Origin of the sequence: Paraburkholderia diazotrophica (genome assembly GCF_900108945.1) — a bacterium.
Lineage (GTDB): Bacteria > Pseudomonadota > Gammaproteobacteria > Burkholderiales > Burkholderiaceae > Paraburkholderia > Paraburkholderia diazotrophica.
Window position 1 is genome coordinate 56,849 of record NZ_FNYE01000014.1, and the last position, 57,539, is coordinate 114,387.

Below are 57,539 nucleotides of genomic sequence, written 5' to 3' on the forward strand. Positions count from 1 at the left end.
GACGGATGCACGCGCGCTACCGCAACCCGCAGGGCAAGCCCGAACTCGTGCATACGCTCAACGGATCGGGGCTGGCGGTGGGCCGCACGCTCGTCGCTGTGCTGGAGAACTTCCAGAATGCCGATGGCTCGGTGACTGTGCCGGCGGCGCTGCGTCCGTATCTGGGCGGCATCGAGCGTCTGGAAGTGACGGCGGCGCGCTGAGCGATCTGGGCGCGCGCCGATAGTCCAGGTCCTTTTTCAACTTCCTGCGAAAAAGGGCTTGGAATTCAAATGCAGCTGTTCTATAATCTTCGTCTCACGCAAGCAACGACCCGCTTAGCGTGAAGTCGATGTAAAGAGACAAGACCACCTTGGTGGGAGGTCAAAGAATCAGGAAAGGTGGCAGAGAGGTCGAATGCGCCGGACTCGAAATCCGGTATACGGTTATACCGTATCGTGGGTTCGAATCCCACCCTTTCCGCCAAGATGCAAAGCGATACAGGCCCTTCGGGGCCTGTTTTCGTTTGTGCGTCGATTTTTATGCATCGATCTGCGTGTATGCGGCGACACGCAATCATCAGGCGCGATCGGGGCTTTGCGATTACAAATAGAAGCGCGTAGCTGGCCGTCCTTGTGCTTTCCTTTTCAACGTTTCGATGAAGCAGTTCCGACATATGTTCGTCCATACACCGCGCGAAGCCTGCTAACGCTGGATGGTCCATGCGTTACGCCGCCGCATCGGCAAAAAAATGGGCATGGTCATTGCATCGTTGAAAGCGTTTGCCAACCACAATTGGAGTCCACGATGACGAACACCAATGAAGCGGAAAGCACGCAACCGGAAGACCCGGCCGAAACGCCGCCGAACGAACTCAACAAGCCAGTCGGCGATGCGCTGCCGACGCCTGTCGAGCCCGGTCTGGATCAGCCGCTGCCGGAGAAGCCAAAGTCAGACGACGAGTCAACTGATGAGCACCTGGGCGATAAGGATCCGCCTGCAGGCGTGCCTTCGCCGGGACCGTCCGAGTTCGCATAACGTCGAACGACTGCATTAACCGTCCTTTATTCGCTCAGCGGTCCGGAATACGAAATAAAACGATTAAGCGTTTCGGACCGCGCATCAAACGCCGCTTTAAATCGTTTCCGTCTCCGGAATATCCGGATTCAGCGCTTCGATAAATGGCTTCGTCGGTCCCGAAATAAAGCAAGGCTTATTTTCTCGCTGATTCGCTGATCTGCGCTTTACTAAGGTGCTCTTTGTGCATACGATGAAGTTGCACTTTTTTCCGCGCAAAGCCTGATGAACGAGTAAAAATTTAATTGCAATTGTCGGCGAAATCGCTTCGCCGGATATTTGCAGTCCATATGAAGATTCGTATGAAGCGATCGCTGTAGTGCGGTTCTTTTTTGCTTCATGTCATTGCATTCATTGAACGATGGAATGCATTAGTAATACATAGTCGCAGCGTTATTCGTGAAGGTGAGCCGTTGCGCGCCCGATTCCCGCGCCGTCGCACCCGTTGCATCGCGCACAACAACGAAGACGTCCGCACCTGCCGCGGCATTTCAGGTGCAAACGCCTTGAGGAACGGTAAGCCATGCACATCGCCATTTCTGCTGTCACGGTCGCGGTGGCTGCAATTGTCATCTGGTGGTCGCTTCATCCGCGCCGCGTCGCTTCCGCTCGCGAGGCGGCATTCGCGCATACGCGCACTGGCGTATCCGTTGCGCCGGTGCTTCATCGCGTGACGGACGCTGTCGCGCATTTGCGCACGACGCGCGGCATGGGCAGTTTCTTTGCCGTCGCGCGTCGGCCGCCCGGCACGATGACCGAACTTGCCGACGTGTTCGACTGTTTGCCCGTCGCATCCGTCGTCTTCGACGAGCACGGCGTGATCGTGCTCGCCAACGCGCAGGCCGAGCGGCTTCTCGATTATCGGCACGGCGTGCTGAGCGGCGCGTGTATTGGCCTCGTCGCGCCGGCGCTGTCGCAGGAGAGCCGCGCCGCCACGAACGCGTCGCCGAACGCGAGCCGTTCGGCCATAACCGCCACGCGCAATCTGCGCGCGCTTCGCCGCGACGGCAGCGAGTTTCCCGTCGAGATCGCGACGAGCGCGATCCGCTATGAAGGACGCGGCGCGACCGTCGCGTTCATCACCGACATGACCGAGCGCTTCGAGCTCGAACGCAATCGCCGGGAGCTTGCACATCTGACGCGCGTATCGATGATGGGCGAGCTTGCCGCATCGCTTGCGCACGAACTGAATCAGCCGCTGACGGCCATCCTCAGCAACGGCCAGGCCGCGCAGCGCTTCATGGACAAGGAGCCGATCGATCTTGCCGAAGTGCGCGACATCCTCAAGGACATCGTCGACGACAGCGGCCGCGCGAGCGAAGTGATACGCCGGATGCGCGCATTCGTGAAGAAGGAAGAGCAGCAGCAACTCGCGAATCTCGATGCAGGCGGATTGCTGCGCGATGTGGCGTTGCTCGTACATAGCGATGCCGTCGCGCGCGGCATTCATCTGTCGCATGTGATCGACGACGGACTGCCGCCCGTGCGCGGCGACAGGGTGCAACTTCAGCAGGTGCTGCTCAATCTGCTGCTCAACGCGTTCGATGCCGTCAGCGAGTGCGATGCGCCCAGCCGCGTGGTTGCACTCTTTGCGCAACTCGATCGCGAAGGCATGGTCCGCACCGCCGTGCGAGACCGCGGCCATGGACTGACGCCCGACAAGCTCGAATGCATCTTCAAGCCGTTCGTCACGTCGAAGCCGCAGGGGCTAGGGCTCGGTCTGTCGATCAGCCGCTCGATCGTGCAGATGCACGGCGGCCGCCTGTGGGCCGAGACCAATGCGGATCAGGGCATGACGTTCTATATCGCGTTGCCAGCATCGCGAGACGCATGCAACGCGGGCGTTGCGCAGGGGGCGTCATGAGCGAGACGAGCGGGACGAACGGCACGATGAGCGAAGTCGCGACGCAAGTGCCCGCGCTCGTCTACGTCGTCGACGACGACCCGTCGGTGCGCCGCGCGCTGACGCGTCTCGTCAGATCCGCCGGCTACGGCGTCGAGGCGTATGGTTCGGCGCGCGAGTTTCTCGACCACGCGTGCGCCGCGCATGCGCCGGCCTGCGTGGTGCTCGACGTGCAGTTGCCCGATCTGAGCGGGCTCGAATTGCAGCGCGAACTCGATGAGCGCTTGCCCATCATCTTTCTGACGGGGCACGGCGACATCGCGATGACGGTCGGCGCAATCAAGGCGGGCGCGACCGATTTCCTCACCAAGCCCGTGCGCGACGATGACCTGCTGCGCGCGATCGAACAGGCGCTCGCGCATTCGGTGCAAGTGTCGAACGCGATGCACGAGCTCGAAGTGCTGCTCAGCCGCGTCGGACGGTTGACGGTGCGCGAGCGCGAAGTGATGAATCTCATCGTGCTCGGCCGTCTGAACAAGCAGGTTGCATGCGAACTCGGTACCGTCGAGAAAACCGTGAAGGCGCATCGCGCGCGCGTGATGCAGAAGATGGAAGTCAATTCGCTCGCCGAGCTCGTGCGCATCGCCGACAAGATCGCCGTCGCAACTGTCACACGCAATCCCTTCAGTTCGCAGGCACCTCATACGAGCGCACCTCACGCTGCGCACGAGGCCGCCCGCGAGCGGATACGAGACCAAGGTCCAATACCACAGGCGCCCGCAGTCTCATAGTCTATTGCTGAAGCGTTCACGCATTGCTGCGTGCGCGTGGCCGGTCAATGGACTATTCAGAATGGGCACAGACAAACCCTTCGTCGTCGTCGTCGACGATGATGCGTCGGTGGGCAGGGCGATCAAGCGTCTGTTGCGCTCCGTCGGGATTTCGGCCGACACGTACGCGAGTGGCGATGCGTTTCTCGACGTGCTGTCGGCCACGCCTGCGTATCGCCCCGACTGCGTGATACTCGACGTGCAAATGCCCGGCTCCAACGGGATCGAGGTCCAGGGTCGGCTGGCGGGCAGCACCGTGCCCGTCATTTTCATCACGGCCCACGACGACGCGGGCGTGCGCGAAGCCGCGCTTGCGGCGGGTGCGAAGGCTTATTTGCGCAAGCCATTCAACGACGTGCTTTTCATCAGGACAGTGTGTGCCGTGCTCGGCATCGCTGCGCCGCTATGACAGTTCATCCCGCGCGACTAAATGGCGTCGAACGCTTGCGTGCAGGCGCTTGCGTGCGAGTTCCACGCGGCCAAAAAAGGGTATTGGACCAAGGTCCAATTGTCTTTGCCATGGCCGGATTCCACACTTCATTGCATTGGGGTCGCCAGGCCGACTGGCGCATCTGGATTCGTCCGCCGCGCGATGCGCGAGCAACGCGTGCCACGGGCGCAATCGTATCGACATGGAGAGATTGATCATGAAATACGCGCTTCCTGTCACATGGATGCTTGCCGCGTTGTTGCTGGCGGACGTTGCATCGGCGCAGCAGCCGATTTTCTATCCGGCCAAGGGCCAAAGCCAGCAGAAGCAGGCGAATGACATGTCGCAATGCCAGAGCTGGGCGACGCAGAACACGGGCGTCAATCCCGCCGTGCTCGCGCAGAACTCGGCGAATCAACCGCCGCCGCCCCAGCAGTCGGGACAGCGCTTGCGCGGCGCGGCAGGCGGCGCGGCGACGGGCGCGGCGATCGGCGCGATCGCGGGCGACGCCGGCAAGGGAGCGGCAGCAGGCGCCATCGCGGGCACGGTGGTGGGCGGCTCGCGGCAGCGCCGTCAGGCGGCCGCCGCGCAGGAACAGCAGCAGGCCGCTCAACAGCAGACATCGCAGCAGATGGCCACATGGAACCGCGCGCTCGCAGCATGCATGAACGGACGCGGATATACGGTGCAATGACGCGGCGATCGAAGGGGGCCACGATGAACTGTCGATCGCAAGGTGCGTTGTTCGGGGCGGACTTTGCCGCCGTGCGGCGCGCGGGCCGCCTGATGCCGCGTATCGCGCTGGCGTCGGCGCTCGTGTGCGTCCTTTCTCTCAACGCCTGCAAAAAGGCCCCCGCGGAGGCAGCCCGGCCACCCGTCGAGGTGACGGTGGTCACGGTCTCGCAAAAGGAAACACCCGTCGCATTCGAATTCACCGCGCAGACGCAAAGCTCGCGCGAGGTCGAGATCCGCGCGCGCGTCGAGGGCTTTCTCGAGAAGCGCATGTACACGGAAGGCGCGCTCGTGCAGCCCGGCCAGGTGCTGTTCGTGATGGACCGCAAGCCGTTCGAGGCCGCGCTGCAAACGGCCAAGGGCGCGCTCGCGCAACAACAGGCGCGTCTGCTCGTGACCAAGCAGAACCTCGCGCGCGTGGTCCCGCTTGCCGCGCAGAACGCGTTGAGCAAGAAGGACCTCGACGATGCGACGGGCAACGAGAAGCAGGCCGAAGCCGCTGTCATCGCCGCTCAGGGCGAAGTGCAGACAGCCGAACTGAACCTGAGCTACACGACGATCCGCTCGCCGCTCAAGGGCCTCTCCAGCTTTGCGCGCGTGCAGGACGGCAGCTATGTAACGCCCACGCAGTCGGGGCTGCTCACCTACGTCTATCAGCTCGATCCGATGTGGGTGAACTTCAGCATCTCGGAGAACGAGCTGCTGCGCTATCGCGAGCAGGTCACGAAAGGCCTGCTGCGCTTTCCGCCCGGCAACCAGTTCGACGTGACGGTGATACTCGCCGACGGCTCGATCTATCCGCAGCAGGGGCGCATCGACTTCACGAACCCCGCGTTCAGCCAGGAGACGGGCACCTTCCTCGTGCGCGCCGTATTCGGAAATCCCGAAGGCGCGCTCAAGCCCGGCCAGTTCGTGCGCGCGAAGGTGTCGGGCGCCGTGCGGCCCAACGCGATTCTCGTGCCGCAGCGCGCGGTGCTGCAGGGCGCGAAGAGCCACTTCGTGTGGGTGCTCGACCAGAACGGGAAGCCGCATCAGCGTGTGATCGACGTCGGCGACTGGCACGGCGACGACTGGTTCGTCAACGAAGGCCTCAAAACGGGCGAGCGCGTGGTGGTCGATGGCGCGATCCGCGTGTCGTCGGATTCGACGATCAAGGTGGTGAGCGCGCCCACTGCGCCAGGCGCTCCAGCGCCCGCATCCGTACCTGCTGCCGCGGCGGCGTCGGCGCCGGCATCGACGCTGGCGCAAGCACAAGCGCAACCACAAACGCAACCACAAACACAAGCGCAACCACAGACGCAGGCGCATCCCGGCAGCAGCGGAACGAGCACCAGCGCAAGTCCCTGATCCGATGACGACCCGACGCCGTTCGGCGCAACCGATCCGATGAACATCTCTCACTTCTGTATCGACCGTCCGATCTTCGCCTCGGTCATCTCGATCGTCATCACGCTGGGCGGCGCGCTGACGATGCTCGCGCTGCCGACCGCGCAGTATCCGGACATCACCCCGCCGCAGATCACGATCTCCGCGACCTATCCGGGCGCGAGCGCCGACGTGGTCGCCAACAACGTCGCCGCGCCGATCGAGCAGCAGGTCAACGGCGCAGACAACATGATCTACATGAGCTCGTCGAGCTCGTCGACGGGCAACCTGACGATCAATGCGTACTTCCAGATCGGCACGAACCCCGAGCTCGCGCAGGTCGACGTGCAGAACCGCGTGAACCTCGCGCTGCCGCAACTGCCGCAATCGGTGACGGCGCAGGGCGTGCAGGTGCAGAAGAAGTCGCAGGCGTTCATGATGGTGATCGCGATCTACTCGCCCACCGAGCGCTACGACGCGACGTACATCGCGAACTATGCGAACGTCTACGTGCTCGATGCGCTCAAGCGCATACCCGGCGCGAACCAGTCGAGCATCTTCGGCACGCCCGACTACGCGATGCGCATCTGGCTGCGCCCCGACCGGATGGCGCAGCTAGGCATCACGGCCGCCGACGTGCAGCGCGCCGTCGCCAACCAGAACCAGCAGTTCGCGGTCGGGCGCCTCGGCCAGTCGCCGACGGGTGCCGCCGTCGAGCAGTCGTTCGCCGTCACCACATCGGGGCGGCTCACCGAGCCGTCCGAGTTCGAGAACATCATCATCCGCGCGCAGAGCGGGGGCGCCGCGATCGTGCGCCTGAAGGACATCGGGCGCGCCGAGCTCGGCCAGAAGGACTACTCGATCCGCAGCCGCTTCCAGGGCAAGCCCGCGACTGTGCTCGCCGTCTACCAGCAGCCGGGCGCCAACGCGCTCGACGTATCGAAGCAGGTGCGTGCCTCGCTCGCCGAGATGAAGAAGTCGTTCCCCGAGGGCATCGACTACGAGATCGCGATGGACACGACCGAGTTCACGCGAGCGTCGATCTCCGACGTGGTGCACACGTTCTTCGAGGCCGTCGTGCTGGTGGTGATCGTCGTGTTCGTGTTCCTGCAGAGCCTGCGCGCGACGCTGATTCCGGTGCTCGCCGTCCCCGTGTCGATCGTCGGCACGTTCATGGGGATGGAGGCGCTCGGCTTCTCGATCAACATGCTCACGCTGTTCGGCATGGTGCTCGCAATCGGTATCGTGGTGGACGACGCGATCGTCGTGATCGAGAACGTCGAGCGCAACATGACGGTGCACAAGCTCGATCCGAAAACAGCCGCCAAGCAGGCGATGGATGAAGTGGCGGGCCCCGTGGTCGCAATCGTGCTGGTGCTGTGCGCGGTGTTCGTGCCCGTGGCGTTTCTCGGCGGCATCACCGGTCAGATGTACAAGCAGTTCGCGATCACGATCGCGATTTCGGTGGTGATCTCGGGCATCGTCGCGCTCACGCTGTCGCCTGCGCTCGCGTCGCTGCTGCTCAAGCCGGGGCATCACGAGAAGAAGGGCTTTTTCCGCTGGTTCGACAACCAGTTCGCGCGAATGACGGCGGGCTACACGCGCGCGGTGCGCGTCATCATCAAGCGCTTCGTGATCGCGCTGCTGCTCTTTGCCGGCATGATCGTACTGTCCGTCGTGATGATGCGCTCGATCCCGACCGCATTCCTGCCGCCCGAGGACCAGGGCTATCTGCTGGGCGCCGTCATCATGCCCGATGCGGCGTCGCTGGATCGCACGGGGCAGGTGTCGGACCGCGTGTCCGAGTACTTCATGAAGCAGCCGGCCGTCGGCAGCATCACGACCGTCGACGGCTTCAGCATTCTCGACAGCCAGAACAAGAACAACTCGTCGACCTTCTTCGTGGGCTTCAAGAGTTTCGACGAGCGCTACAAGTCGGACAACATCCGCACGCAGAACGCGCGCGCCGTGCTCGTCGACGCTTACAAAGCGTTGTCGCAGGTCCGCGAGGGCATCGTCGTGCCGCTCAATCCGCCGTCGATTCCCGGTCTCGGCACCACGGGCGGCACGGAGATGTGGATCCAGAGCAAGGGCGACGCGACCATCGCGCAGTTCGCCGCCGTCGTCAACGATTTCGTCGCGCGGGCCAAGCAGCGCCCCGAGCTGACGGGCGTCACGTCGACTTTCAACGCGGACTCGCAGCAACTGCTGGTGGATGTCGACCGCGACAAGGCCGAAACACTGGGCGTGCCCGTCGAGGATGTCTACAGCGCGATGCAGACGATGTTCGGCTCGCTGTACGTATCGCAGTTCAACCGTTCGAGCCGCCTGTGGCAGGTGATCCTGCAGGCCGAGCCGTCGTATCGGCTGAAGCCCGAAGACCTCACGCAGATTTTCGTGCGCAGCAAGTCGGGCAGCATGGTGCCGCTCAAGTCGGTGGTGACGTCGCACTACGTGACAGGTCCGGACCTGATCACGCGCTTCAACAACTTCCCGGCCGTGAAGATCACCGCCAACGCGGCGCCCGGCTATGCATCGGGCCAGGTGATCAGCGCGCTCGAAGAACTCGCTGTGTCGATGCCGTCGGAGTACGGCATCGCGTGGAGCGGCGAGGCGTTCGAAGCGAAGCAGTCGGGCGGCACGTCGGGGCTCGTGTTCGTGTTCGGGCTGATCATGGTGTTCCTGATCCTCGCGGCGCAGTACGAGAAGTGGAGCCTGCCGTTCGGCGTGCTGATGGCGGTGCCGTTCGCGCTCTTCGGCGCGCTGCTCGCGATCATGCTGCGCGGGCTCAACAACGACGTGTACTTCCAGATCGGCCTCACGATGCTGGTGGCGCTCGCGGCGAAGAACGCGATCCTGATCTTCGAGTTCGCGGTGATCAACCGCGAGGCGGGCAAGTCGGTGTTCGACGCGACGATGACGGCGGCCGAGGAGCGGCTGCGCCCGATCGTGATGACCTCGCTCGCGTTCATTCTGGGCTGCGTGCCGCTCGCGATCGCGACGGGCGCATCGGCCAACAGCCGCCATTCGATCGGCACGGGCGTGATCGGCGGGATGCTGGGCGCGACGGCGATCGCCGTGTTCTTCATCCCGATGTTCTTCTGGGCGCTCGAATCGATGTCGGAGAAGAGCGGCAAGAAGAAAACGGGCGAGACGCCGCCTGCTTCACCTCAGGCACCGCCTGCTTCGACGAAGGTGCCGCCTTCGGTGCCCGGACCGGCGGGCACGGGCGGACCGACGATCACGCCGTCCGCTCCACGCGAGGGCGACTGACATGCGCCGCGTTCCGCTTCCTCTGCTCCGTGTGCGCCGCTTGCGCCCTTTGCGCCGCACTTCGCCTATGCCCGTCGCCAGCGCGCTCGCGTGCGTGGTGTGCACATTCGCGCTGAGCGGCTGCCTGCTCGGACCGAACTACTCGCGCCCGCAGGTCGACGTGCCCGCGACGTATCGCTTCCCCGATAATTACGCGTCGGATGTGGCGAACACCGAATGGTGGAAGCAGTTCGACGATCCCGTGCTGAACGACCTGATCACGGCAGCGCTCGCGAACAACAACGACGTGAAGGTCGCCGCGGCGCGCGTCGACCAGTTCCTCGGGCAGTTCGTCACGACGCGTGCGGCGCTGCTGCCGCAGATCGGCGCGAGCTTCGACGCCGAACGCCAGCGTCTGCCGACGGGTTCGCCGCTGCTCGCGAACGTGAACAACCCCGTGTTCAACACGTACACGGCGGCGCTGTCGGCGTCGTGGGAGATCGACCTGTTCGGCCGCAACCGGAGGCTGACGGAATCCGCGCGCGCGAGCCTGCTTTCGAGCGAGGAAGCGAAGCGCGGCACGATTCTGACGCTGGTGTCATCGGTGGCGTCGTCGTATATCAACCTGCGCAGCCTCGACCGGCAACTGGAGATCGCGAAGGCGACCACAGAAAGCCGCGCCGATTCCGTGCACGTGTTCGAGCTGCGCTTCAAGGGCGGCGAGGTCTCGCAGATGGAGCTCGCGCAGAGCCAGTCCGAATACGAGGACTCGCGCTCGCGGATTCCGCAGATCGAGGCGCAGATCGCGCAGCAGGAGGACGCGCTGTCGGTGCTGCTCGGGCGCAATCCGGGCGATATCCTGCGTGGACGCACGCTCGCCGAACTCGTGGCGCCCGCGGTGCCCGCGGGGCTGCCATCGGATCTGCTCGAACGGCGGCCCGACCTGCGCCAGGCAGAGCAGGACCTGATCGCGGCGAACGCGCAGATCGGCGCGGCCAAGGCGCTGTACTTCCCGCAGATCTCACTGACGGGTCTGTTCGGCACGCAAAGCGGCCAGTTCTCGCAGCTCTTCACGGGGCCGACGCGCGTGTGGTCGTTCGCAGGCGCCGTCACGCAGCCGATCTTCACGGGCGGCGCGATCACGGGCCAGGTGAAGCAGGCCGAGGCGGTGCAGCAGCAGGCGCTGTATTCGTACCGCAAGGCGATCCAGGTCGCGTTCCAGGAAGTCGACGACGCGCTGATCTCGTCGCAGAAGCTGCGTGAGCAGTTCGACGTGCAGGGACGTCAGGTCGATGCGCTCGCCAGTTACGCGCACTTTGCGCGGCTGCGCTACGAGGGCGGGTACACGAGCTATATCGAAGTGCTCGATGCCGAGCGCAGTCTCTTCAATGCGCAGCTGAGCCAGACGCAGACGCAGGCGGGTGTGCTGGTGTCGTATGTGAACCTGTACAAGGCGATGGGCGGCGGCTGGGTCGTCGACGCGGAAGGGCTCACCACGCAAGCGGCACAAGCGGGACAAGTGACACAAGTGGCACGAGCCGGGCAAGCGACACAAGCGACAGAAGCGACACACGCGACACACGCGGCGGCATCGACACAGCCGGCGCATGCGAGCGACGCCGCCCGTCCCGCCGATGCGGCGTCGGCGGACGTCAAATGAGCGACGCAACGTCTTCCGGCTATCTCGGGCACGCGGCTCGGACGGTGCCCGTGATCGCGTGCCACGAATGCGATCTGCTCCAGCGCGAAAGCGACGTCCCGCCCGAAGGCGTGATGCGTTGCTGCCGCTGCCACGCGACGCTCTATCGGCGTCATGCGAACGGTCTCGATCGCACGCTTGCGTATGCGCTCGCGGCCTGCGCGCTATGGATCATCTCGAACGCGTTCCCGATCGTCGGGCTTGCGGTGAACGGCGATCTCGTCGAAACGACGATGTTCGGCGCCGTGCGCGTTCTGTACGAGGACGGCATGTGGCCGCTGTCGGCGCTGATCTTCATCACGACGATGCTGATGCCCGCCTGCCAGGCGCTGGGCCTCGTGTGGCTGATGTTGCCGCTGCGGCTCGGGCGCACGCCGTATCGCGCGGACGCCGTGTTTCGCACGCTGCGCATCGCGCAGGAGTGGGGCATGACGGAGGTGCTGATCCTCGGCCTGCTCGTCGCGCTCGTGAAGCTTGCGCATATCGCGTCGGTGGTGACGGGCCCGGCGTTGTGGTCGTTCGGCGCGCTGATGCTCATGCTCGCGGCCGCCGCGTCTGCGTTCGACGCGCGCGATCTGTGGACGCGTCTCGAAGGGACGCCCGACGCCGGTCCCGGGTTCGACAGCAACACGCCGTTTCCTGCCGCGACGGCAGCGGCCTGCGGCCTGTGCGTATGCCACGACTGCGGCCTGCTCACGCGCGCCGCGCCCACGGAAGACCGCGACGCGCGCGACTACGCGAACGTGCATGCGCCCGTACGTCTGCACGCCCATCCCGGACATTGCCCGCGCTGCGGAGCGCATCTGCACTTGCGCAAGCCCGATAGTCTCGCGCGAACATGGGCGTATCTGATCGCGGCGGTAATTCTTTACATCCCCGCGAACGTGCTGCCCGTGATGGATACGAGCTCGCTGTTCGGCGCGCAGAAGGACACGATCATGAGCGGCGTCGTCTATCTGTGGACGTCCGGTTCGTGGCCGCTTGCCGTGCTGGTCTTCATCGCGAGCATCGCCGTGCCGATGCTGAAGATTCTCGCGATCAGCTTTCTCGCCCTGCTGGCCAACTTCCGCTCGACGTGGCAGCCCGATCAGCGCGCGCGCATCTATCGCATCGTCGAGCTGGTCGGGCGCTGGTCGATGCTCGACATCTACGTAATCGCCGTGCTCACGGCGCTCGTGCAATTCGATGCGCTCGCCACCGTGCGCGCCGGTCCCGCTGCAATTGCGTTCGGCGCGGTCGTCGTGCTGACCATGTTCGCCGCGATGTCGTTCGATCCGCGGCTCATCTGGGATACGAGGGAAACGCAATGAGCAGGCCGCCCGATCTGCCCGACGCTGTCGCGGTGCCGCGCAAGCGATGGCGCATCCAGTGGATCTGGCTCGTGCCCGTCGTTGCGGTGCTGATCGGCATCTGGCTTGCCGTGCAGGCCGTGCTGTCGCAAGGTCCGACCATCACGATCCAGTTCAAGACGGGTGAAGGGCTCGAAGCAGGCAAGACGAAGATCAAGTTCAAGGACGTCGATATCGGCGTGGTAAAGAAGGTCGCGCTTTCGCGGGACTACAAGAACGTGGTCGCCACAGCCGAATTGACGCGCGACGCGACCGACATGCTGGTCGACGATACGCGCTTCTGGGTCGAGCGTCCGCGCATCGCGGGCGGCAACGTGTCGGGCATCAGCACGCTGCTGTCGGGGGCGTTCATCGGCATGGACATCGGCCATGCGAAGCAGGAGCGGCGCGCCTACGTCGGGCTCGAAACGCCGCCCGTGTTCGCGAGCGACGTGCCGGGCCGCGAGTTCGTGCTGCACGCGGAGAACCTTGCGTCGCTCGACGTCGGTTCGCCCGTCTATTTCCGGCGCCTGCGCGTCGGCCAGGTCACGTCGTTCGAACTGGACAAGAACGGAGGCGGCGTGACGTTGCATATCTTCGTCAACGCGCCCTACGACCAATACGTGAAGAGCGATTCGCGCTTCTGGGAGGCGGGCGGCATCGACGTCTCGCTGGGCACGGAAGGCGTGAAGATCAACACGCAATCGCTGGTGTCGATCCTGATCGGCGGGCTCGCATTCGAAACGCCTTCGTCGTCGCTCACTGAGCCCGAAGCGCAGGTGCGCACGTCGTTCACGCTGTTCCCGACGCGCACGGAAGCATTGAAGGTGCAGGACCGCATCGTCGATACGTACGTGCTCGACTTCAAGCAGTCGGTGCGCGGCCTGACGGTGGGCGCGCCCGTCGACTTCAGGGGCATCGTGATCGGCGAAGTATCGGGCATCTACACGCGCTTCGACCCCGTGACGAAGGAGATCAGCATTCCTGTCGAGATCAAGTTCTATCCGGAGCGCTTCACGGCGCGTCATGAGGAGCCATCCGAAGGACGCCTCGTAACCGACCCGAAAGCAGTGGCGGACTACCTCGTGTCGCGCGGCTTCCGCGCGCAACTCAGGACGGGAAGCCTGTTGACGGGCCAGCTGTACATCTCGTTCGATTTCTTCCAGCACGCGCCGCAGGCGAAGATCGACTGGAGCCGCACGCCGCCCGAACTGCCGACCGAGCCCAGCGGGCTGCAATCGCTGCAGGACTCGGTCAACCGGATCGTCGCGCGCATCGACAAGCTGCCGCTCGAGCAGATCGGCAAGAACACGCAGCAGACGTTCGCCAATGCCAGCGCGCTGCTGCAAAGCCTCAATACGCAGGTCGTGCCGCAGGCGAAGAGCGCGCTGTCGGCCGCGCAGACCACGCTCAATACGGCGAACAGCGCGCTTCAGCCCGATTCGGCGTTGCAGCAGGACACGGGCGACGCGATCCGCGAGCTCGCGCGCACGGCGGCATCGTTCCGCGCGCTGTCCGATTATCTGCAGCAGCATCCCGAAGCGCTGCTGCGCGGCAAACCGGGGGACGCAAAGTGAAGCGATCGAAGCTCTCGCGCGGCGCGTGCGTCTGCGTCGCGGCAGCCGCGGTGCTGGCCGCATGCGGTTCGCCGCGCTCGAACTTCTATACGTTGAGCTCCGACGCGACGCTCGAAAGCACGGGCTCGCCGCTGTCCATGTCGGTGGTGGTCGGTCCCGTGACGGTGCCGGAACTCGTCGACCGGCCGCAGCTCGTGACGCGCGTGTCGGGCAACGAGGTGAGGCTCAACGAATACGCGCGCTGGGGCGAGCCGCTCAAAAGCGGCGTCGCCGATGTGATCGCCGCCGACCTGTCGCGGCTGCTCGGCTCGCAGCGTGTGTCGGTGTCGTCGCAGACGGTGGCGGGCACGGAGGCGTGCCGCGTGCGCGTCGATATCGTGCAGTTCGATTCGATGCCGGGCGAGGCCGTCGCGATCGACGCGCTATGGACCGTGCGCCTCGCTGGCCAGACGGCGCTGCTGACCGGCCGCTCGACGGTGCGCGAACAAGTGCAGGGCGCGGACGAGGCGGCGCTCGTGGCGGCGCACAGCCGGGCGCTGGCGTCGGTGAGTCGCGATATCGCGGGGGCGATCCGGCGTTCGCCGCCGGGGTGAGCGCTCGCGTGACGAACGTTGCGAGTGCATGGCGTGGCGTGGGGTTTGGGGTAGGGTTTGGCGCGTAGTGCGGGCCGGCCTCGCGGACAGACTCTGTACAATGGACTGATCGACAACCGGACGCAGGGCCGCAATGCGGGCCGCGTCCAGCGCCGGCAACGCAAGACGGCGCGCCAGCACGATCGCCCGATCGCACAGCCTGCGCGCGCCGCGCGCTGCGTGCCGCCCACGTTTTTCCGACATGGCCATCACCTACAAGACTTCCGAAGACCTCGCGCGTTTGCGCATTTCCGGGCGGCTCGCCGCCGACGTGCTCGCGATGATCGGCGAACACGTGAAGCCCGGCATCTCGACGGGCGAACTCGACGCCATCTGCCACGACTACATCGTCAACACGCAGAAGGCGATTGCCGCGAACGTCGGCTATATGGGCTTTCCGAAGACGATCTGCACGTCGGTCAACTCCGTCGTGTGCCACGGCATTCCTGATCGCAGCGAGCTTCTCAAGGACGGCGACATCATCAACATCGACGTGGCCGTCATCAAGGACGGCTACTTCGGCGACACGAGCCGCATGTACACCGTCGGCGAGCCGAGCGCGCTCGCGAGGCAACTGATCGACACGACCTACGAAGCGATGCTCGCGGGCATCCGCCAGGTGAAGCCGGGCGCGACGCTCGGCGACGTCGGCCATGCGATCCAGAAGGTCGCGCAGCGCGAAGGCTTCTCGATCGTGCGCGACTACTGCGGACACGGCATCGGCAAGGTGTATCACGAGGACCCGCAGGTGCTGCACTACGGCCAGCCGGGGCAGGGCGTGCGCCTGAAGCCGGGCATGGTGTTCACGATCGAGCCGATGGTGAACGCGGGCCGTGCCGGCACGACGGTGATGCGCGACGGCTGGACGGTCGTCACCAAAGACCGTTCGCTGTCCGCGCAATGGGAGCACATGATCGCCATCACCGACGACGGCTACGAACTGCTCACGCCCTGGCCCGACGGCACGGGGCGCTACGAGGCGCCCTGACGCGCGCGCATCGCGCTGTACGGGCCGGCTCGCGTCTTGCATCTGGTGTCTTGCATCTGGCGTCTGGCATCGTTGCGCGCGGAAAGCGCTGAGCGGACGGCCAGCGCGCAGTGCGCTCGACGCAATGCACAAAAACGGGCGTAGGCACGCCGGCCTTGTTGTCGGCTGCCAACCCATGCGCGCTCGCCCGCACTGCGCCGAATTAAAGATTTGACTCTCGCGCCCGTTCGGTTGAAGCTACGCCCTAACGCTTTACCCCGGATGACATAAGGGATTTCAAGGGATTTCCACCGCATGAGTCCTTCACTGACTGTTCGCCGCATCGCAGCCGATCAGGGTGCCGTCTTCCGTGAGCTTCGTACCGCATCACTGCGCGAAGCGCCTTACGCATTCGACGAAACACTGGAAGAAGCGATGCTGGCCGACGCATCCACGTTCGAACAGACGGCCGCGCGGCATGCTGCGTCGACCACGTCCACGTCGTTCATCCTCTACACGGAAGGTCATCCTGCTGGGCTGATCGGCGCCTGCTTCGAAGACGCTGCGCCGCACCGCGCGTTCGTGAGCGAGCTGTGGGTGGCGCCAGCCGTGCGGCATCTGCGCGGTGGCGAGCTTCTCGTCAACACGGCGAGCGACTGGCTCGCGGCAGGCGGCGCGACGGAGATCTACGCGTGGATTGCCGACGAGAACCGCAACGCAATGCGCTTCTACGAGCGGCTCGGCTTCGGCCCGACGGGCGAGCGCGAGCGCATTCCGCGCGCGCCGGACCAGTTTCAGACACTGCTCGTGCGGCATGTGCCGCAACACACGGCACCGGCCGGCGATACCGACGCGCCTGGTTAGCCGCCTCATGCACGACGGCTTTGCGGGGCGCCTGTTCAGCGCGCTCCGGCTGGCTTCATCCCCATCTTCCGCCGCTCGTTCTTGACGCTTTTTGCCGATCTGTCCCGCGCCGATCTGGCGCGCACGCGGCATTTGGCTGTCGCGTGAAGACTTATTGGCAAAAAAGCTCACCGTTCGCCTGGACGCCTGTAAAATACGCAAAATTTTTTGCCGAACGCTATGTCGCCCAGGAAATCGCCATTTTTTGAACTGCGCAGTGGCGCGGTCGACACGCTGCTGTTTGTCGTCAAGACGACCAACCTCGATGAGATGCGTGCCGAACTGACCCGGCGCTTCGAGGCGACGCCCGAATTCTTCGCCAACGATACCGTTGCGATCGACGTGCGCCGTCTCGCCGAGAATGAACGCGTGCCGCTCGCCGACATCGCGAAGCTGCTCGACAGCGTGCGCATGCGGCCGATCGGTGTCGTCGCCGACAGCGTGCAGCACGCGTGGGCGAACGAAGCGGGGCTGCCGCTGCTCGACGCGCGCGATCCGCGCGCAAGCAAAGGCACGGGCGACGCAGCGGGCAATGAAGCAGGCAGGAGCGTAGCGCAAAAGAGCGCTGCGGAAAAAAGCGCAGCTCCCGTGGCCGAAAGCCCGGCGCGCGAGCCGGCGCAGGCGCCGTCAACTGCTGCCGAACCCGTGCGCATCTCGTCGCAGACGATGGTGGTCGACAAGCCGCTGCGCTCGGGTCAGCGCATCTACGCGAAGGGCGATCTCGTCGTGCTCGGCATGGTGAGCAACGGCGCCGAAGTGATTGCGGAAGGCAATATCCATATTTATGCGCCGTTGCGCGGCCGCGCGCTCGCGGGCGTGCACGGCAATCACGACGCACGCATTTTCTGCACGTGTCTCGAACCGGAACTGATCTCGATCGCGGGCATTTACCGGACGACGGAAACCCCGCTGCCCGCCGACGTGTACGGCAAGCCGGTGCAGATCTGGCTCGAAGACGAAAAACTGATGATCGAACCGCTGCGGCTCACCTGACGCGTGGGCCGCGCATGCAGTGCGTGTGTCGCGCGATGGAACTACCGCCGGGCTCAATAGACGAATTGACGAACACAAGGTAAAGGGTAATGGCAAAAATCATTGTGGTGACTTCGGGCAAGGGTGGCGTAGGCAAGACGACGACCAGCGCGAGTTTCGCGTCGGGTCTCGCACTGCGCGGCTCGAAAACGGCGGTGATCGATTTCGACGTCGGCCTGCGCAATCTCGATCTCATCATGGGCTGCGAACGCCGGGTGGTGTACGACCTGATCAACGTGATCCAGGGCGAAGCGAATCTGAACCAGGCGCTGATCAAGGACAAGAAGTGCGAGAACCTCTACATCCTGCCCGCGTCGCAGACGCGCGATAAGGATGCGCTGACGATGGAAGGCGTCGAGAAGGTGATCAACGATCTGATCAAGATGGACTTCCAATACATCGTCTGCGATTCGCCGGCGGGTATCGAATCGGGCGCGCTGCTCGCGATGCACTTCGCCGACGAGGCGCTGATCGTGACGAACCCGGAAGTGTCGTCGGTGCGCGACTCGGATCGCATTCTCGGCATTCTGTCGTCGAAGACGAAGCGCGCGATCGAAGGCAAGGACCCGATCAAGGAGCATCTGCTGATCACGCGCTACAACCCGAAGCGCGTCAGCGAAGGCGAGATGCTGTCGCTCAGCGACATTCAGGAAATCCTGCGCATCGAACTGATCGGCGTGATTCCGGAATCGGAAGCCGTGCTGCACGCGTCGAACCAGGGCCTGCCCGCCGTGCACATGGACGGCACGGATGTCGCGGAATCCTATAAGGACGTCGTGTCGCGTTTCCTCGGCGAGGAGAAGTCGCTTCGCTTTGTCGATTACCAGAAGCCGGGCCTGCTGCAGCGCCTCTTCGGCACCAAGTAAAGGGGGGCGCACCTGATGTCGATTCTTTCGTTTTTGCTGGGCGAGAAGAAGAAATCCGCGTCGGTAGCGAAGGAACGCCTGCAGTTGATCATCGCGCATGAGCGCGTCGGTGGCCGCGCGCCCGCCGATTATCTGCCCGCGTTGCAACGTGAACTCGTCGCCGTGATTTCGAAGTACGTGAAGATCTCGGACGACGATATCCGCGTCAATCTCGAACGCCACGACGATCTCGAAGTGCTCGAGGTCAAGATCGAGATTCCACAGGCCTGATCGGTCCGTAGCTTCAGCTTCGTCTATCGCGTGATGCGCGCCATCGTCATACGGTGGCGCGCATTTTCGTGTCTGCGTTTCGCGCGTCGTCGGCGTGCGGTTCCATCGTGAGTTTCCATCGGGCATTTTCATTGCGCGCTTTCTTCTGCGCTTCTTTCTGCGCTTCTTCTCAAGCTTCCTCGAAATAAACCGTTGCACTTGACGGCATGCCGTAACACGGCTTCTGTCAGCCCCTTCGTCACCTCGCGCATTGAACGGACAACGCCATCATCCGGCGCTGACACATGAGGTGAAAACATGAACCGATCGATTCGTCTGCTCGCCGCTTCCGCTGTGCTCGTGGTGTCTGGCTTGTCCGTCGTCGCGTCCGCATCGGCTGCCGAAGTCGTTGTCGTGGCGCCGGGCGCGCCGCCCGTCGAGCGCTTCGATGCCGTCCCCGCACCGCGTGCGGGCTACGCATGGGACAAGGGTCACTGGCATTGGAGCCACGGCCGTTACGCGTGGGTGCCGGGTCACTGGCAGGTACAGCGCGTCGGGTATCACTGGATGCCTGGCCACTGGGTCGCGCATGGTCCGAACTGGCGCTGGGTCGAGGGCCACTGGGTCTGATCGGCTGAATGACACATCAAGCGGATGCCGATGCCGCGCGTTGATTTCATCGCGTGCGGCACGTCGATGTCCGTTGCCCGAACGCGCCCGAGCGCGCGCTTACGCAACCATCAAGGGAGTCATCACATGAGAAAAAGGACCTTGCTCGCGATCGCCGTGCTGGCGGTCACGTTGGCCGGTTGCGTCGTCGTACCGGCACGTCCTGTCTACTATCACCCGATGGGCGTCGTCGTGTATTGACGTTGTGGGAGGTCGGGCGCGCGTTCCGCATGGGACGGCGCCCGATTTTTTCGCGAGCCTGTTGCTGTTGCGCGCGGTGCTATCGGTTGCTAACTACTCGCGTTCATCGTGCGTTTCGGACTCGGAACGCTCCGCAGGCAGTTCAGGCGAAGCGGCGGGTGCCGGCAGCGGTGTCATATAGCGCATCGAAAGCGCTTCGTACAAAGGCGGCGCAAACAGCTTCGCGACGCGGCTCGAAATCAGCGCAGTCGCCATCAGCGAAATCACGAGCGCATGGCCGTTGATCATCTCCATCACGATCACGAACGACGTGATCGGCGACTGCGTCACAGCGGCGAGATAGCCGACCATCGCAAGCGCGATCAGCATCGGCAATTGCATGTCGGTGAACAGCATGTGCAGCACATTGCCGAAGCCTGCGCCGATCGACAGCGACGGCGCGAAAATCCCGCCCGGGATGCCCGGCAGATACGAGCCGACCACCGACACCAGCTTCAACACCGGATAAAACACCGACAGATGCTCGCTGCCGTACAGCAGCCCGCGCGCTTCCGCATAGCCGCTGCCGAAAGTAGTGCCGCCCGAGATCAGTCCGACCAGCGCAATCACGACGCCGCACAACGCGGCGAAGGCGACCGGCCGCTCGGCATGCAACTGGCGCAGCGGCGCGGGGATCCAGCGCGCGGTGTTGAGCAGCAGCCAGCCGAACACGCCGCCTGCAATGCCCGTGACGATGCCCGTGACGACAACGGCCACTGCGAACAGATCGGGGAAGTGCGCGCCGATATCGATCGTGCCGAAGTACGTGTAGTTGCCGTTCAGGCCGAGCGCGACGATACCCGCGATGATGATCGCCGTGATCAGCACGCCGCTCGCGCGCGCCTCGAAGCTGCGCGTGAGCTCCTCGATGGCGAAGACGATTCCGGCAAGCGGCGTGTTGAACGCCGCCGACAGACCCGCCGCCGCGCCTGCCAGCACGAGCTGCCGTTCGATCTGCGCGTTCGAGCGCGGATAGAGGCGGCGCAGGTTGAACATCAGCGCCGCGCCGACCTGCACGGTCGGCCCTTCGCGTCCGATCGTGAAACCGCCGAGAATCGCCAGAAACGAAACGGCGATCTTGCCGAGCAGAATGGGGAACGTCAGCAGCCGCGCGCCGGCTGCGCCCGGGTTCGTGTGCAGCGTCGCGATGACCTGCGGGATGCCGCTGCCCTCCGCGCCGCGAAAGAAGCGCCGCGTGAGCCACACGGATGCGGCCCCGACGGCGGGCGTCAACACTAGCGGCAGCCACCAGTGCTGCTTCTGCAGACCGAGGAAAGCGTTGTAGCCCAGATCGATCAGCCGCGCATAAAAGACGGCCGTCAGGCCGACGGCGATCGCGCCCAGCCAGAAGATGCCGTACTGGCGCCATAGACGCCGTACGCGCCGGCCGATGCTCGAGGACAGCATGGGTGTCCGTGACATGGGAGTCGGGCGAAGGGCAAAGCGCAAATTATAGCGGCGCGAGCAGCGCCGGCGCCGCGAAAGGGCGCGATGTGGGTTCGGGATGGGCTCGACACGGATGCAAAAAGAACAGCGACAACCGCGAGCCCGCACGATGCCTGGCGGGCGCCGGGCGGCGGCTACCGTGTGTCAAGGCCCGTAACCTCCGGTAACGGCAGAGCGCTCCAGCAAGATTTCCTGCTGCGCACATTTCAGGCAAATCTTTTGATCTGGGCTAAAATTGTCGATTGCGATCGCGCAGGCTCAATGGGCAATCAATGAAGCGAATTCTCATCGTCAAAGTCACCTCCATGGGCGACGTGATACAGGCGCAACCCATCGTGTCGGATCTCAAGCGCGCGTTTCCGGGCGTCGAGGTGGACTGGGCCGTCGACGAGTCCTTTGCGGAAATCGTCCGCTGGAACCCCGGCGTCGACCGCGTGCTCTGCGCGCCGCTGCGCCGTTTCAAGAAGGCGCGCCGCTGGGGAGACTTCAAGGCCATCGCACAATCGATCGGCGAATTGCGCGCGCACCGCTACGACTTCGCTCTCGATATTCACGGCGTCTACAAGAGCGCGATCATCTCGTTCCTTTCGCGTTCGCGGCGACGGCTCGGCTACCGGTCGAAAGACCTGGGCGAGCGGGGCGCCGCGTTCGCCTACAACGGCCGCTTCGCGCCGCCGCGCGACAGGAACGCCTGGAACGCCATGCGCGAGACGGTGAGCACGGCGCTCGGCTACCCGCTCGAAGGCCCCGCCGACCACAACCTGCACATTCCCGCACCCGCAAAGCCGCTCGTCGACACGGGCGGCCGGTCGCTCGCGATGCTGTTCCACGCTGCGTCGAAGGACGACAAGAAGTGGCCAGCCGATCACTGGATCGCGATCGCGCGCGATCTCGTGCGGCGCGGCTTTTACGTCGCCGTGCCGTGGGGATCGACTGCCGAGCGGGATGAAGGCCTCGCCATCGTCAACCAGGTGGAAGGCGCGGAACTGCTGCCGCGGCTGAGCGTCACTGAAATCGCGCAGGTGATCGCGGCGTCGGAGTTCGTGATCGGCGTCGACACCGGTTTCGTCCATCTCGCGCACGCGCTCCAGAAGCGCACGGTGATGATCTTCATCGCGACGTCGCGCGAAATCTTCGGCAACAACGTGCCGTTCCGGTCGGTATCGATTGGGGATGGCAACTCGGTGCCGCCCATCGCCGAGGCGCTCGCAGCCATCGATCACGTGCACACGGACCCGATGGCGTTGGACGGACATGGAAAGTCCGTCGCCGCGGCCTGAGGCCTGTTCGCGTGGATCAGGCTGGCCCGCAAAAAAGAAAAGAGGCGCACGCGCAGTTCGCCCAATTTCGGACGCCGTCGCGAAACGCCTCTGAAAAGCCCGCGCCTTAAGCGCGGACCGAGAGGAAACCTGCAGAACAAACCGTTACAACATCCGTAGAGACAACGCGGGCACGGACAAGTTCAACCGGTTCTTGATTTTTTCGGCGGCCTGAGGGGGCCGTTCTATGCCGGTTTCGCGGCTGTTCGTCCGCTGCCGCCGTCCGTTTGCTTCGCGCCCGCCCCGCTCGCCACCGCTTTCTCCCATTACACGGCTGTTAAAACTGTCGCTTTTCATTTGGCGTCGGCGCTCCCTTCGGACCAACGCGCTTGGGCCATTGGTTCAGCCGAGGCATCGATCGCGCTTCGGCATGCTTGCCGAGCCTTTTCGGGCGGTCTTCATGCGGATTGGGTCAGGTCCCGACGCACGGATTGCCGGCTGGATGACGGCACGGCGCGTCGCGAAGCGTTTTCTCCCGTGTAACACAACCCCAGTGGACGCTTACAAATTGCAACGCTCGTCGCTGACGGGTTCGTGTTCAATCGAGGTCATTCGGGGTTCGCTCGAATAACGACACTGACTCAAAGGGAGAAAAACGTGAAACGCTTGATGTTGGCTCTGGTGACGGGCGCGCTGCTGGCTGCATCGCTGAGTGGCTGTATCGTGGTGCCGGAAGGCGGCGGCTATCACCATCATCACGACTACTACTACCGCTGACCGGGTAACAGATGCTGATGACCGCCGCTCAGGCCATCAGCATCTCGAAGGCGAGGACGGCGGCGATGGCCGCCGCGTTCGCCGCAACCGCTTCGACGACAATGCCTTTCCACGTCGCCGGCTTGAAGCGCAGCGCAAGCAGCAGCGAGCCCAGCAGCGCCAATGCGATGATCACGACGACGTCCGCGTTGTGAAGATGTAAGTCCATCGATGCCTCCCTCAAACCGCCTTATTGTCGATTCGAGTATAGGCATGCCAAAAAGGGCGGCGAGAACGGGGGTTTCCCTGTCCGCATTCGCCCGGAGTCGGGTTTTCCGCGCCGGTTTTCGTATCGTCGGCGGCCTTCGGTTTCGAGATCGTTTGAGGCTTCAAACAGAACGAGAACGGCCCCGGCGCAAGTCGCTTGCGCCGGGGCCGTTTGCGTCGTCGGAATAGACGGCGGCGCGAAGGGTTACATCAACCTTGCATCGCGCGTCTCGCGCATGCACAGCACGCCGAGCAGACTCAGCACGGCGGCAGCCGACACATACAGACCAACCCACGACAGGCCGCCCTGCGCGGCGAGCATCTGCGCGATGTACGGCGCAACCGATGCGCCCAGAATTCCGCCGAGGTTATAGGCGACGCCCGCGCCCGTATAACGGACGTTGGTCGGGAACAGTTCGGGCAGCAGCGCGCCCATCGGCGCGAACGTCACGCCCATCAGGAACAGTTCGATGATCAGGAACAGCTGCACGAGCGGCATCGAGCCGCTGCCGAGCAACGGAGCCATCGCGAAGCCCGACAGGATCGCGGCGACGCAGCCGACGATCAGCACCGGCTTGCGGCCGAAGCGGTCGCTTGCCCACGCGGAGAGCGGCGTCGCGAGCGCCATGAACACGACGGCGACGCAAAGCATGCCGAGGAAACTCTGACGCGAGATGTGCAGCGCCGATACGCCGTACGACAGCGAGAACACGGTCGAGATATAGAACAGCGTGTAGCAGACGACCATCGCGAACGCGCCGAGCAGCACGGGCCACAGATGGCGGCCGAGCAGCGTCGCGACCGGGACGCGCACGCGCTCGTGACGTTCGATCGCCGCCTGGAACGCGGGCGTCTCGGCGATTTTCAGGCGCACGTACAGGCCGAGCGCGACCAGCACGGCGCTGACGATGAACGGCACGCGCCAACCCCAGCTGCGAAACTGCTCGTCAGACAGCGACAGCGCGAGACCGAAGAACAGTCCGTTCGACGCTAGAAAGCCGATCGACGGCCCGAGTTGCGGGAACATGCCGAACCAGCCGCGCTTGCCCGCCGGCGCGTTCTCTGTGGCGAGCAGCGCCGCGCCGCCCCATTCGCCCCCTAGGCCGATGCCTTGGCCGAAGCGCAGGATGCACAGCAGGACAGGCGCGAGACTGCCGATCGAATCGTAGCCGGGCACGAAGCCGATCAGCGTCGTCGACAGGCCCATCACGAGCAGCGAGGCGACGAGCGTCGATTTGCGGCCGATGCGGTCGCCGAAGTGCCCGAACAGAAACGAGCCGATCGGCCGTGCGATGAACGCGATGCCGAACGTGACGAACGCCGACAGCGCCTGAGCCGTCGCCGAGCCGTGCGGGAAGAACACGGGGCCGATGACGAGCGCGGCGGCCGTCGCGTACACATAGAAGTCGTAGAACTCGATCGCGGTGCCGATGAAGCTAGCGAAGATCACGCGCGACGCGCTGTTCTGGCGGCCCGCGCCGGACTGCGCGCGGGAGAAAGGCGAGGTGGACATGCAGGGTCTCCAAATGTCGTGACGTTGCCGCGAGGGGCGGGCGGTGCGTCTTTGTGTGTCTGGCGTGAGCGCAGCGAGTGCGCGCGCGATCGTGGAAACAGCGGTGCAAACGGCGGCACTGGCCGCGATGCAAAGCGAGGCTCAAACGGTGATGCAGGCGGTGCAAGCGCGATGCAAGTTCGATTCAGGCCGCGGACACTCGCGACGCGCGACGTTGCAACTGCAACGATTCGACAGCTTGCATCGTGCTGACGGCTTCGAGCGTCGTGGAGAACTCGTGACGTCGAAGCGGTGCACGATGCAAACGGGACGGACGCGGGCGCGGGTGGCGCGGCAACGTGACGGTCGGGCTGCGCGCGAGTCGAGCGGATAGGCTCGTGGCGCGCAGCGATCGCCGGCGAACCCGGCGGGCGTTTAAAAAAATTATAACGACCGCGGGCGGCGCGCAGCAAGGCGCGCGTTCGTAGTGCGGCCGATTGCGGCGCGCTTTTCTGTTAGTCGAGCGTCTGCGCTTGCGGCGATGCGAACGTCCGCAACTGGAATTTGCCGTTGTCGTTGAAGAGCCAGTCTTCGAACAGCTCGACCTGGCCTTTCGCGTTCAGCAGTTTCGCGGGCGGCAGCGGCAACGGCGCCGAGCGTCGCAAGGTGGCGAGCGCGGTGCCCTCCGCTTCATCGTCGCCGTTCGTGCGATACACCGACGATGCCACGATCTGTCCATTGCGATCGACGACGAACGATACGACGACGAGCGAGCGCAGCATCGCCTGCGGATTGCCGCGCAGCACATAAGACGGGTTGCGCTCGACGATGCGTTGCGCGACGGCCGAACGGTACTGATCGAGCGTCGCGCTGTTGATAGCGGCGGGCGGCACGACGGCCGCCGGTCGTTGAGGCGGCGTGAACGTAAAATTGCACGCTGCTGTGCCGAACAGCACAAGAGCGAGTGCCGCCGCTCGCCTGATTGCTCGATGAATGCGGCTGTGAAGCGAGAGGGTGGGCATCGCAATTACTCGCACGCGAGATGTCTCTTCATCGTAGGCGATGCATATGGCGATTCAATGAGCGTTGCTACGGATGTGAGTGGTGGCACGCGATGGGGCGTCTGGGCGCGGATCGCGGTGCTTGCCGTCATGCGCTGACTGCCTCTCCACGCGGGTCGCTCTGAGGGTCTGCGAGCCAGATGCAACGACGGTCGAATGTGGTGCTGCCTTCAACACGCGAGAGAAAGCTTTTGAATGGGCTCCATCGAACGGCACGTAGGCGTGCGGTGCGCTGAAGCATTCATCTCCAAGCTCATCGATATCCAGAACGGTATCGAATGGCACTATGCCTTCAATGTCGAGCCAAGCTTTGTTCTGTTCGGGTAGTTCGTTCCATATTCGCCATGCCTCGGCTCGCTTCACATGCGGAGAATTCACTTCAGGCGTCCAGGGGTCATCGTGCAAGCGAGTGGCGTCATGACAACACAGCATTGCGTCCCAGCTCTTTCCGTCGTCGGACAAAAACGCGAAATGTCGATGAAGCGAGAATTTCAGTCCATCGTGACTGAGACCTACGTACCTGCGCACGTACCACGGAGGCAGCCTTTCGAAGTTGTGGATCTCGGCCGAATAGGGATACTGCAGTGCGTCCGGCGAACGCAGCAATACACTGCCGTGCTCCTTGGGGCCGAGTAGGCGATTCGCTTTGCGCTTCATCGCTAGCTTGGACCGTAGGTCAGCCCGTTGCGAGCGACGCCGAATGGTCAACGAGACTCCAAAGTAGGCGAAGAGCAGGCCATCGTTCTCGGGCCGGAAAAGCCTGTCCTCGACTTCCCCCTTGCCCCAGATATGCCATTCCTGCAAGCCCATCTGAATGCAGCGATCGCGAAAAAGGTCACGCGCCGCTTTGGAGAAGTCGCAAGCCGCCGTGAAGATGATTCCGTGAAGCTTTTCGTTCTCACCCAGCTTGATTTCGTCCAGATATTGAAGCAGCTTTTTCGGGCCGATCGCGCGCTCGCGCTTACATTGGATGAGCCACATGTGATCACTGATGCCCACCACGACCGCCGCTTCGTCATCGTCGGCCTCAGAGGCCAACGAACTGTCAACCTCAATAATTTCATATCCGCCGGCATCGAAACCATCGTCGGAGCCGGATCGGCCCGTCGCCTCTAAACGTCGCCACGTCTTGAAGTTGTAGACGAGTTGGCGAGTCAGTCTTCGAACCGTTTTGGTTCAAGGTCTTCAAAATGCAGCGGAAATGCAGCGGACCAAGTGTTCGCGATGTGACGATCATTCGCTCTCCAATGGTGTGTTCGATGAATGATGATACGTCGCTCGCGCGCCGGCGCCGGCTCCGTCCGCGTCACCTTGACGATCTTTTGCAAACGGGGATCGGCGCTGTGCTAGGTATACCAGTACTGTCCAGTCGCATGGAGGAAGAGTGGGTAACGAAATCAGGCTGGCTGATCGCTCGCTGACATCGCGCCTTCGTCGCGATGTCTTCGTGCGGGACGCTGACAAGCAACGCGCTGCCGACGCCGCGAAGTCGTTCCTGACGGATGCATTTCGCTGGACGCGGGACTATGGGTCTTGCCTATGAGCTACAACAGCCTTCATGTCCCGCTGAATTTTGGAACGTGCCAATGCAAGCTTGTACCCGCCAGGGACTTCTACAGCCTCTCTGGCGGATATGTGGACCACTTCGCCAACTGGGATGCGCGCCGTGAACGGGGGCGCGAAATCGAAGATGACAAGCGCATCTTCGACCGGTATTTCCGTCCCAATTACGATTTCCGGCGAACGATTGCTGCGGATATCGATGCGATCCGATCATTCTTGAGGGAACAGCGGAACGTCGTTTACTGGAACCTGCCAACCGATAACCCGGGTATCGAGCGCGCACTCAAACAGGCCGTCCGCGACGGACTGCTTGTGCCCGTCATCAATCGTGACTGGCGCTCGCTTCCGATGACGTTCCGGCCTACGCCCGCGCCATTGCGATGGCCGTCGACGTCAGGCGGTGGCGAATTCGGCAGCGGTGGCGAATTCGGCAGCGGTGGCGGCACGGTGTGGGCTGCCTTCAGGAATGCGGGACCGGGGCCTTTGGTATGGGATGGTGAACCGGTGCTGAGTGGGCCATACGATCCCTCTACCGTAGAGGCGCAGTTGAAGGCTGCGCGCGCCGCGTTGAGTGCGCGCAGCGTTAACGATGACGGTAGCCTGTCCAGCGTAGTGGAAGCTATGGCCGGATCTGTACTCGGGTGCGATCCAGATACAGACGTTGATGGTGACGGCACACCCGACATGGCTGAGAACTTTGCGGACGACGTCGGTTCGGATGACGACGCATCGACGCCGCTCGGCAATGCGCAGCCCTTCGGCTATGAACCAGATTTGCCGGCCGGCGAATCCTTCGATATTGCCAAGACTCCGAACCAAGGCGAGCCGGGGACCTGGTACACGAATTCCGGTAGCGGTCAGATGCGCATGTATGGCGACGATGGCCAGCCCGTTGTTGATTTCGATTTTGACCATGACCACGGTCAGGGGACTCCTCACGCGCACAATTGGGATGATGGAGTGCGCGGGCCCGGCGTTTCTTTTTCTCCGTTATGAGTTTTACTGGAGCTTATATGGCCACCGATACCTACACAGATGTCCGAAATGTTTCAGAATTTCCGAGCTTTCATGATGCAGAGTTGACCGGAATCGAACACGATCCCGAATTGCGCACGCTTGAGCTTCGTTTCCGACGGGTTGGCGGCGAAGTAGAGGCACTAAGATTTTCTGGCGTGATCCATCAACGCCTGATTGATTTCGCTGGGCAGAATGTCGCGTCGAGGCTCCTGATTTCGCCACGCTACACGTTTTCACTCGCCGAAGTTCGCACCTGGCTCCAATGGATGAATAGCAGGGACGATTCAAAGCGAGCGGCGATCAGTGAGCAGAACGGAGAGAGATGCGTCCGCGATCTGGTAGCAGGCCGTCGTGTGTTGTTCGTTCTAGAGCCATCGTGCGGCGCAGAAATGGCCGTGCTCTGCGAGTCGCTTTCACTGAAGGTATGAACGTGAAGCGGGAGCGTTTCTTTGGCGAGCTTGGCTGCTTCGCCCAGAAATACACGCGCAAAGCGCACGCCGGCCACAATGCGAACGGCCGCCGATATCACAGGAAGGTCGAGAGGGCGATGCGACGAATGTGGCCAGAGAAGTTGTCTGATTTGCTTTCGTCGGCATCGTTCCACGCAGGCATCGCCCACAACTGCAGAGCGGAGATCGTATATCCGGACGGTTTTATCGAGTTGCTGGACTTTGTCTGCCAATGTTGGATCAGGACCCACCAACACGACACGGAGTTGACTTGTTTGATAGTTAAATCGTGCGTCGGAGACGGGGCTCGATGCTAACTGTTTGATTTTGCTGATTTTTTTGAGATTCTGGCGGAGGGTGTGGGATTCGAACCCACGAAGGCCGTAAAGCCTTGCCGGTTTTCAAGACCGGTGCATTCAACCGCTCTGCCAACCCTCCGAGCCCGAAATTGTAACCTGAAACGCTTCGCGCACGGGCAACAAACGATGGAGCCGATCAAGGCTCCTTCAGAAACAGCGCCTGAAGATCGTTGAGGAAGGCCTGCCCGAGCGGCGTCGGCGCGATCTTCTCGTAGTCGCGCGCGATCAGGCCGCGACGCTCCGCTTCCTGCAACGCCGGCTCGATCGATGTCATCGGCAGACCCGTGCGCTCGATGAACCGATGCACGGGAAAGCCCTCCACCAGCCGCAGCGCGTTCAACATGAATTCGAACGGCAGATCGCGCGCGCCGACTTCATGCTCTTCCTGCACGGCGTTGCCCGAACGCGCTTCTTCGATGAACGTCGCCGGATGCTTGAAACGCATCTGCCGCAGGATACGGTTCGGGAACGACAGCTTCGTATGCGCGCCCGCGCCGATGCCGAGATAGTCGCCGAAGCGCCAGTAGTTCAGATTGTGCTTGCTCTGCCGATGCGGCTTCGCATACGCCGACACCTCATAGCGTTCATAACCCGCTTCGCGCGTGCGCTCGTGAATCCAGTCCTGCATGTCGGCGGAAGCGTCGTCGTCGGGCAGCGGCGGCGGGAACTTCGCGAACAGCGTGTTCGGCTCGAGCGTCAGGTGATACAGCGACAGATGCGGCGGCGCGAACGACAGCGCCGTCTCGATGTCCGCCTGGCATTCGGCAAGCGTCTGTTTCGGCAGCGCGAACATCAGATCGAGATTGAAATTGTCGAACGTCTGCGCCGCGACCTCGACGGCATGGCGCGCCTGCGCGGCATCGTGAATGCGGCCGAGCGCCTTCAGATGCGTTTCATTGAAGCTCTGAATGCCGACCGACAGCCGGTTCACGCCGCTCGTGCGAAATTGCGCGAACTTGTCGGCTTCGAACGTGCCGGGATTCGCTTCGAGCGTGATCTCGGCGTCGGCATCGAGCGGCAGGAGCGCGCGCACGTCGGACAGCAGCCGATCGAGTCCTTTCGCCGACATCAGACTTGGCGTCCCGCCGCCGATAAATACGGTATGCACCTGCCGGCCCCACACGAGCGGCAGCGCGTGTTCGAGATCGCTGCGCAGCGCGTCGAGGTAATCGTCCTCGGGGAACGTGCCGCCCTTCGACTCGTGCGAGTTGAAATCGCAGTACGGGCACTTGCGCACGCACCACGGGAAATGCACGTAGAGAGCGAGCGGCGGCAGCGACGTCAGACGGATGCTGCCGGGCGACGTGAACGCCTTGATCACGCCGGGTCCCGTCGTCGATGCGTGGCTCACGCTTCCTCCTTCAGCCGCGCGAACAGTTGCTGCAACGCGATCGCGCGATGGCTGCTTGCGTTCTTCACGGCAGGATCGAGTTCGGCCGCCGTCGCGTTCAGCGCGGGCAGGTAGAAGTGCGGGTCGTAGCCGAAGCCGTTCGCGCCGCGCGGCGCGTCGAGAATCTCGCCGTGCCAGCGGCCTTCGGCGATCAGCGGCTCGGGATCGTCCGCATGGCGCACGAGCGCGAGCACGCAGAAGTAGTACGCGCGACGGTCGTCCACTTCCTTCAGTTGCTCGACGACGCGCGCGTTATTGGCCGCGTCGCTCTTCTCGCCGCCCGCGAGTTGCGCGTAACGCGCCGAATACACGCCCGGCGCGCCGCGCAGCGCGCGCACGCACAAGCCGGAGTCGTCGGCGATCGCGGGCAGGCCCGTCAGCTTCGACGCATGGCGCGCCTTCGCGAGCGCGTTTTCGACGAAGGTCGGATGCGGCTCTTCTGCTTCGGGCACGTTCAGTGCGCCTTGCGGAATCAGCTCGATCCCCGCCTTGCCGAAGAGCGCCGCGAACTCGCGCAGCTTGCCCGCGTTGTTCGACGCGAGGACGATCTTGCGCAGCGCCGGCTGTGTCGAAAGCGCCGCGCTTTCGCGACGGTCATTCATCCTTTATCTCCAGCGCTGCCTTCTGCTTGGCGATCAGCGCCGCGATGCCGCTTTGCGCGAGATCGAGCAGCGCGTTCATTTCGCCGCGCGAGAACGGCACGCCTTCCGCGGTGCCCTGAATCTCGACGAAGCCGCCGTCGCCCGTCATCACGACGTTCATGTCGGTGTCGCACTGCGAGTCTTCGTCGTAGTCCAGATCGAGCACGGGCACGCCGTCGAACACGCCGACGGATACGGCCGCGACATAGTCGGTGATCGGCGACGTTTCGATGCGGCCCGTCGCGAGCAGTTTGGCGACGGCATCGTGCGCGGCGACGAAGGCGCCCGTGATGCTCGCCGTGCGCGTGCCGCCGTCGGCCTGGATCACATCGCAATCGATGTTCAGCGTGCGCGTGCCCAGGCGTTCGAGATCGAACACGGAGCGCAGCGCGCGGCCGATCAGGCGCTGGATTTCCTGCGTGCGTCCCGTCTGCTTGCCGCGCGCGGCTTCGCGGTCGCTGCGCGTGTGCGTCGCGCGCGGCAGCATGCCGTACTCGGCCGTGAGCCATCCCTGGCCGCGATCGCGCAGGAACGCTGGCACGCTTTCGGCGATGCTCGCCGTGCAGATCACCTTGGTGTCGCCGAACTCGACCAGCACGGAGCCTTCCGCGTGCTTCGTATAGTGGCGTGTGATGCGCACGTCGCGCAGCTGATCGGCGGCGCGGCCGCTGGGGCGTTTCGTGATGTCGTTCATCGTCGGAATTGAAGGGAAGAAAGGGCGGAAGGAAACTGCAATTTTACCGCCGATCGGTCCGGCGACGCCCGTGCGCGCCTGTTTCCCTGCCGGCTCGCGGATGGCCATGCGGCCCGATGCGTCGGAGCATGAACGGCGAGCACGAGCGCCGAACAACGTCGATGCATGTGTCATCGCGCTATGGATTTTTGCTCGCGTCGCGGCGCATGCAAAATGCCTGATGGCCGGCTTTACCCGCAGGCGCCGTGCGGCGGGTCGCTGCGTCCGGCCGGCCCGGCAAAAATGGGATAATGCGCGTTCTCCGCCTCGCGTCTCGTACACGCCGGGCGACTCGAATCCCTGGTCGTGCGATGTCGATCGCACATTCGCCGACCGCAATCGCGAGACCTATCATGATCTACAGTATGACTGGCTATGCGAGCGCCACGCGCGAACTCGCAGCGGCATCCGGCAACGGCGGCGTCAGCGTGTCCGTGGAGTTGCGCACGGTGAACTCGCGCTTCCTGGACCTCAATTTCCGGATGCCGGAAGACGTGCGCGTCTGCGAACCGACGCTGCGCGAAATGCTGATGAACAAGCTCTCGCGCGGCAAGGTCGACATCCGCATCAACCTGCAGCGCAGCGAGCAGGCGGCGAACGCGGGCGCGCTCAACCGCGATGCGCTCGCTCAGCTCGCGATGCTGGAACGCGCCGTGCTCGATGCGTTTCCTGACGCCGGACGTCTGCGCACGGGCGAGATCCTGCGCTGGCCGGGCGTGCTCGCCGAAAGCGGCGTGTCGCCGGAAGTGCTGCGCGATGCTGTGCTCGAATGCGGCAAGCAGGCGATCGGCGATCTGATCGACGTACGCGGACGCGAAGGCGCGCAGCTCGCGACGATGCTGCTCAACAACGTCAGCGAGATGGAAGCGATCGTCACGAAGATCACGCCGCTCGTGCCGGAGCTGATCGCGAAGCATCAGCAGAAGATCGTCGAGCGTCTGCAGGAAGCGCTCGGCATCGCCGCGCCGGATTCGGCGGCAACGATCGTGTCGCGCGAAGAGATCGCGGAGCGCATCCGTCAGGAAGTGACGATGTACGGCATTCGCATCGACATCGCGGAAGAACTGTCGCGCCTCACCGCGCATCTGAACGAAACCCGCCACGTCATCCAGAAGGGCGGCAAGGTCGGCAAGCGTCTCGACTTCATGATGCAGGAGCTGAACCGCGAAGCGAACACGCTCGGCTCGAAGGCGGCCGCGAAGGAACTCGCCGATTCGTCGATGACGCTCAAGCTGCTCATCGAGCAGATGCGCGAACAAGTACAAAACCTGGAGTAATACGGGAGTCTCACCAGCATGACCGAAACCAAACGCAATCCATACGCAGGCGTTTATCCCGGCAACCTGTTCATGGTCGTCGCGCCGTCGGGCGCCGGCAAGTCGACGCTCGTCAACGCGCTGCTCGCACGCGACGCGGCGATCCGTCTGTCGATTTCATACACGACGCGTCCGCCGCGCCCGAAGGAGCAGGACGGCGAGCACTATCACTTCACGACCGTCGAAGATTTCCTCGCGCGTCACGACGCGGGCGAGTTTCTCGAAAGCGCGGAAGTGCACGGCAACTACTACGCGACGTCGCGCGTATGGATCGAAGAGCAGATGAAGAGCGGCCATGATGTGCTGCTCGAAATCGACTGGCAGGGCGCGCAGCAGGTGAAGAAGCAGTTCCGCAATGCCGTCGAGATTTTCATCTTGCCGCCTTCGCTCGAAGCGCTCGAAGAGCGCCTCAAAAAGCGTGGCCAGGACGAGCCGAACGTGATTACGCGACGCCTTCTCGCAGCGGGCAGCGAGATGGCGCATGCAGCGGAAGCGGAATACGTCGTGATCAACGAAAACTTCGATCACGCGCTCGCCGAACTGCAGTGCCTCGTCTCGGCGACACGCTCACGCTTCACGTCGCAATACGCGCGCCACACGGAGCTCTTCATGCAGCTCGGCATTCACTTGCCGCACGCCTGATACGGGCGAGCTCTCGAGGACATAAGGTAGAATAACCGACATACAGAGAAGGAATTTTCAACATGGCCCGCATTACCGTCGAAGACTGTCTGAAACAGATCCCGAATCGTTTTGAACTGGCGCTTGCCGCAACCTATCGCGCACGTCAGCTCGCTCAAGGCCACACGCCGAAAATCGAAAGCCGCGACAAGCCCACGGTCCTCGCGCTACGCGAGATTGCGGCTGGCCAGGTCGGCGTCGAAATGCTGAAGAAGGTGCCCGTCTAAGGCGCGCTTCAAGTTTCGATCGTCATGTAACTCAACCCACGCGTGCAGACGGGCACAATCGCAAAACGGAGGCGACCATGAGCACTAACCCCTCGCCATCCGCAACGGAAGTGGAACACGCTGCCCACGAACACGATAGCGAATCGCCATCGTCTGCACGCAAGTACATCGACGCGGTCCTCGAACAATCGTTTCGCCATCTGTTCGGACCGACCGCCACGCCGGAGCAGCCGCGCCGGCATGACGTCGTCTCGATCGCCAAGCTGACGTCCGCGCTGTCCGGCTACCTCAGCCCGGAAGAGATCAAGGAAGTCAAAGCGGCTTTCCACTTCAGCGACGAAGCCCACCTCGGGCAATACCGTCAAAGCGGCGAACCCTACATCACGCACCCTGTGGCTGTCGCGGAGATCTGCGCGGCCTGGAAGCTCGACGCGCAGTCGATCATGGCCGCCCTCCTGCACGACGTGATGGAAGACCAAGGCGTGACCAAGACCGAACTCGCGGAGCGCTTCGGCGCGAAGGTCGCGGAACTGGTTGACGGGTTGTCGAAGCTGGACAAGATGGAGTTCCGCAATCGCGAGGAAGCGCAGGCGGAGAACTTCCGCAAGATGCTGCTCGCGATGGCGCGCGACGTGCGCGTGATTCTCGTGAAGCTCGCGGACCGGCTTCACAACATGCGCACGCTCGGCGCCGTGCCGCCCGAAAAGCGCCGCCGCGTCGCACGCGAGACGCTCGACATCTACGCGCCGATTGCACACCGGCTCGGCCTCAACAACACGTATCGCGAGTTGCAGGACCTGAGCTTCGCGAACTTCAATCCACATCGTTACGCGACGCTCGAAAAGGCTGTGAAGGCGGCGCGCGGCAATCGCCGCGAAGTGGTCGGCAAGATTCTCGAATCGGTGCAGCGCGCGATCTCGGATGCGAAGCTCGACGCCGAAGTGACGGGCCGCGAGAAAACCATCTTCAGCATCTACAAGAAGATGCGCGACAAGCAGCTGTCGTTCTCGCAGGTGCTCGACGTATACGGCTTTCGCGTGGTCGTCGAGAGCGCGCTCGAATGCTATACGTGCCTTGGTGCCTTGCACGCGCTCTACAAGCCGGTGCCGGGCAAGTTCAAGGACTACATCGCGATTCCGAAGGTCAACGGCTACCAGTCGCTGCATACGACACTGGTGGGCCCGTTCGGCGCGCCCATCGAGTTCCAGGTGCGCACGCGCAAGATGCACGAGATCGCGGAGGCGGGCGTCGCCGCACACTGGCTGTACAAGAACGGCGGTGCCGATCTGAATGACGTGCAGAAGCGCGCGCATCAGTGGCTCAAGTCGCTGCTCGACATTCAGAGCGAAGTCGGCGATTCGAGCGAATTCCTCGAGCACGTGAAAATCGATCTGTTCCCGGATGCCGTCTACGTGTTTACGCCGAAGTCGAAGATCATGGCGCTGCCGCGCGGCGCCACGGCGCTCGACTTCGCGTATTCGATCCACAGCGATCTGGGCAATCAGTGCGTCGCGGTGAAGATCAACAACGAACTGCTGCCGCTGCGCACCGAGCTGAAGAGCGGCGATATCGTCGAAGTGATCACCGCGCCGTATTCGAAGCCGAATCCCGCGTGGCTAGGCTTCGTGCGTACGGGCAAGGCGCGTACCGCGATCCGTCACTATCTGAAGACGATGCGCCTGAACGAGTCGGTGCAGCTGGGCGAGCGCCTCGTCGATCAGTCGCTCAAAGGCTACGGGCTGTCGCTCGCCGACGTCACGCCGGAAGTGTGGGACAAACTCGTGCTGTGGACGGGCAACAAGAACCGTCAGGAAATCTTCGCGGATATCGGCCTCGGGCGGCGCGTCGCCGCAGTGATGGCCAAGCGCATCGAAGTGCTGATGAGCGGCCGCGAAGGCCACGAAGCCGACGACGAAAACCCGCGTGCCGAACAGGGCGCGACGCCGAGTGCGCCGCCCGTCGTCATCACGGGCACGGAAGGGATGTCGGTGCAGCTTTCCGCGTGCTGCCGGCCCATTCCCGGCGACGACATCATGGGCTACATCGGCATCGGCCTCGGCATGGCGATCCACACGACGGATTGCCGCGTCGCGCAGCGCATCCACAGGCGCGACCCGGGCCGCTGGATCGACGTCGCGTGGGCGCCGCAGCCTGGGCGTCTGTTCGACGTCGCGATCAAGGTGCTGGTCAAGAATACCAAGGGCGTGTTCGCGCGCGTCGCGGCGGATATCACGTCCGCCGACGCGAACATCGTCCACATTGCGATGGACGAAGACCAGTCGCAAGAATCGACGTTCCTGCGCTTCGTCATTCAGGTCAGCGACCGTGTGCATCTCGCGAACGTGATGCGTCGCGTGCGCACCAATCCCGACGTGATGCGCATCGCGCGCGAACGCCCGAGCGAGGAAGGGCATCGTCATCACGACGGCGGCATGCGGATCGAACGCGAGCGCGCCGATTACTGAAATCGAAGTTGAGCGGCGGGCGCGCCGTTTGCACGACTGCGCGCAAGCCTTGCCTGTTTTCACGGGAACAACGCGATGAACGTAGCTGATCTCTCGGGCCTCGCGCTCGACTACTGGGTCGCACGCAGCCTGCACGACTTCGTGCGCGAAATCCACTTCACCGATAGCGGCCGTGTCGTGTCGATACGCGGCAACGACCGCGGCCGTCCGTGGGATGGACGCTTCACGCCGTCGACGTCTTGGGAAGCGGCGGCCGTCGTGCTCGAACGCGCGCAGCGGCTCGAAGTGCGCGAGCGCACGCGCGAGGGCGCGGCGCATTGCGTCGCCGAGTTCGAGGGCGGGCGCGGGACGGTATCGGCGCATGGTGAATCGCTGCGTAACGCGCTGCTGAGGGCCTTCGTGATCAGCCGGTTCGGTGATACCGTCAACGACGTGCTGCGCCAGCCTCAGGCGCTCTTTGGGATGCGCGCGACGCCGATCGGCGAGCAGGCTTCTCCGTTGGGCATCGAGAACGAACTGCCGAAGCCGGATGGCGAAATCGGAGATATCAAGTCGACGCCGCGTTGATGCGAGGCCTCAGGCGCAGAGTGATCGGGGAAAGAGGCAAAAGCGGCCGCAGAAAGGGGCCGAAGAAAGACAAAGGGCCTTCCGGATGGAAGGCCCTTCATGGGTGGCGCGGCTGGCAGGATTCGAACCCACGACCCCTTGGTTCGTAGCCAAGTACTCTATCCAACTGAGCTACAGCCGCACGCAGAAATGAGATTATAGCAATGTCTCGGAAAAAGGGAAGGGCTAACCCTGAAATTTGTGACAGTAGCCGTATCATGTACCCTTGGTATAGGGATGTCCGCTTGAACGCTGAATCATCATGAACAAGGCCTTTGTTAAAGAATCGACTGACGAGAACGACGACGATCTCGAAGCCTCTCAACCCGACGTGCCTGCGGGCGCGAAGAACTACATCACGCCGGCCGGCTATAGGCGCTTGCGCGATGAACTGCTGCATCTGATCGACGACGAGCGGCCGGAGGTGGTCAAGCTCGTGTCGTGGGCGGCGTCGAATGGCGACCGCTCCGAGAACGGCGACTACATCTATGGCAAGCGGCGGCTGCGCGAAATCGACCGTCGTATCCGCTTTCTGACCAAGCGCATCGATCTGGCCGAGGTCGTGCAAAGCAGCCGGCAGGAAAACACGGATCAGGTGTTTTTCGGCGCGACCGTCGAATACGCGACGGAAGACGGCGAGACGCACACGGTGAAGATCGTCGGTGTTGACGAGGTGAATCTGGACGAGGGGCACGTCAGCTGGATCTCGCCCGTTGCGCGCGCGTTGCTGAAGGCGAAGATCGGCGATCAGGTGACGTTGCATACGCCCGCAGGACCGCAGGCGATCGATGTGCTGGACGTGAGCTATCCGACTCGTGAGGAAGAGGGGGACGCGTAGGCGGCGAAAGTCTCGCTGTGATGGCCGCGACGTCGCCGATGAAGAGCAGCGAGGACCGAAAAACGAGGACCCGCGCGGAAAACGAGGACGAAAAAAAGGCGCCGCAAGCGGCGCCTTTTTCATGCTGCGAGTACTGCTGATGCTTAGAAGCGGTGACGCAGGCCAGCCGTCACAGCGACTTGCTTCTCGTTGGCCGACGCGTTCAGACCGTTGATGTTCGCGTTGACGAGCGAGTTTTCGCTGACTTGCTGGTATTCACCCTGCAGGTAGACGTCGGTACGCTTCGACAGCGCGTAGGCCGTTTGCAGGTTGAACTGGTTCCAGTGCGGGCGCTCGCCGGCGATGCTCGAGCGGGTGTACGTGTACGAACCGGCGATGCTGATAGCCGGCGTCAGAGCGTAGCGTGCATTCGCTTCGAAGTTCTGGAAGTGACCGCTGTTGCCGCCGAAGCGGTTCTGCAGACCCTGGTTGCCCGACGCACCCTGGTTGATGCCTGCCCACTGCGACAGGTTCGTCTGCGAGTACACGAGGCCGACGGTTGCCGGGCCGAACGTGTAGTTCGCGCCTGCGCCCCACGTCTGCTGGCGGCCAGCGAAGAACGTGTTGTCGCCCGTGACTGCGCCGCTGCCATTGAATGCAGCCGCCGCGCCCGTTGCGCCGTTGCTGTTCAGTTGCAGGTAAGCAGCAGCGAGGTTGAAGCCTGCGAAGCTGTACGACGCGCCAGCGCTGTATGCGCGGTTGTTTGCGAAGCCGTCAGCCTGGTTCGAGAAGCCGTACAACGCGCCGAACTTGAAGCCAGCGTAGTTCGCGCTCTGGTACTTGACCGAGTTGTTGACGCGGAACGAGTTGTTCAGGTTGTCGTTGTCGAACGGGTGGGCGAACTGCGTGCCGCCGTATTGCGTGCCCGTCAGCGACAGCGGACCGACGTAGTCGACCATGCTGTCATATTGACGGCCGAGGGTCACAGCGCCGAACTGGTCGCTTGCGAGACCGACGAACGCCTGACGGCCGAACAGACGGCTGCTTTGCTTCAGCGTGCCGTCATTGATGCCAAAGCCGTTTTCCAACGTGAAGATCGCCTTCAGGCCGCCGCCGAGGTCTTCAGCGCCGCGCAGGCCGAAACGGCTGCCGTTCACCGAGCCGCTCGTCATCTGGACGTTGCTGTGACCCTGGTTCGGGCCCGTTGCCTGATTGTTCGTATAGGTGATGCCGGCGTCGATCAAGCCATACAGCGTGACGCTGCTTTGCGCATGCGCAGCCGTTGCAAATACGCCCGTCAGGGCAGCGACCATGAGAGTCTTTTTCATCTTTGTAACTCCGAGAACAGGATGGGTTCTAGTACCCAGGCTTGAAGGAAACTTCACGCGAGCGCTGCGAGAGGCAAAATCGCGTGAACAACGCACGGTGACCGACGTGCGTTCGTTTCCGGGTAGGCAAAGTGTAGAGACGTGGCTCGCCAGATGGCCGTTCCGAATTTCGCAATAAAGTATTACGCGGTAGGAAATTATCGAGCGGAAGCGTGAAAGCCTTATTCGGAAAGGCTTTCCGGCTGATTGAGTCGTGCCAGCGGAGGGTGTCAACCTTTACGCGTTGTTCAATTACGACACGAAATGATGTGCGAAAACAACGCGAAAATGGCGGAATTCAGATTGTTGTCAGCATTGAAATAGTAGTTTGCGAGATGCGCATCTATTCAAATTCCCGTCCGGCGCTATACTAAAAGTTCTGCTTTTCGAAGCAGACTTTTTCGTTGACGAAAAAGATCTCCAAACCTTTGTCGGCGCGACTTTCTCCAAGTCGCGCTTTTTTTACCCGCTCCTACCGCGCATCGATTTAATGATGCTTTCCATCCGGAACGACAGGAGCAAATTCAAGTCCCGGCGTCAGACTCCAATCCTCGATCACGTAGTGACGTGCGTCCATTGGGGATGACAGCAGGTTCTGCCAGTGATCGCCGTGCCACATCGGATCGAACTCCAGCGCGGATGTGCGCTGCGCAGCGCCATCAGCGCGCGATGCGTCTTTCGGAGAGCGGAACAGTTGGGCGGCGATGCGGAGGAGGGTATCGAACAGCATGGCATTTCTCCAATTGCAAACTGCTGGCTAGAATCTTGCGACTCACGTGTTACCTTAACAACCCGTGGAAACACTTACGAAAGACACGATTTGTTACATCGCGGAAAGATTTGCTTGCCTGTCTTTGTTATAGCAGACGGAAACCGGCAATAGAGACCGATTTTATTCCGCGGACTTAAAGAAGTTCCGGTGCTATGCGCACCATTACTATCGCTTTGACGAACGTACAAACGCCAATTTGAAACCGCTTGACGCCTCCATCCGGTTCCCCGTATAAATGCCATGCTGAATTTTCGATAGCGGGACGCTGATCTGTGCTTCACGCATATATTTCCGTTTTTTGAAATTCGTTAATCGTAATCAGCATTAAAGGGCATTGCCTGTTTAGTCAAATATCGAGGAAAGTGGAATATGGAAACCGGTATCGTCAAATGGTTTAACGATGCTAAAGGCTTTGGCTTCATCACCTCCGACTCGGGGGGCGAGGATCTATTCGCGCACTTCTCGGAGATCCGTGCGGAAGGCTTCAAATCGCTGAAGGAGAACCAGCGCGTGTCGTTCGATATCAAGACCGGCCCGAAGGGCAAGCAGGCTGCCAACATCCAGCCGCTCTGATCTTCATCGAATCTCCGCTGTCAGATAACCCCTCGCCTTGCGAGGGTTTTTCATTTGTCGCGCAATCAGCGTTAATGCGGCGTCCGAATCCACGCCGCTTCGGCGGACAGAATTCGTAAGCGTTTCCTATCACGTGCAGATCATCCGTATTAACGCCGGAAACTAGGCGTAATCCCTGATTGATGATTTATTTATGACAGGGAAGTCGAATAAATATAATCCGGCGGACAGTAAAAGGGCGAGCGCAATTCCGATGACCTGAGAATCCCGTGCGCAAGCAATGCCGTCGATAGGGCATACTTGTACCAATTCCCGCATTGCACAAGTTTTCCCATGTCCGTACCATTTCTGCCTGATCCGGCCCTCGATGTGCCGATCGCCTTCGTCGACCTCGAAACTACGGGCGGCTCCACAGGCACTCATCGGATCACGGAAATCGGCATCGTCGAATTGGGGCCGGGGGGCGCGTCCAGCTGGACCACCCTCGTCGATCCCGGCCAGCCGATTCCCCCATTCATCCAGCAGTTGACGGGCATCACCGACGACATGGTGCGCGGCGCGCCCACGTTCGAATCGATTGCAGCCGATCTGTTCGCGCGGCTCGATGGCAGGCTCTTCATCGCGCACAACGCCAGTTTCGATCGCGGATTCCTGCGCAATGAGTTCCAGCGCGCGGGCTATGCGTTCAATCCGGACGTGCTGTGCACGGTGCGCCTGTCGCGCGCGCTGTTTCCGGCGGAAAAGCGCCACGGACTCGATGCGCTTGTCGAGCGGCACGCGCTCGTACCATTGGATCGACACCGCGCGCTTGCCGATGCCGATCTGCTCTGGCAATTCTGGCAGCGTCTGCACGGCCTGGTCCCTGTTGACGTGCTGCGCGCGCAGATCGACAAGACGATGCGTCGTTACCAGCTGGCGGGCGATATCACCGAAGATCTCCTCGATACCGCGCCGGCTGGCTGCGGCGTGTATGCGTTTTATGGAGAGAACGACGCGCCGCTGTACGTCGGCCGAAGCGTGCGCGTGCGGCAGCGTCTGCGCGCGCATCTGACGGGCGAGCGCCGTTCGTCGAAAGAGATCAGGCTTGCGCAGCAGGTGCGGCGGGTCGAGTGGCGCGCGACAGGCGGCGAGATCGGCGCGCTGCTAGCGGAAGCGCAGTGGATCGCGACGCTGCGCCCGCCGCTCAACCGTGTGCCGCGCGTGAGTCGCGCCGATCCCGTCGATGCGCCCTGGCCATACGACGGCGCGATTGCGTTCGAGGAGCGCGATGCGTCGGAAGGCGCGCGCGTCTTTCATGTCGTCGACGGCTGGCGCTATCTCGGACACGCGCCGTCGCTGGCCGAAGCTGCGGCGCTGCTTGCTGCTGGCACGCGTGGCGCGTTCGAGTTGCCCACGTGGCGCATCCTCCAGACGCACCTCGCGCGCGGATTGCGCGTGCTGCCGCTGTCCCGCGCGCCGGGCGAGGCCGACAACAACGCCGCTGCCGTGGCCGCGCCAGCGACGGCAGCCATCGACGCGGCCTAGCCCGTCGCCCCGACGCCCCCCGCTTCGCACACATGCCCGAGCGCTCGCGTGAGCGCGGCATTGCGCGTGTTGTCGTAGCGGGTGAGCGATTTCCAGTTATCGATGCCGCGCGCGACGCGTGTCGGGCAATCGTCCTGCGCGCGCAGCGTCTGCATGCGCACGAGCGCAGCGATCAACGATTGAGTCAGCTTGTCCAGTTGCGGCCGCAGGCTGGTTGCGAGATCGGGCGCCGCGCCTTCGGGCGGCCGGGTTGCACGCCACGAATCGAACAGCGCGTTCTGCACGTCCTTGCTCGCGTCGATCTGATCCTGGAAGAACGCGCGCGCGAAAGCCGGATCGACGTCCGCCTTCGTCGCGCGCTTCTCGACGTCGGCGAGGAGCGCCTGTTCGCGCGGCGTATCGGTGATCGGCTGATGATGTGCCCACTTATAGCGTGCAACAGGCTCGGCCAGCGACAGACGTTGCGAGACGAGCGCGATCAGATTGGTGAGCGCGGTGTCGTCGCCATCGGCGCGCGCCGGCGTTGGCGCGAAGGCGAGGGCGAAGGAGAGCGCGATCGCGCCAGGCGCGCTGAGGTAGAGCGAACGGATCATTAATCTTGAGACAGCCGGAAGCTGCGCAGGAAGAAAAACACGGAAGAATAGACGAAGCGCACAGCATGCGTCGCGCATGCATACATCGACGGCCGCGACGCAGCCGCGAAGACGTAGGGATAAGTCAGCGAATACGGACGAGCGCGCGTGCGTCACGTTGACGCGCGATTAGCCGGCGCTCAGATGGAGAAGGAAATCCGCGCTGCGGCACGACAGACATAAACGCAGAACGCGCACAGATTCCGCGCCTCGCTATGCGAAGCGCACGGACGTACATCGACATTGCACGCATCTGTCCGATGCGCGAGCCCCGATGCTGCAATGCACACATCAACCGTTACTTCGGGTCGCACGACTTGCGTTGTTCGTCGAAGAACGCGCGAACGTGCTCGGGCAGTTCCGCGCTCAGAAATTCGACGCCTGCCGGTTCCGGATCCGGGCTCGAGACCTTGTCGGGGGTCGGAATCTTCGGCGGTTTGGTGTCCATGATGTTTTCTCCTTTACGAAAACATTATCTTCCCTGGCATGCACGTCGGACCAGCGCTGCCGCACACAGCCGACGTTTTGGCGCGCCCCCTGTTGCTTTAACGGCACAGGGTCCCAGGCATTGAAGCGCCTTGTTTAAAATTTAACGATTGCCTTATTGCAGTACGTCTAAACACTGTCCTTCGGCCGCTGCTATACTGCGCGCTCACTTTTTCAGGTAGCGATGGCACGCCCGACACGCTGGATCAGTCTCGTATGGCTGGCGCTGGTACTCAACGTACTGTCGCCCGTCATCGGCTATGCGCGTGCTCCCGGCTCGCAAGGCCCGCTCTCCATCGAGCTCTGTCATGCGGCCGGTGCGAAGAACGTCGTCATCGATCTCGGCGATTCGCACGACAGCACGCCGAAGCCGCACCTCGTTGTTCCCCACTGCGTCTACTGTCCCGGCTTCGCTGCGAACTTCGCACTTGGCGCCAGTGTCCCGTTCGTTCCGCCTCCCGTCCGTGCGCTTGCTTACGCGCGCGCCGTTGAGCCTGAGGTTGTCTTTGTGCGCCGCAGCGTACGCGTCGCACAACCCCGCGCCCCTCCCGTCACGTCGATCTGAAGCCCTTTCAGCCCGTTCGTTCGCCTGCGTCTGACGTCGCCATGACATAGCGGGCGGCGAGCCGCCGTGCGTGCCTTTACTCCAGGTTTCCCGCTTGCCGCATCAGCGATGCGGCAAGCAGCGTGGGCATGGGCATCTGCGTCGGCAGGGCGTCTTCGATCACGTTTTCAGGACTCTTCATGCGCATCGCTTACGCTGCGCTGTCCGCACGCACGCCGCTTTCGGTGGCTTGCGCGGCAGTGTTCGCCATTCAATCTGCATGGGCCGATCAAAGTACGACCGATCGTGCCACCCCGGATACTTCGGTCTCCCATTCTTCTGTAACGAGCGATTCCACCCATTCGTTGACGGAACCCGCCGGCACGCTGCAAGCCGTCAAGGTCACGGCCGCGCGAGCCGCGCCCGCGTTTGCGCCTGATACGCCGGGCATCGTCGAAACCGTCACGCGCGAGCAGATCGACGCGCGCAACATCGTCAATACGGAAGACGCGCTCAAGTACGCGCCGAACGTCATGGTGCGCAAGCGCTTTACGGGCGACCGGAACTCGGTGTTCGCGGGCCGCGACTTCAACGAGCTGCAGAGCGCGCGCGGCCTCGTCTATGCCGACGGGTTGCTGCTGTCGAATCTGCTCGGTTCGAGCTATGCCTACCCGCCGCGCTGGTCGCTGATCGCGCCCGACGACCTCGCCGAGGTCGAGGTGCTGTACGGGCCGTTCTCGGCGCTCTATCCGGGCAACTCGATCGGCTCGACGGTACAGATCACGACGCGCAAGCCCGAGAAGCTCGAAGCGTCGCTGGACACGCAGCTTTTCACGCAGCATTACGATGACCCGTATGGCTTCACGAAAAGCTTCGGCGGCAATCACGAATCGGCGCATATCGCCGATCGCATCGGCCGCTTCTGGTACTCGCTGACGCTCGACCGTCTCGAGAACAACAGCCAGCCGCTCCAGTACGCGAGCCCGGGCAGCACGCACAACGCGAAGCTCGGCGCACCCGTCGCGGTGACAGGCGCGGCAACGGATACCGGCCCGAACGGCCAGCCCCGCGTGATCGTCGGTCCGCAGACGATGGAGCGCACGGAGCAGGTCGGCGAATCCGTACGCATGGGCTACGGGCTGACCGACCACGTCGACGCGACGCTCACGCTCGGCCACTGGGAAAACCACTACAAGGACCGCGCGCAAACCTTCCTGATGGACGCCGCCGGCAACCCCGTCTATGCGGGCAACGTGACGATCGGCGGGAAGAATTACACGATCGCGCCGACGGCGTTTTCGCCCGCCAACGGCGATCAGGAGAACTGGCTCTACGCGTTCGGCGTGAACGCGCGGCTCGATTCGGGCTGGAAGCTGTCGGGCATCGTATCGGCGTACGACGTGTCGCGCGACGTGCTGCGCTCGTCGACGACAGCGCCGCCCGCTGCCTATGGCGGCGGCCCCGGCACGATCTTCTTCGGCGACGGCACCGGCTGGCGGACCCTCGATCTGAAAGCGGAATCGCCGTCGTACGCGGGCCACGCGCTGGCTGTCGGCTATCACTTCGACAACTACTTCCTGCGCAATGAGACCTTCAACACATCCGACTGGCTGAACGGTTCTCCATCGACGCTCGCCAGCACGTTTCGCGGCGACACGCGCACCCAGGCGCTCTATGGGCAGGACGCGTGGCGTTTCGCGCCCGGCTGGCTCGCAACGCTCGGCCTGCGCTACGAGCGCTGGGACGCATACGACGGCGCGCTCGGCAACGGCGCGTCGACGTTCGGGTACGCGAACCGCAGCGCGAACGCGCTGTCGCCGAAAGCGTCGGTGCAATGGCAGGCCACGCAAGACTGGCTGTTCCGCCTGTCGTTTGCGACGGGCACGCGCTTTCCGACCGTCGGCGAGCTGTTCCAGGGCACGATCTCGAACAATGCGATCGTCAACAACAATCCGGGCTTGCGACCTGAGAAGGCGATCGACTGGGACTTCACGGCGGAGCGCGACGTCGGCGTGGGTGTCGTACGGGCGAGCGTGTTCCAGAGCGACCTGCGCGATTCGATCTACAGCCAGACGACGGTCAACGGCGCATCGACGGTCACGAACATCTCGAACGTCGATCGCGTGCGCGCGCGTGGCGTCGAGCTGGCGTTCTCGGGGCAGAACGTGTTGCTGCACGGGCTCGATCTCGACGCGAACGTTTCGGCGACCAACGCGCGCATTCTGGCCGACTCGGCGAATCCGTCGTATCTGGGCAAGCGCTTTCCGCGCATTCCCGTGATGCGCGCGAATCTGCTCGCCAACTACCACTTCAACCCGCAATGGCAGGGCAGCGTCGGGATACGTTATTCGGGCCGCCAGTACAACACGCTCGACAACAGCGACATCAATCCCGACGTCTATGGCGGCACCAGTTCGTTTTTGGTCGTCGATCTGAAGGCGCGTTACCAGATGGGCAAGCACTGGCTCGCGTCGATCGGCATCGACAACCTGACGGACCGCCGCTACTACGTCTTTCACCCGTATCCGGGCCGCACGTTCTACGGAGAACTCAAATGGTCGCTTTAAGAAAATGGCCGGCGGCGCTGGCCGCCGGCTTCTCGCTGATGCTAACGATGCAGCCGTCGATCGCGCATGACGCTTCGAACGATCCGCACGCGGGGCATGCGAAGCAGATGGACATGGCGGACATGAAGGGCATGAGCGGCACGGGATCGGGCGCAGGCGCGAAAGCCGCGAGCGCAGCCAAAGCGCCGCTCGCAACGGGGGCCGCGTTCGATGCTCAGCATCGCCTGTGGGTGGCGTGGGTCGAGGGGCAACATGTCGTCGTCGCGCATTCGAGCCGCGCCGATAAAGACGCCGATAAAGCGGGTCCCGCGCTGTCGCCGCCCGTCGTTGTGAACGCGATGCCAGAGCCGATCTATACGAGCGCCGAGAACCGTCCGAAGATCGCGGCGAGTCCGGACGCGAAGACGATCTACGTCACGTGGTCGATGCCGCTCGACGCGCCGTACACGGGCATGGTGCGCTTCTCGCGCTCGATCGACGGCGGCGCGACGTGGAGCGTGCCCGCCACCGTCCACGGCGACCGGCAGCCGATCACGCATCGCTTCGATTCGATGATCGTCGACGGACAGGGGCGTATTTTCGTCGCGTGGATCGACAAGCGCGATCTGACGGCGGCGAAGAAAGCGGGCAGGTTCTATGACGGCGCGGCCGTCTACTACGCGGTATCGACGGACGGTGGGCAGTCGTTCCAGCCCGAGCGCAAGGTCGCCGACCACACGTGCGAGTGCTGCCGGATCGCACTGGCGCTCGACAACGAAGGCCGCGTACAGGCGATGTGGCGCAACGTGTTCGACGGCCAGATCCGCGATCACGCGCTCGCCGTGCTGCCCGCCGATTCGCGCGAAGCCGTCGTGCCGGTTCGCGCGACATTTTCCGGCTGGCATATGGAAGTGTGCCCCGAGCACGGCCCGGCGCTCGCGATCACGCCGGACGGCGTGCGGCACATGGCGTGGTTCAGCGTCGTCAACGGACGCGCCGACGTCTACTACTCGCGGCTCGACGCGAACGGCAAGCCGATCGGCGAGCCGTGGGCGTTCGGCGACACGGGCAAGCCAGACGATCAGGCGTCGCACGCGGCGCTGATTGCGCAAGGCAAGACGCTGTGGCTCGCGTGGAAGGACTTCGACGGCGACACGATGCGTCTGATGCTGCGCCGTTCCGACGACGAAGGCGCGCACTGGAGCGCGCCGCGCATGCTCGCGCAGACGGCGGGCGGCAGCGACAATCCGCAGTTGCTGGAAAACGCGGGGCGCGTCTATCTGTCGTGGCGCACGCAGAACGACGGCTACATGCTCGTGCCGGCCGGGGAGGGCAATCAATGAAACGAATGTGGATGGCGCTCGCCAGCGCCCTGATTGCTGTCGGCGCGCACGCGGGCGAGCTTGAGCCGCTGCGTGCAGCGGATGTGAACGCGCTTTTCGCTGCGTCGCGAGGCAAGCCGCAGATCGTCGAAATCTGGTCGCTCGATTGCAGCTACTGCCGCGAGAACACCGCTCGGATCGTCGAATGGCAGAAGAAGCATCGCGATGTGCGGCTGACGATGATCGCAATGGACCCCATCGACGACAACACCACTGCGTTATCGCAAGTACTCGCGTCGCTGCCGTTGCCGCCGCAGACCGCGCTCTACGCGAACGCCGAGGCGATCCCCGACAAGCTGCGTCGCGCGCTCGATCCCAACTGGCACGGCGAGATGCCGCGCACGCTGCTGATCGACGCGCACGGCACACGGCAGGCGACGAGCGGGCTGTTGCAGCCTGCCGTGCTCGACACCTGGCATCGGTAATCGGTAGAGCGCGGAGAGCCAGGTTTCAGCGCGGCACGTTTTGCGCGCGCGAGCGGCGGCGCGTATGTCCCGCGCGTGCGGACATCGCCTCGTTCACCGCGTCGCGCATGCACTGCGCAACCAGTTCCGACGCATTCGTGCGCGAGGCGCGCGCCGGCCGCGCAATCACGAGCGGCTGGCGTATGGTCTCTTCGCGAATGGGCCGCTCGATGGCGCCCGTCGATGACGAAACCGGTTCGCTCTGCGTGATCAGCAGCGACACGCCGAGCCCATGCGCGACCATGCTGCGCACGAGTTCGAGCGATGTCGCCCGATAGCGCACCTCGGGCGCGAGCCCGCATTGCCAGAACGGCGCCATCAGAAATTCGCGGCTGTGCGGCAGATCGATGAGGATCAGCGGCTCTTTCGCGAGCTCGTGCAGCGAAAGCTTGCCCGCCTTCTTCGCGAGCTTCGACGCGGCGGGCACGAGCGCGTAGGGCTTCAGTTCCGCGAGACACTCGCGCTCGATATCGGCGGGCAGCCCGACGTCGTACATCAGCGCAAGTTCGATGTGGCTGCTGCGCAATCCTTCTTCGAGCTGCACGAGGTCGCCTTCGACGAACCGTATCGACAGGTCCGGAAAGCGCGTGCGCGCAATGCGCAGCAGCGCGGGCAGATAGACGGGTGCAATCGTGCTGAACACGCCGATCTGCACTTCCCCCGATGCCGCGTCGCCGCTGTCGTCGGCTTCGAACGATGCGGCGGCGTTCAGCAGTTGACGCGCTTCCGCGAGCTTGCGCACGCCGAAGCGCGTCAGCGTCATCTTCGCGCCCGTTTCGCGCGTGAACAGCGTGTCGTCGAACAGCGATTCGAGTTCGCGTATCGCGACGGAAATGGATGGCTGCGAGACGTTCAGCTGTTTCGCCGCGGCTGTCGTGCTGCCTGTTTCCGCCGTCGCCGTGAAATAGCGCAGAAGCCGCAACGAGACACGCATCGGAAAATCCTATAGGTGCTAGTTCAATTCGATATTTTACTTGATAGCCTGTGCGAGCCGAGAATCGACGCATCGAACCTCTGGTGAAAGGAGCCGTCGATGTTCCGTTCGAATCTGCCGCTCGGAGGGCTGCGCGTGATCGATTTCTCACGCGTGCTCGCTGGCCCCTATTGCACGGCGCTGCTCGGCGATCTGGGCGCCGATGTGATCAAGATCGAGCCGCCCGCGGGCGACGACTATCGCGCTGTCGGCCCCTTCACCGAGGACGGCGAGAGCGGTCTGTTCGCCGCGATGAACCGCAACAAGGGAAGCATCGTGCTCGATCTGAAGACGGATGCGGGACGTGAACTTGCGCGCGCGTTGTGCGCCCAGGCCGATGTCGTCGTCGAGAACTTCAGGCCGGGCGTAGCGGACAAGCTCGGCATCGGTTATGCCGCGTTGAGCGATATCAATCCGTCGCTCGTGTATGCAAGCGTGTCGGGCTTCGGTCAAACGGGACCCGAATCGCATCGCCCCGCATACGACATCATCCTGCAAGCGATGTGCGGACTCATGGATGCAACGGGCTCGCCCGACGGGCCGCCGACGATGATCGGCGAATCGGTATCGGACGTCGTCAGCGGTCTCTTCGCGTCGTGGGGCGTGCTCGCGGCACTGCTCGCGCGCGAGCGGAACGGCAAAGGCACGCACGTCGACGTGTCGATGTTCGATGCGACGCTCGGCATGAGCGCGACGCTCGTCGCGCGTTATGCCGCAACGGGAATCGCACCGCGCCGGGTCGGCAATCGTCATCCGTCGTCGGCGCCGTTCGGTGTCTACCGTGCGGCGGACGGCTTCTATGTCGTCGCGGTGTTGAACAACCGCTTGTTCGACGCCTTCGCGCATGCCATCGACGCGCCGCATCTCGCGAGCGATCCGCGCTTCGCCAGCGATGCGTCGCGCTGCATTCACGAAGCCGATCTGCGCGCGACGATCGAAGCGTGGTCGGCGTCGCGCACTGTAGACGAAGTCAATCGCGCGCTCGGTGACGCGGGCATTCCCGTCGCGCCGATCCGCAATCTGCAGGAGGCGCTGGAAAGCGATCACGCGGCCCATCGCGCGCTGTTGACGCAAGTGCAGCGCGAAGGCAAACACGCGGTGCGCCTGCCTTCGCAGCCGGTGAAATTTTCCGCGTACGGGGTCAATCGCGTGTCGCCCGCGCCGGCACTTGGCGAGCATGCCGAAGCGCTGTTGCAGCAACTCGGCTACGACGCCGAGGACATCGCTTCGTTGCGCGAGCGCGGCGCGTTTGGCGCAGATGCATCGAAAGAGCCGAGCGCATTTCGCAACGAGGAGCGTAACCATGCATAAGCGCCTCGGTATCGACGATAGCGATCTGGAGATCGCCGATGCGATCTCGCGTTTCGCACAAGGCGAACTTGCGCCGCGTGCCGCGCAAGTCGATCGCGACGAGCTGTCGACTACGCGCTATGTCGCGCAACTCGCCGAACTCGGCGTGATGGGTATGAATCTGCCCGAACGTTGGGGCGGCGTGGATGCATCTGCGGTCGCGATCGTGCTGTCGCTCGTGGAGATCGCAAAGGCATGCGCATCGACGTCGTCGATGATCGGCGCGCACTATCTCGCGACTGACTCGATCCTGATCAGCGGCGACGATGCCTTGCGCGAGCGCTATCTGCCCGACGCGGCTTCGGGCCGCAAGCTCGGCGCATTCGCGTTGACGGAGCCGCGCGCCGGCTCGAATCCCGCCGACATGGCCACGCGCGCAATACGCGAGGGCGACGGCTATCGGATCACGGGCGTCAAGCACTTTATCTCGAACGCGGACGCCGCAGGCTTTATCGTCGTGTATGCGAAGACGGATGCCGACGCGGGCACGCGTGGCATCAGCGCATTCGTGGTCGATCGGGAAACGCCGGGCGTCGACGTTGCGCCTGCAGAAAAACTGATGGGCATACGCGGTGCACCGGCACATGAAGTGGCGCTCGATTGCCATGTGCCTGCTGCGAATCGACTGGGCGCAGAGGGCAGCGGCTTTCGGACGGCGATGAAAGTGCTCGACAACAGCCGGCTCGATGTCGCTGCAACGAGCATCGGTATTGCAGAGGCGGCGCTGGCGCTTGCCGTCGAATGGCTGAAGACGCGGCACGTCGGCGGTGAGCCTTTATCACACAAGCAAGGCTTGCAATGGACGATCGCCGATATGAAGACGCGTCTCGAAGCCGCATGGCTGCTGACGTTGCAGGCGGCGGCAAAGCGCAGGGCGGGCGAGCCGTTCACGCAGCATGCGTCGATGGCGAAGCTCTACGCATCCGAGATGGCCGCGTTCGTCACCGACGCCGCGTTGCAATTGCATGGCGGCTATGGCTTCACGCGCGAGATGCCGCTGGAGCGGCTCGTGCGCGATGCACGCATTCTGCGCATCTACGAGGGCTCGTCGGAGATACAGCGAACGGTGATTGCACGTTCGGTTTTGACGTGAATGATTCGATGCACTGATTTAATTTGCTTAAACGCAATAGAACTGAACGCGCCTTGTGTTGCGCGAATAATTGTCTATCCTGATTTGAAATGCGCGCATCGCGAAGCAGAGATCCGATGGCCATGCGTTGCTCTAAACATCGGCTGGAGCGCGGGATAATTTCTAACTCGTCAATCATCCATGTGCCGCACGCGTTTGCCGCTTCATCTGTTGTGGCGCGCGGTTTCCTCGGCGCTCAGTTTCGTCTGCGCGCTGCGCTATGACGTCGCGTTTGCCGCATGCGATACCACGGCACCGGCGTCGGGCGAAACCGCGACGTGTAGCTCCGCGTCTCCGAACCCTTCGACGACGCCGGTCGTGGCTTTGCCCGGCAGTGTCAACGTAACGGTGAACGTGCAGGCTGGCGCCGAACTCGACGTCAGCACGGGCAATGCTGTGCTTGTCCGCGATGCGAGCACGGTCACGAATCTCGGCACGCTGAACGTACTGGCCAACGACTTCGATGGCATCTCTGCTCAGGGCACGGGTGCAGGGCGCAATGTGCTCATCAATCGCGGCATGATCTCGACGATTAGCCCGCTATCGGAAGGCATGTTCAACAGCGCAGCCGCCGTGACGATGCTGAACGACACGACGGGCGTCATCCGTACGGGTGGCAACAACGCCGTCGGCATGCACGACTTTCTGAGCCCTGGCGGCGGGACGCTGACCAACAACGGACAGGTATCGACGGCAGGCGACGGCTCATACGGGATGGCCGCGCTCACGCACGACGACACGCTGACCAACAACGGCACGATCGCGACGAGTGGCCCGAACGCGCACGGCATCTTCGCGAACGGCGGCGCGGTGGGTTCGCCCGGCAACAACACGATCACGAACAGCGGCACGATCGCGGTATCCGGCGCGAATGCGCACGGTATTGTCTCGCTGGAGTCGGCGCCGGGTGTCATCACCAATCGAGGTTCGATCACGGCGAGCGGCGGGGGCGGCCTCGGTGCGTTCATCGTCGGCAGCGTGACGTTCAACAACGAGGCGGGCGCCAGCGTGATCAGCCGACAGGCGAACGGCATCATCGCGAATGGCGGCGGCACGTTCACCAACGCGGGCACGATCGAGGCGCTGAGCGACGGCATCACGCTCGGCGGCCCGGCGACCCTGACGAACACAGGGTCCATTGCGAGCACGGCGAGCGCGGCGATCCTGTCGCACGGCACGGGCGCGATAACGATCGTCAACGCCGGCAGTCTCAGCGGCTTGCGAGCCGTCGGTACCGATGCGGGCAACGACGCATTCACGATGACAGCAGGCTCGACGACGGGCGCTGTCGATCTCGGCGATGGCGACAATGCCGCGACGATCAGCGGTGGCGCGGTCGGCCAGGGCATCACGACGGGCAGCGGCGCGGATACATTCGCCTGGTCGGCCGGCACGATCGCGGGTGCCGTGACGCTCGGCGCGGGCAACGACACCGCTACGCTGCAGGGCGTCGCCGACAGCAACCTCGCGAAGCTCATTTCGCTCGATGGCGGACTGGGCAATGACGCGTTGACGCTGTCGAACAGCCGGCTCGGCGGGTCGTCGCGATTCGTCGGCTGGGAGACCGTGAATCTCGCGAACGCCAGCCAGCTGACGCTCGACAAGAGCGGTCTCACGCTCGGCGACAGCGGCACGGCCACGGGCACGCTGAACATCGATTCGACGAGCACGCTGTTCGCAGGCGGGCTCGGTGATCCGCCCGTTTCGCCGGCGGTAGCGGGACAACTCGTCGCCGTCAACAATGCCGGTACGATCGACCTGACGAACGGCGGGTCGAGCACGAGCGATACGCTCGTGATCAACGGCAACTTTGCCGGCATGAACGGACGCCTGCTGTTGCAAAGCCTGCTGGGCAGCGACGGTTCGCCGGCAGACAGGCTCGTCATCTCTCAAGGCGCAGCGACGGGGAGCACGACGATCGGCGTGACGAACGTCGGCGGAGGCGGCGGCGCGACGAACGCGAATGGCATTTTGTTGGTTCAGGCGATCAACGGCGGAACGACGGCCGCGAGCGCATTCACGTTGTCGTCGCCGCTGATGGCGGGCGCGTACGTCTACTATCTGTTCAAGGGCGGTGTCGATGCGGGTACCGCGGACAACTGGTATCTGCGATCCAGTCTTGCCGCGCCTGCGCCTTCGCCGACACCCGCACCTACGCCTACGCCTTCGCCTTCGCCGACTCCCACGCCGTCTCCTTCACCGCAGCCCGCACCAATGCCCGCCGTCGGGACGCCGCCGTTGCCGCCGCCACCACCGCCCGGCTCGCCGCCGACTCCGCTCTATCGGATGGAAGCCCCCGTCTATGCCGCCGTACCCGTGATCGCGCGAGCGCTCGGCGTCGAACAGATGGGCACTTTTCATGAACGGCAAGGCGCGCAGATGCTGTTGAACGAGACGGGCTGGCTGCCCGCGGCGTGGTTGCGCGTATGGGGCGAACATGCGGAAGTGACGAGCGGCGGCACAGTCGAGCCCGGGTTCAGCGGCACGATCGGCGGCGTGCAAGCGGGCCATGACGTGTACGCGGACGGCACGCCCAACGGCCATCGCAATCACTACGGCGTGTTCTTTTCTTTCGTGCGCGCGACGGGCGACGTCAATGGTTTCGCACTGGGCTTTCACGATTTCGCCGCCGGGCATCTGTCGATCAATTCGACGGGAGCGGGCGCGTACTGGACGCATATCGGGCCGGGTGGCTGGTACACGGATGCCGTGATCGTCGGCAGTTCATTGTCCGTATCGCCGTCGTCGAACGAGGGCATTTCGGCATCGACGAACGGCTATGAAATCGGGGCTTCGATCGAAGGCGGCTTCCCGGTTCCGTTGACCGCGAGTCTGAGCGTCGAGCCGCAGATCCAGTTGATCGTGCAGCACGTTGGCCTCGACGATCTCAACGACGGCGTATCGAACGTGTCGTTTCATGCAGCGAACAGCGTTGTCGGACGGATCGGCGCGCGCGTGCAAGGACAGGTCGAGCAGGGCGGCGCCGCGTTCCAGCCTTTCGCCACTGTGAACCTGTGGCGCAACTTCGGCGGCACCGATTACGCGACGCTGGGTCCGACGGCGCTTTCCGTCAGCGATGCGGCGACTGCGCTGCAATTCGATATCGGCGTGGTTGCGAAGGCAAGCAGGCGCGCGAGCGCATTCGCGAGGGTCGCGTACACGATGAATGTGAACGGATCACATCGGAGTGTCGTAGGCGGGAACGTGGGCGTGAGGTGGAGCTGGTGATTCGCGCTGGTGATCCGCTCCGGCAGAAAGATTCCGCGGAAAAGCAAAAAGCCCAGTCACGAGGACTGGGCTTTTTGTTTGAATCTGCTGGTGCCGGAAAGAGGAATCGAACCCCCGACCTTCGCATTACGAATGCGCTGCTCTACCGTCTGAGCTATTCCGGCGCCGTCGTTGCTTGCGTTTTGGACGTCAGCAACGAAGAAGGAAGATTATAGAGTGACGTTTATTAAGTTGGCAAGTGCTTTCTTAACTTTTCTTTTCCAGATGGTAGCGGGTCACGCGATCCACCTCGTTCTTCGAGCCGAGGAACACGGCGACGCGCTCATGCAGGCTCTTCGGCTGGATGTCGAGAATGCGCTTTTCGCCATTGGTCGCGGCGCCGCCCGCCTGCTCGACGATGAACGCCATCGGGTTCGCTTCGTACATCAGACGCAGCTTGCCGGGCTTCGACGGATCGCGCTTGTCTGCGGGATACATGAAGATGCCGCCGCGGCTCAGGATGCGATGCACATCAGCGACCATCGAAGCGACCCAGCGCATGTTGAAGTCGGCCTGGCGCGGACCGTCCTTGCCCGCGTTCAGCTCACCGATGTACTGCTGCACGGGCTCATACCAATGGCGCTGGTTCGACGCGTTGATCGCGTACTCGCGCGTCTCGACGGGGATGCGCAAGTCGCTTTGCGTAAGCACCCACGAGCCCAGCTCGCGATCGAGCGTGAAGCAGTTGACGCCGTTGCCCGTCGTCAGCACGAGCACGCTCTGCGGACCATACACGGCATAACCCGCCGCGACCTGCTGCGTGCCTTTCTGCAGGAACGATTGCTCCGTCGGCTGCTGGCCGTCCGGGCAACGCAACACCGAGAAGATCGTGCCGATCGACACGTTCACGTCGATGTTCGACGAGCCGTCGAGCGGATCGAACACGAGCAGATACTCGCCCCTCGGATAGTTCGCGGGGATCGGGAAGAACTGTTCCATCTCTTCCGACGCCATCCCGGCGAGGTTGCCGCCCCATTCGTTGGCGTCGAGCAGGATCTCGTTCGACAGGATGTCGAGCCTCTTCTGCACTTCGCCCTGGACGTTTTCGCTGCCGGCCGTGCCCAGCGCTTCGCCGAGCGCGCCCTTGCTGACGTGATAGCTGATGGCCTTGCACGCGCGCGCAACGACTTCGATCAACAGACGCAGATCAGCGGGCAGGTTGTTGTTTTCACGCTGCTGCTCGATCAGATACTTGGTGAGAGTGGTACGACGTTGCAAAGACATTGCTGTACTCCGGAGAGGCTTGGGGAATACTTGGGATTTTAACCTTTCGATGTGCGGGTTCCGTGACTTTATGAACTGTCCGGATCTGACGGCGGTTAGCCGCCTGCTTTCGATCGGGTAAATCTGCGGAAGATCGACGGCGCGGCTTTTGCAAGCATGGCATGCCAAGACGCGCGTCGCGAACGGCTCATTGCCGGCTCAAATGTTGAAGCAGGTTAATGAAAAATCGAAGAAGGGGCGAGGCGTGCGCTGTCCCCGATAGAACCACCGCGTCGAACGGGCGAATCCAGGCCGGTTGGCGACAGCAAACGCGGATAAGCGGACAAAAAAAGCCGGCACGTGTGCCGGCTTTTGACTGCCATCGATGGCTAATAAGAATCAGGCCAAAGCTTTCTCGACGATCTCGCGAACGTCGCGCGACTTCGCCTGAGCCGCTACCTTCTCCAGCGCCGCGCGCATCTGCTCGCGCAGTGCGGGCGTGAAGCGCCGCCACAGTTCCAGCGCACGCGCGAGACGGGCCGCGACCTGCGGATTGAGCGCGTCGAGTGCGATCACCTGCTCGGACCAGAACGTGTAGCCCGAGCCGTCTTCCGCGTGGAACTGCGCGGGGTTCGCCGAGCAGAAGCTGAAGATCAGCGAGCGAGCGCGGTTCGGGTTCTTCAGGTTGAACGCGGGATGCATCATCAGCTTGCGCACGATGTCGATCACGGGCCGCCGTTTCGTGCCGCGCTGCATGGCTTGCAGCGCGAACCATTTGTCGATGACGAGCGGTTCGTTCTCGAAGCGGCGATAGAAGTCGTCGAGCGCATCCGCGGCGGCCGCGCCGCCGTTCGATGCCGCGACCGTCAGCAAAGCCGACAGCGCCGACGCGCGATCCGTCATGTTGTCCGCCGCGTCATACTGCGCCTTCCCGAGACGCACGGCATCGGCGGGATCGTCGAGTTCGGCGAGATAGGCGAGCGCCAGATTTTTCAGCGCGCGATGGCCGGCCGCTTTCGGCGTGGGCTCATAGGTGCCCGGCGTCTGATGCCGTTCGTAGACGGCGAGCCAGTCGCCCTTGAGCGCCGATGCGAGGCGCTTTCGCACAT

The 57,539-nt window shown here is 63.3% G+C and carries 51 protein-coding genes and 4 tRNA genes (2 of these 55 running past the window's edge); 37 read left to right on the forward strand and 18 right to left on the reverse strand.

The window, feature by feature from the left end; genetic code table 11:
* The 19 genes from serS to BMW76_RS19020 all read left to right on the forward strand — a co-directional run.
* Positions 1-203 carry the end of a serine--tRNA ligase gene (serS, locus tag BMW76_RS18930; RefSeq protein ID WP_090867765.1) on the forward strand. The gene continues 1,096 nt to the left of window position 1, outside the view, so only the last 203 of its 1,299 coding nucleotides appear in the window; its start codon lies off the left edge, out of view; its stop codon occupies positions 201-203.
* Positions 204-374: 171 nt separating this feature from the next.
* Positions 375-465 (forward strand) — tRNA-Ser (locus BMW76_RS18935).
* 321 nt (positions 466-786) lie between these two features.
* The gene (locus tag BMW76_RS18940) at positions 787-1,017 is read left to right on the forward strand and encodes a hypothetical protein (protein ID WP_090867767.1); all 231 of its coding nucleotides are present in this window, start codon (positions 787-789) and stop codon (positions 1,015-1,017) included.
* A 562-nt stretch (positions 1,018-1,579) separates the two neighbouring features.
* The gene (locus tag BMW76_RS18945) at positions 1,580-2,920 is read left to right on the forward strand and encodes a two-component system sensor histidine kinase NtrB (protein ID WP_090867768.1); all 1,341 of its coding nucleotides are present in this window, start codon (positions 1,580-1,582) and stop codon (positions 2,918-2,920) included.
* A gap of 26 nt (positions 2,921-2,946) precedes the next feature.
* Positions 2,947-3,690 carry a response regulator transcription factor gene (locus tag BMW76_RS18950; RefSeq protein WP_090867994.1) on the forward strand — a complete coding sequence of 248 codons (744 nt, stop codon included), beginning with the start codon at positions 2,947-2,949 and terminating at the stop codon, positions 3,688-3,690.
* 61 nt (positions 3,691-3,751) lie between these two features.
* Positions 3,752-4,138 carry a response regulator transcription factor gene (locus BMW76_RS18955; protein ID WP_090867770.1) on the forward strand — a complete coding sequence of 129 codons (387 nt, stop codon included), beginning with the start codon at positions 3,752-3,754 and terminating at the stop codon, positions 4,136-4,138.
* Between the two features lie 238 nt (positions 4,139-4,376).
* Positions 4,377-4,853: a YMGG-like glycine zipper-containing protein gene (locus BMW76_RS18960; protein ID WP_090867771.1), complete on the forward strand. Its 477-nt coding sequence runs from the start codon at positions 4,377-4,379 to the stop codon at positions 4,851-4,853.
* A 23-nt stretch (positions 4,854-4,876) separates the two neighbouring features.
* On the forward strand, positions 4,877-6,238 hold the full coding sequence (locus BMW76_RS18965) for an efflux RND transporter periplasmic adaptor subunit (protein ID WP_090867996.1): 1,362 nt from the start codon (positions 4,877-4,879) through the stop codon (positions 6,236-6,238).
* A 39-nt stretch (positions 6,239-6,277) separates the two neighbouring features.
* The gene (locus tag BMW76_RS18970) at positions 6,278-9,529 is read left to right on the forward strand and encodes an efflux RND transporter permease subunit (RefSeq protein ID WP_090867772.1); all 3,252 of its coding nucleotides are present in this window, start codon (positions 6,278-6,280) and stop codon (positions 9,527-9,529) included.
* A gap of 67 nt (positions 9,530-9,596) precedes the next feature.
* Positions 9,597-11,168, forward strand: a complete 1,572-nt coding sequence (locus BMW76_RS18975) for an efflux transporter outer membrane subunit (RefSeq protein WP_090867998.1) — start codon at positions 9,597-9,599, stop codon at positions 11,166-11,168.
* On the forward strand, positions 11,165-12,517 hold the full coding sequence (locus tag BMW76_RS18980; RefSeq protein ID WP_090867774.1) for a paraquat-inducible protein A: 1,353 nt from the start codon (positions 11,165-11,167) through the stop codon (positions 12,515-12,517). The genes BMW76_RS18975 and BMW76_RS18980 overlap by 4 nt, the downstream gene beginning before the upstream one ends.
* Positions 12,514-14,112, forward strand: a complete 1,599-nt coding sequence (locus tag BMW76_RS18985; RefSeq protein ID WP_090867776.1) for a PqiB family protein — start codon at positions 12,514-12,516, stop codon at positions 14,110-14,112. The genes BMW76_RS18980 and BMW76_RS18985 overlap by 4 nt, the downstream gene beginning before the upstream one ends.
* On the forward strand, positions 14,109-14,705 hold the full coding sequence (locus tag BMW76_RS18990) for a PqiC family protein (protein ID WP_090867778.1): 597 nt from the start codon (positions 14,109-14,111) through the stop codon (positions 14,703-14,705). The genes BMW76_RS18985 and BMW76_RS18990 overlap by 4 nt, the downstream gene beginning before the upstream one ends.
* A 241-nt stretch (positions 14,706-14,946) precedes the next feature.
* Positions 14,947-15,732: a type I methionyl aminopeptidase gene (gene map, locus BMW76_RS18995; protein WP_090868000.1), complete on the forward strand. Its 786-nt coding sequence runs from the start codon at positions 14,947-14,949 to the stop codon at positions 15,730-15,732.
* Positions 15,733-16,026: 294 nt separating this feature from the next.
* Positions 16,027-16,575 (forward strand): GNAT family N-acetyltransferase, encoded by a 549-nt coding sequence (locus BMW76_RS19000; protein WP_090867780.1) that lies wholly within the window; start codon positions 16,027-16,029, stop codon positions 16,573-16,575.
* A 219-nt stretch (positions 16,576-16,794) separates the two neighbouring features.
* A complete protein-coding gene (gene minC / locus BMW76_RS19005) occupies positions 16,795-17,607 on the forward strand; it encodes a septum site-determining protein MinC (RefSeq protein ID WP_090867782.1) in 813 nt (270 codons plus the stop codon).
* 89 nt (positions 17,608-17,696) lie between these two features.
* Positions 17,697-18,512, forward strand: coding sequence for a septum site-determining protein MinD (gene minD / locus BMW76_RS19010; protein ID WP_090867784.1), 816 nt, complete (start codon positions 17,697-17,699; stop codon positions 18,510-18,512).
* Positions 18,513-18,527: 15 nt separating this feature from the next.
* On the forward strand, positions 18,528-18,782 hold the full coding sequence (gene minE / locus BMW76_RS19015; RefSeq protein ID WP_090867786.1) for a cell division topological specificity factor MinE: 255 nt from the start codon (positions 18,528-18,530) through the stop codon (positions 18,780-18,782).
* 297 nt (positions 18,783-19,079) lie between these two features.
* On the forward strand, positions 19,080-19,391 hold the full coding sequence (locus tag BMW76_RS19020) for a YXWGXW repeat-containing protein (protein WP_090867788.1): 312 nt from the start codon (positions 19,080-19,082) through the stop codon (positions 19,389-19,391).
* 333 nt (positions 19,392-19,724) lie between these two features.
* On the opposite strand, the gene BMW76_RS19030 is transcribed toward BMW76_RS19020, so the two are convergent.
* Entirely contained in the window at positions 19,725-21,092 is a 1,368-nt protein-coding gene (locus BMW76_RS19030; RefSeq protein WP_090867791.1) for a chloride channel protein, read from the reverse strand.
* Between the two features lie 296 nt (positions 21,093-21,388).
* Between BMW76_RS19030 and waaC the strand changes: the two genes are divergently transcribed.
* Positions 21,389-22,396 (forward strand): lipopolysaccharide heptosyltransferase I, encoded by a 1,008-nt coding sequence (gene waaC / locus BMW76_RS19035; RefSeq protein ID WP_090867793.1) that lies wholly within the window; start codon positions 21,389-21,391, stop codon positions 22,394-22,396.
* Between the two features lie 784 nt (positions 22,397-23,180).
* Here waaC and BMW76_RS19045 read toward each other — a convergent pair.
* The 4 genes from BMW76_RS19045 to BMW76_RS19065 all read right to left on the reverse strand — a co-directional run bounded on the left by BMW76_RS19045 (position 23,181) and on the right by BMW76_RS19065 (position 26,989).
* Positions 23,181-23,360, reverse strand: coding sequence for a hypothetical protein (locus BMW76_RS19045; RefSeq protein ID WP_090867795.1), 180 nt, complete (start codon positions 23,358-23,360; stop codon positions 23,181-23,183).
* Positions 23,361-23,603: 243 nt separating this feature from the next.
* On the reverse strand, positions 23,604-24,911 hold the full coding sequence (locus BMW76_RS19050; RefSeq protein WP_090867797.1) for an MFS transporter: 1,308 nt from the start codon (positions 24,909-24,911) through the stop codon (positions 23,604-23,606).
* A 494-nt stretch (positions 24,912-25,405) separates the two neighbouring features.
* The gene (locus BMW76_RS19060) at positions 25,406-25,912 is read right to left on the reverse strand and encodes an energy transducer TonB (protein WP_090867801.1); all 507 of its coding nucleotides are present in this window, start codon (positions 25,910-25,912) and stop codon (positions 25,406-25,408) included.
* A 54-nt stretch (positions 25,913-25,966) separates the two neighbouring features.
* Positions 25,967-26,989: a hypothetical protein gene (locus tag BMW76_RS19065; protein ID WP_090867803.1), complete on the reverse strand. Its 1,023-nt coding sequence runs from the start codon at positions 26,987-26,989 to the stop codon at positions 25,967-25,969.
* A 501-nt stretch (positions 26,990-27,490) separates the two neighbouring features.
* Here BMW76_RS19065 and BMW76_RS41195 point away from each other — a divergent pair.
* Together BMW76_RS41195 and BMW76_RS19075 are read left to right on the forward strand one after the other, a co-directional pair.
* Positions 27,491-28,510, forward strand: a complete 1,020-nt coding sequence (locus BMW76_RS41195) for a hypothetical protein (protein WP_177200427.1) — start codon at positions 27,491-27,493, stop codon at positions 28,508-28,510.
* 17 nt (positions 28,511-28,527) lie between these two features.
* Entirely contained in the window at positions 28,528-28,959 is a 432-nt protein-coding gene (locus tag BMW76_RS19075; RefSeq protein ID WP_090867806.1) for a hypothetical protein, read from the forward strand.
* Positions 28,960-29,328: 369 nt separating this feature from the next.
* Here BMW76_RS19075 and BMW76_RS19085 read toward each other — a convergent pair.
* From BMW76_RS19085 to rph, 4 genes are all read right to left on the reverse strand, one after another.
* Positions 29,329-29,418, reverse strand: a tRNA-Ser gene (locus BMW76_RS19085).
* Between the two features lie 57 nt (positions 29,419-29,475).
* A complete protein-coding gene (gene hemW, locus BMW76_RS19090; RefSeq protein WP_090867810.1) occupies positions 29,476-30,690 on the reverse strand; it encodes a radical SAM family heme chaperone HemW in 1,215 nt (404 codons plus the stop codon).
* A complete protein-coding gene (gene rdgB / locus BMW76_RS19095; RefSeq protein WP_090867812.1) occupies positions 30,687-31,331 on the reverse strand; it encodes an RdgB/HAM1 family non-canonical purine NTP pyrophosphatase in 645 nt (214 codons plus the stop codon). The genes hemW and rdgB overlap by 4 nt, the downstream gene beginning before the upstream one ends.
* On the reverse strand, positions 31,324-32,064 hold the full coding sequence (rph, locus tag BMW76_RS19100) for a ribonuclease PH (protein ID WP_090868002.1): 741 nt from the start codon (positions 32,062-32,064) through the stop codon (positions 31,324-31,326). Before rph ends, rdgB begins: the two co-directional genes overlap by 8 nt.
* A gap of 392 nt (positions 32,065-32,456) precedes the next feature.
* On the opposite strand from rph, the gene BMW76_RS19105 reads away from it, so the two are divergent.
* From BMW76_RS19105 to BMW76_RS19125, 5 genes are all read left to right on the forward strand, one after another.
* Positions 32,457-33,380 carry a YicC/YloC family endoribonuclease gene (locus BMW76_RS19105; RefSeq protein ID WP_090868004.1) on the forward strand — a complete coding sequence of 308 codons (924 nt, stop codon included), beginning with the start codon at positions 32,457-32,459 and terminating at the stop codon, positions 33,378-33,380.
* An 18-nt stretch (positions 33,381-33,398) separates the two neighbouring features.
* Positions 33,399-34,061 carry a guanylate kinase gene (gene gmk, locus BMW76_RS19110; RefSeq protein ID WP_090867814.1) on the forward strand — a complete coding sequence of 221 codons (663 nt, stop codon included), beginning with the start codon at positions 33,399-33,401 and terminating at the stop codon, positions 34,059-34,061.
* 62 nt (positions 34,062-34,123) lie between these two features.
* A complete protein-coding gene (gene rpoZ / locus BMW76_RS19115) occupies positions 34,124-34,327 on the forward strand; it encodes a DNA-directed RNA polymerase subunit omega (RefSeq protein ID WP_087737994.1) in 204 nt (67 codons plus the stop codon).
* 77 nt (positions 34,328-34,404) lie between these two features.
* Positions 34,405-36,792, forward strand: a complete 2,388-nt coding sequence (locus BMW76_RS19120; RefSeq protein ID WP_090867816.1) for a RelA/SpoT family protein — start codon at positions 34,405-34,407, stop codon at positions 36,790-36,792.
* A 75-nt stretch (positions 36,793-36,867) separates the two neighbouring features.
* Entirely contained in the window at positions 36,868-37,359 is a 492-nt protein-coding gene (locus BMW76_RS19125) for a phage protein NinX family protein (RefSeq protein ID WP_090867818.1), read from the forward strand.
* A 104-nt stretch (positions 37,360-37,463) separates the two neighbouring features.
* On the opposite strand, the gene BMW76_RS19130 is transcribed toward BMW76_RS19125, so the two are convergent.
* Positions 37,464-37,540: transfer RNA gene (locus BMW76_RS19130), tRNA-Arg, on the reverse strand.
* A gap of 120 nt (positions 37,541-37,660) precedes the next feature.
* Between BMW76_RS19130 and greB the strand changes: the two genes are divergently transcribed.
* The gene (gene greB, locus BMW76_RS19135) at positions 37,661-38,236 is read left to right on the forward strand and encodes a transcription elongation factor GreB (RefSeq protein WP_090867820.1); all 576 of its coding nucleotides are present in this window, start codon (positions 37,661-37,663) and stop codon (positions 38,234-38,236) included.
* 143 nt (positions 38,237-38,379) lie between these two features.
* Here greB and BMW76_RS19140 read toward each other — a convergent pair whose 3' ends face one another.
* Entirely contained in the window at positions 38,380-39,543 is a 1,164-nt protein-coding gene (locus BMW76_RS19140; protein ID WP_090867821.1) for a porin, read from the reverse strand.
* A gap of 526 nt (positions 39,544-40,069) precedes the next feature.
* A complete protein-coding gene (locus BMW76_RS19145; RefSeq protein WP_090867823.1) occupies positions 40,070-40,312 on the reverse strand; it encodes a hypothetical protein in 243 nt (80 codons plus the stop codon).
* Between the two features lie 411 nt (positions 40,313-40,723).
* On the opposite strand from BMW76_RS19145, the gene BMW76_RS19150 reads away from it, so the two are divergent.
* On the forward strand, positions 40,724-40,927 hold the full coding sequence (locus tag BMW76_RS19150) for a cold-shock protein (protein WP_090867825.1): 204 nt from the start codon (positions 40,724-40,726) through the stop codon (positions 40,925-40,927).
* 333 nt (positions 40,928-41,260) lie between these two features.
* Entirely contained in the window at positions 41,261-42,451 is a 1,191-nt protein-coding gene (locus BMW76_RS19155) for an exonuclease domain-containing protein (protein WP_090867827.1), read from the forward strand.
* Here the strand turns inward: BMW76_RS19155 and BMW76_RS19160 are convergent.
* Positions 42,448-43,044 carry a chorismate mutase gene (locus BMW76_RS19160; protein WP_090867829.1) on the reverse strand — a complete coding sequence of 199 codons (597 nt, stop codon included), beginning with the start codon at positions 43,042-43,044 and terminating at the stop codon, positions 42,448-42,450. The two genes, BMW76_RS19155 and BMW76_RS19160, sit on opposite strands and share 4 nt — an antisense overlap.
* 337 nt (positions 43,045-43,381) lie before the next feature.
* Positions 43,382-43,531 carry a hypothetical protein gene (locus tag BMW76_RS41200; RefSeq protein ID WP_177200428.1) on the reverse strand — a complete coding sequence of 50 codons (150 nt, stop codon included), beginning with the start codon at positions 43,529-43,531 and terminating at the stop codon, positions 43,382-43,384.
* Positions 43,532-43,753: 222 nt separating this feature from the next.
* On the opposite strand from BMW76_RS41200, the gene BMW76_RS19165 reads away from it, so the two are divergent.
* The 4 genes from BMW76_RS19165 to BMW76_RS19180 all read left to right on the forward strand — a co-directional run bounded on the left by BMW76_RS19165 (position 43,754) and on the right by BMW76_RS19180 (position 48,466).
* Positions 43,754-44,134, forward strand: a complete 381-nt coding sequence (locus BMW76_RS19165) for a DUF2946 domain-containing protein (protein WP_090867831.1) — start codon at positions 43,754-43,756, stop codon at positions 44,132-44,134.
* A 179-nt stretch (positions 44,135-44,313) separates the two neighbouring features.
* Entirely contained in the window at positions 44,314-46,680 is a 2,367-nt protein-coding gene (locus tag BMW76_RS19170; RefSeq protein WP_090867833.1) for a TonB-dependent receptor, read from the forward strand.
* Positions 46,668-48,002, forward strand: a complete 1,335-nt coding sequence (locus BMW76_RS19175) for a sialidase family protein (RefSeq protein WP_090867835.1) — start codon at positions 46,668-46,670, stop codon at positions 48,000-48,002. The genes BMW76_RS19170 and BMW76_RS19175 overlap by 13 nt, the downstream gene beginning before the upstream one ends.
* Positions 47,999-48,466 (forward strand): TlpA family protein disulfide reductase, encoded by a 468-nt coding sequence (locus BMW76_RS19180; RefSeq protein ID WP_090867837.1) that lies wholly within the window; start codon positions 47,999-48,001, stop codon positions 48,464-48,466. The genes BMW76_RS19175 and BMW76_RS19180 overlap by 4 nt, the downstream gene beginning before the upstream one ends.
* A 25-nt stretch (positions 48,467-48,491) precedes the next feature.
* Here the strand turns inward: BMW76_RS19180 and BMW76_RS19185 are convergent, their stop codons facing one another.
* Complete coding sequence (locus BMW76_RS19185) at positions 48,492-49,439, reverse strand: LysR family transcriptional regulator (protein WP_090867839.1); 948 nt, start codon at positions 49,437-49,439, stop codon at positions 48,492-48,494.
* A gap of 99 nt (positions 49,440-49,538) precedes the next feature.
* On the opposite strand from BMW76_RS19185, the gene BMW76_RS19190 reads away from it, so the two are divergent.
* From BMW76_RS19190 to BMW76_RS19200, 3 genes are all read left to right on the forward strand, one after another.
* Complete coding sequence (locus tag BMW76_RS19190) at positions 49,539-50,789, forward strand: CaiB/BaiF CoA transferase family protein (protein WP_090867842.1); 1,251 nt, start codon at positions 49,539-49,541, stop codon at positions 50,787-50,789.
* Positions 50,782-51,921, forward strand: coding sequence for an acyl-CoA dehydrogenase family protein (locus BMW76_RS19195; protein ID WP_090867844.1), 1,140 nt, complete (start codon positions 50,782-50,784; stop codon positions 51,919-51,921). Before BMW76_RS19190 ends, BMW76_RS19195 begins: the two co-directional genes overlap by 8 nt.
* Before the next feature lie 357 nt (positions 51,922-52,278).
* Entirely contained in the window at positions 52,279-55,188 is a 2,910-nt protein-coding gene (locus tag BMW76_RS19200) for an autotransporter family protein (protein WP_143062284.1), read from the forward strand.
* Positions 55,189-55,276: 88 nt separating this feature from the next.
* On the opposite strand, the gene BMW76_RS19205 is transcribed toward BMW76_RS19200, so the two are convergent.
* The 3 genes from BMW76_RS19205 to pepN all read right to left on the reverse strand — a co-directional run.
* Positions 55,277-55,352 (reverse strand) — tRNA-Thr (locus BMW76_RS19205).
* An 82-nt stretch (positions 55,353-55,434) separates the two neighbouring features.
* Complete coding sequence (locus BMW76_RS19210) at positions 55,435-56,451, reverse strand: class 1 fructose-bisphosphatase (RefSeq protein ID WP_090867848.1); 1,017 nt, start codon at positions 56,449-56,451, stop codon at positions 55,435-55,437.
* Positions 56,452-56,829: 378 nt separating this feature from the next.
* Positions 56,830-57,539, reverse strand: partial view of an aminopeptidase N gene (gene pepN, locus BMW76_RS19215; RefSeq protein ID WP_090867849.1) — the 3' portion only. The gene runs 1,993 nt beyond the window's last position; 710 of the gene's 2,703 nt are visible here — the last part of the coding sequence; the start codon falls outside the window, past its right edge; its stop codon occupies positions 56,830-56,832.

Coding starts and splice junctions, on each gene's coding strand:
- BMW76_RS18940 (WP_090867767.1), top strand. CDS start 787: ATGACGAACACCAATGAAGCGGAAAGCACGCAACCGGAAGACCCGGCC.
- BMW76_RS18945 (WP_090867768.1), top strand. CDS start 1,580: ATGCACATCGCCATTTCTGCTGTCACGGTCGCGGTGGCTGCAATTGTC.
- BMW76_RS18950 (WP_090867994.1), top strand. CDS start 2,947: ATGAGCGAAGTCGCGACGCAAGTGCCCGCGCTCGTCTACGTCGTCGAC.
- BMW76_RS18955 (WP_090867770.1), top strand. CDS start 3,752: ATGGGCACAGACAAACCCTTCGTCGTCGTCGTCGACGATGATGCGTCG.
- BMW76_RS18960 (WP_090867771.1), top strand. CDS start 4,377: ATGAAATACGCGCTTCCTGTCACATGGATGCTTGCCGCGTTGTTGCTG.
- BMW76_RS18965 (WP_090867996.1), top strand. CDS start 4,877: ATGAACTGTCGATCGCAAGGTGCGTTGTTCGGGGCGGACTTTGCCGCC.
- BMW76_RS18970 (WP_090867772.1), top strand. CDS start 6,278: ATGAACATCTCTCACTTCTGTATCGACCGTCCGATCTTCGCCTCGGTC.
- BMW76_RS18975 (WP_090867998.1), top strand. CDS start 9,597: ATGCCCGTCGCCAGCGCGCTCGCGTGCGTGGTGTGCACATTCGCGCTG.
- BMW76_RS18980 (WP_090867774.1), top strand. CDS start 11,165: ATGAGCGACGCAACGTCTTCCGGCTATCTCGGGCACGCGGCTCGGACG.
- BMW76_RS18985 (WP_090867776.1), top strand. CDS start 12,514: ATGAGCAGGCCGCCCGATCTGCCCGACGCTGTCGCGGTGCCGCGCAAG.
- map (WP_090868000.1), top strand. CDS start 14,947: ATGGCCATCACCTACAAGACTTCCGAAGACCTCGCGCGTTTGCGCATT.
- BMW76_RS19000 (WP_090867780.1), top strand. CDS start 16,027: ATGAGTCCTTCACTGACTGTTCGCCGCATCGCAGCCGATCAGGGTGCC.
- minC (WP_090867782.1), top strand. CDS start 16,795: ATGTCGCCCAGGAAATCGCCATTTTTTGAACTGCGCAGTGGCGCGGTC.
- minD (WP_090867784.1), top strand. CDS start 17,697: ATGGCAAAAATCATTGTGGTGACTTCGGGCAAGGGTGGCGTAGGCAAG.
- minE (WP_090867786.1), top strand. CDS start 18,528: ATGTCGATTCTTTCGTTTTTGCTGGGCGAGAAGAAGAAATCCGCGTCG.
- BMW76_RS19020 (WP_090867788.1), top strand. CDS start 19,080: ATGAACCGATCGATTCGTCTGCTCGCCGCTTCCGCTGTGCTCGTGGTG.
- BMW76_RS19030 (WP_090867791.1), bottom strand. CDS start 21,092: ATGTCACGGACACCCATGCTGTCCTCGAGCATCGGCCGGCGCGTACGG.
- waaC (WP_090867793.1), top strand. CDS start 21,389: ATGAAGCGAATTCTCATCGTCAAAGTCACCTCCATGGGCGACGTGATA.
- BMW76_RS19045 (WP_090867795.1), bottom strand. CDS start 23,360: ATGGACTTACATCTTCACAACGCGGACGTCGTCGTGATCATCGCATTG.
- BMW76_RS19050 (WP_090867797.1), bottom strand. CDS start 24,911: ATGTCCACCTCGCCTTTCTCCCGCGCGCAGTCCGGCGCGGGCCGCCAG.
- BMW76_RS19060 (WP_090867801.1), bottom strand. CDS start 25,912: ATGCCCACCCTCTCGCTTCACAGCCGCATTCATCGAGCAATCAGGCGA.
- BMW76_RS41195 (WP_177200427.1), top strand. CDS start 27,491: ATGAGCTACAACAGCCTTCATGTCCCGCTGAATTTTGGAACGTGCCAA.
- BMW76_RS19075 (WP_090867806.1), top strand. CDS start 28,528: ATGGCCACCGATACCTACACAGATGTCCGAAATGTTTCAGAATTTCCG.
- rdgB (WP_090867812.1), bottom strand. CDS start 31,331: ATGAATGACCGTCGCGAAAGCGCGGCGCTTTCGACACAGCCGGCGCTG.
- rph (WP_090868002.1), bottom strand. CDS start 32,064: ATGAACGACATCACGAAACGCCCCAGCGGCCGCGCCGCCGATCAGCTG.
- BMW76_RS19105 (WP_090868004.1), top strand. CDS start 32,457: ATGATCTACAGTATGACTGGCTATGCGAGCGCCACGCGCGAACTCGCA.
- gmk (WP_090867814.1), top strand. CDS start 33,399: ATGACCGAAACCAAACGCAATCCATACGCAGGCGTTTATCCCGGCAAC.
- rpoZ (WP_087737994.1), top strand. CDS start 34,124: ATGGCCCGCATTACCGTCGAAGACTGTCTGAAACAGATCCCGAATCGT.
- BMW76_RS19120 (WP_090867816.1), top strand. CDS start 34,405: ATGAGCACTAACCCCTCGCCATCCGCAACGGAAGTGGAACACGCTGCC.
- BMW76_RS19125 (WP_090867818.1), top strand. CDS start 36,868: ATGAACGTAGCTGATCTCTCGGGCCTCGCGCTCGACTACTGGGTCGCA.
- greB (WP_090867820.1), top strand. CDS start 37,661: ATGAACAAGGCCTTTGTTAAAGAATCGACTGACGAGAACGACGACGAT.
- BMW76_RS19140 (WP_090867821.1), bottom strand. CDS start 39,543: ATGAAAAAGACTCTCATGGTCGCTGCCCTGACGGGCGTATTTGCAACG.
- BMW76_RS19145 (WP_090867823.1), bottom strand. CDS start 40,312: ATGCTGTTCGATACCCTCCTCCGCATCGCCGCCCAACTGTTCCGCTCT.
- BMW76_RS19150 (WP_090867825.1), top strand. CDS start 40,724: ATGGAAACCGGTATCGTCAAATGGTTTAACGATGCTAAAGGCTTTGGC.
- BMW76_RS19155 (WP_090867827.1), top strand. CDS start 41,261: ATGTCCGTACCATTTCTGCCTGATCCGGCCCTCGATGTGCCGATCGCC.
- BMW76_RS19160 (WP_090867829.1), bottom strand. CDS start 43,044: ATGATCCGTTCGCTCTACCTCAGCGCGCCTGGCGCGATCGCGCTCTCC.
- BMW76_RS41200 (WP_177200428.1), bottom strand. CDS start 43,531: ATGGACACCAAACCGCCGAAGATTCCGACCCCCGACAAGGTCTCGAGC.
- BMW76_RS19165 (WP_090867831.1), top strand. CDS start 43,754: ATGGCACGCCCGACACGCTGGATCAGTCTCGTATGGCTGGCGCTGGTA.
- BMW76_RS19170 (WP_090867833.1), top strand. CDS start 44,314: ATGCGCATCGCTTACGCTGCGCTGTCCGCACGCACGCCGCTTTCGGTG.
- BMW76_RS19175 (WP_090867835.1), top strand. CDS start 46,668: ATGGTCGCTTTAAGAAAATGGCCGGCGGCGCTGGCCGCCGGCTTCTCG.
- BMW76_RS19180 (WP_090867837.1), top strand. CDS start 47,999: ATGAAACGAATGTGGATGGCGCTCGCCAGCGCCCTGATTGCTGTCGGC.
- BMW76_RS19185 (WP_090867839.1), bottom strand. CDS start 49,439: ATGCGTGTCTCGTTGCGGCTTCTGCGCTATTTCACGGCGACGGCGGAA.
- BMW76_RS19190 (WP_090867842.1), top strand. CDS start 49,539: ATGTTCCGTTCGAATCTGCCGCTCGGAGGGCTGCGCGTGATCGATTTC.
- BMW76_RS19195 (WP_090867844.1), top strand. CDS start 50,782: ATGCATAAGCGCCTCGGTATCGACGATAGCGATCTGGAGATCGCCGAT.
- BMW76_RS19210 (WP_090867848.1), bottom strand. CDS start 56,451: ATGTCTTTGCAACGTCGTACCACTCTCACCAAGTATCTGATCGAGCAG.